This is a genomic window from Pantoea coffeiphila, from assembly GCF_016909495.1.
GTDB lineage: Bacteria > Pseudomonadota > Gammaproteobacteria > Enterobacterales > Enterobacteriaceae > Erwinia > Erwinia coffeiphila.
Genome location: NZ_JAFBFW010000008.1, coordinates 115,343 through 173,013 on the forward strand (window position 1 = coordinate 115,343; position 57,671 = coordinate 173,013).

The 57,671-nt window shown below is 57.9% G+C and carries 54 protein-coding genes (1 of these 54 cut by a window edge); 19 read left to right on the forward strand and 35 right to left on the reverse strand.

The window, feature by feature from the left end; all coding sequences use genetic code 11:
- Positions 1-92 precede the first annotated feature (92 nt).
- A complete protein-coding gene (locus JOE09_RS22440; RefSeq protein ID WP_239553258.1) occupies positions 93-839 on the forward strand; it encodes a glycoside hydrolase family protein in 747 nt (248 codons plus the stop codon).
- Positions 840-866: 27 nt separating this feature from the next.
- Here JOE09_RS22440 and JOE09_RS22445 read toward each other — a convergent pair whose 3' ends face one another.
- Complete coding sequence (locus JOE09_RS22445) at positions 867-1,508, reverse strand: hypothetical protein (RefSeq protein WP_205067390.1); 642 nt, start codon at positions 1,506-1,508, stop codon at positions 867-869.
- Between the two features lie 186 nt (positions 1,509-1,694).
- On the opposite strand from JOE09_RS22445, the gene JOE09_RS22450 reads away from it, so the two are divergent.
- Together JOE09_RS22450 and JOE09_RS22455 are read left to right on the forward strand one after the other, a co-directional pair.
- Positions 1,695-2,093 (forward strand): VOC family protein, encoded by a 399-nt coding sequence (locus tag JOE09_RS22450; protein ID WP_123334354.1) that lies wholly within the window; start codon positions 1,695-1,697, stop codon positions 2,091-2,093.
- Between the two features lie 346 nt (positions 2,094-2,439).
- Positions 2,440-2,655 carry a YdgH/BhsA/McbA-like domain containing protein gene (locus JOE09_RS22455; protein ID WP_105593585.1) on the forward strand — a complete coding sequence of 72 codons (216 nt, stop codon included), beginning with the start codon at positions 2,440-2,442 and terminating at the stop codon, positions 2,653-2,655.
- A gap of 167 nt (positions 2,656-2,822) precedes the next feature.
- Here JOE09_RS22455 and kdpD read toward each other — a convergent pair whose 3' ends face one another.
- From kdpD to JOE09_RS22495, 8 genes are all read right to left on the reverse strand, one after another.
- Positions 2,823-5,504 carry a two-component system sensor histidine kinase KdpD gene (gene kdpD / locus JOE09_RS22460; RefSeq protein ID WP_205067391.1) on the reverse strand — a complete coding sequence of 894 codons (2,682 nt, stop codon included), beginning with the start codon at positions 5,502-5,504 and terminating at the stop codon, positions 2,823-2,825.
- 91 nt (positions 5,505-5,595) lie between these two features.
- Entirely contained in the window at positions 5,596-6,162 is a 567-nt protein-coding gene (kdpC, locus tag JOE09_RS22465) for a potassium-transporting ATPase subunit KdpC (RefSeq protein ID WP_205067392.1), read from the reverse strand.
- Positions 6,163-6,173: 11 nt separating this feature from the next.
- Positions 6,174-8,222, reverse strand: coding sequence for a potassium-transporting ATPase subunit KdpB (kdpB, locus tag JOE09_RS22470; RefSeq protein ID WP_205067393.1), 2,049 nt, complete (start codon positions 8,220-8,222; stop codon positions 6,174-6,176).
- Positions 8,223-8,240: 18 nt separating this feature from the next.
- Entirely contained in the window at positions 8,241-9,926 is a 1,686-nt protein-coding gene (gene kdpA / locus JOE09_RS22475) for a potassium-transporting ATPase subunit KdpA (RefSeq protein ID WP_205067394.1), read from the reverse strand.
- Positions 9,926-10,015: a K(+)-transporting ATPase subunit F gene (gene kdpF, locus JOE09_RS26395; RefSeq protein ID WP_105593590.1), complete on the reverse strand. Its 90-nt coding sequence runs from the start codon at positions 10,013-10,015 to the stop codon at positions 9,926-9,928. The genes kdpA and kdpF overlap by 1 nt, the downstream gene beginning before the upstream one ends.
- A 166-nt stretch (positions 10,016-10,181) precedes the next feature.
- Complete coding sequence (locus JOE09_RS22485; protein ID WP_205067395.1) at positions 10,182-11,069, reverse strand: LysR family transcriptional regulator; 888 nt, start codon at positions 11,067-11,069, stop codon at positions 10,182-10,184.
- A 99-nt stretch (positions 11,070-11,168) separates the two neighbouring features.
- A complete protein-coding gene (locus JOE09_RS22490) occupies positions 11,169-12,644 on the reverse strand; it encodes a UbiD family decarboxylase (protein ID WP_205067396.1) in 1,476 nt (491 codons plus the stop codon).
- A 105-nt stretch (positions 12,645-12,749) separates the two neighbouring features.
- Positions 12,750-13,667, reverse strand: coding sequence for a DMT family transporter (locus tag JOE09_RS22495; protein ID WP_338049381.1), 918 nt, complete (start codon positions 13,665-13,667; stop codon positions 12,750-12,752).
- A gap of 256 nt (positions 13,668-13,923) precedes the next feature.
- Here JOE09_RS22495 and JOE09_RS22500 point away from each other — a divergent pair, with 256 nt between their 5' ends.
- Positions 13,924-14,319 carry a polyketide cyclase gene (locus JOE09_RS22500; RefSeq protein ID WP_105593594.1) on the forward strand — a complete coding sequence of 132 codons (396 nt, stop codon included), beginning with the start codon at positions 13,924-13,926 and terminating at the stop codon, positions 14,317-14,319.
- Between the two features lie 43 nt (positions 14,320-14,362).
- Positions 14,363-15,283, forward strand: a complete 921-nt coding sequence (locus tag JOE09_RS22505; RefSeq protein ID WP_205067397.1) for a nucleoside hydrolase — start codon at positions 14,363-14,365, stop codon at positions 15,281-15,283.
- An 11-nt stretch (positions 15,284-15,294) separates the two neighbouring features.
- Here the strand turns inward: JOE09_RS22505 and JOE09_RS22510 are convergent, their stop codons facing one another.
- Positions 15,295-16,317, reverse strand: a complete 1,023-nt coding sequence (locus tag JOE09_RS22510; protein ID WP_205067398.1) for a zinc-binding alcohol dehydrogenase family protein — start codon at positions 16,315-16,317, stop codon at positions 15,295-15,297.
- 135 nt (positions 16,318-16,452) lie between these two features.
- Between JOE09_RS22510 and JOE09_RS22515 the strand changes: the two genes are divergently transcribed.
- From JOE09_RS22515 to JOE09_RS22525, 3 genes are all read left to right on the forward strand, one after another.
- Positions 16,453-17,358: a GntR family transcriptional regulator gene (locus JOE09_RS22515; protein ID WP_105593597.1), complete on the forward strand. Its 906-nt coding sequence runs from the start codon at positions 16,453-16,455 to the stop codon at positions 17,356-17,358.
- A gap of 239 nt (positions 17,359-17,597) precedes the next feature.
- On the forward strand, positions 17,598-18,950 hold the full coding sequence (locus JOE09_RS22520) for an MFS transporter (protein ID WP_205067399.1): 1,353 nt from the start codon (positions 17,598-17,600) through the stop codon (positions 18,948-18,950).
- Positions 18,951-19,197: 247 nt separating this feature from the next.
- Positions 19,198-19,407 (forward strand): YdgH/BhsA/McbA-like domain containing protein, encoded by a 210-nt coding sequence (locus JOE09_RS22525; RefSeq protein ID WP_105593599.1) that lies wholly within the window; start codon positions 19,198-19,200, stop codon positions 19,405-19,407.
- 64 nt (positions 19,408-19,471) lie between these two features.
- On the opposite strand, the gene JOE09_RS22530 is transcribed toward JOE09_RS22525, so the two are convergent.
- A complete protein-coding gene (locus tag JOE09_RS22530) occupies positions 19,472-20,575 on the reverse strand; it encodes a nickel/cobalt efflux protein RcnA (protein WP_205067400.1) in 1,104 nt (367 codons plus the stop codon).
- Between the two features lie 89 nt (positions 20,576-20,664).
- Between JOE09_RS22530 and JOE09_RS22535 the strand changes: the two genes are divergently transcribed.
- Both JOE09_RS22535 and JOE09_RS22540 read left to right on the forward strand, forming a co-directional pair.
- Positions 20,665-20,940 (forward strand): metal/formaldehyde-sensitive transcriptional repressor, encoded by a 276-nt coding sequence (locus JOE09_RS22535; protein WP_200547952.1) that lies wholly within the window; start codon positions 20,665-20,667, stop codon positions 20,938-20,940.
- 166 nt (positions 20,941-21,106) lie between these two features.
- Complete coding sequence (locus JOE09_RS22540) at positions 21,107-21,316, forward strand: YdgH/BhsA/McbA-like domain containing protein (RefSeq protein WP_105593601.1); 210 nt, start codon at positions 21,107-21,109, stop codon at positions 21,314-21,316.
- A 41-nt stretch (positions 21,317-21,357) separates the two neighbouring features.
- On the opposite strand, the gene JOE09_RS22545 is transcribed toward JOE09_RS22540, so the two are convergent.
- Together JOE09_RS22545 and JOE09_RS22550 are read right to left on the reverse strand one after the other, a co-directional pair.
- A complete protein-coding gene (locus JOE09_RS22545) occupies positions 21,358-22,248 on the reverse strand; it encodes a helix-turn-helix domain-containing protein (RefSeq protein WP_205067401.1) in 891 nt (296 codons plus the stop codon).
- A complete protein-coding gene (locus JOE09_RS22550) occupies positions 22,245-22,763 on the reverse strand; it encodes a TetR/AcrR family transcriptional regulator (protein ID WP_205067402.1) in 519 nt (172 codons plus the stop codon). Before JOE09_RS22550 ends, JOE09_RS22545 begins: the two co-directional genes overlap by 4 nt.
- Positions 22,764-23,148: 385 nt before the next feature.
- Between JOE09_RS22550 and JOE09_RS22555 the strand changes: the two genes are divergently transcribed.
- The 4 genes from JOE09_RS22555 to JOE09_RS22570 all read left to right on the forward strand — a co-directional run bounded on the left by JOE09_RS22555 (position 23,149) and on the right by JOE09_RS22570 (position 27,945).
- Complete coding sequence (locus tag JOE09_RS22555; RefSeq protein WP_205067403.1) at positions 23,149-24,189, forward strand: LacI family DNA-binding transcriptional regulator; 1,041 nt, start codon at positions 23,149-23,151, stop codon at positions 24,187-24,189.
- A 201-nt stretch (positions 24,190-24,390) separates the two neighbouring features.
- Positions 24,391-25,821 carry a sugar porter family MFS transporter gene (locus tag JOE09_RS22560; RefSeq protein ID WP_338049383.1) on the forward strand — a complete coding sequence of 477 codons (1,431 nt, stop codon included), beginning with the start codon at positions 24,391-24,393 and terminating at the stop codon, positions 25,819-25,821.
- 16 nt (positions 25,822-25,837) lie between these two features.
- Entirely contained in the window at positions 25,838-26,758 is a 921-nt protein-coding gene (locus JOE09_RS22565; RefSeq protein ID WP_205067404.1) for a TIM barrel protein, read from the forward strand.
- Positions 26,759-26,772: 14 nt separating this feature from the next.
- Positions 26,773-27,945, forward strand: coding sequence for a Gfo/Idh/MocA family protein (locus JOE09_RS22570; protein ID WP_205067405.1), 1,173 nt, complete (start codon positions 26,773-26,775; stop codon positions 27,943-27,945).
- 99 nt (positions 27,946-28,044) lie between these two features.
- Here the strand turns inward: JOE09_RS22570 and JOE09_RS22575 are convergent, their stop codons facing one another.
- A complete protein-coding gene (locus JOE09_RS22575) occupies positions 28,045-28,572 on the reverse strand; it encodes a cysteine hydrolase family protein (protein ID WP_205067406.1) in 528 nt (175 codons plus the stop codon).
- Positions 28,573-28,881: 309 nt separating this feature from the next.
- On the reverse strand, positions 28,882-28,959 hold the full coding sequence (gene azuC / locus JOE09_RS26475; RefSeq protein ID WP_370347978.1) for a stress response protein AzuC: 78 nt from the start codon (positions 28,957-28,959) through the stop codon (positions 28,882-28,884).
- 257 nt (positions 28,960-29,216) lie between these two features.
- Between azuC and JOE09_RS22585 the strand changes: the two genes are divergently transcribed.
- Positions 29,217-29,849 carry a LysE family translocator gene (locus tag JOE09_RS22585; RefSeq protein WP_205067407.1) on the forward strand — a complete coding sequence of 211 codons (633 nt, stop codon included), beginning with the start codon at positions 29,217-29,219 and terminating at the stop codon, positions 29,847-29,849.
- Here JOE09_RS22585 and JOE09_RS22590 read toward each other — a convergent pair.
- From JOE09_RS22590 to JOE09_RS22600, 3 genes are all read right to left on the reverse strand, one after another.
- Positions 29,839-30,609, reverse strand: coding sequence for a helix-turn-helix transcriptional regulator (locus JOE09_RS22590; RefSeq protein ID WP_205067408.1), 771 nt, complete (start codon positions 30,607-30,609; stop codon positions 29,839-29,841). The genes JOE09_RS22585 and JOE09_RS22590 overlap by 11 nt on opposite strands.
- A 36-nt stretch (positions 30,610-30,645) precedes the next feature.
- Complete coding sequence (gene mntP / locus JOE09_RS22595) at positions 30,646-31,212, reverse strand: manganese efflux pump MntP (protein WP_205067409.1); 567 nt, start codon at positions 31,210-31,212, stop codon at positions 30,646-30,648.
- A 316-nt stretch (positions 31,213-31,528) separates the two neighbouring features.
- A complete protein-coding gene (locus JOE09_RS22600; protein WP_205067410.1) occupies positions 31,529-32,125 on the reverse strand; it encodes a short chain dehydrogenase in 597 nt (198 codons plus the stop codon).
- Positions 32,126-32,226: 101 nt separating this feature from the next.
- Between JOE09_RS22600 and JOE09_RS22605 the strand changes: the two genes are divergently transcribed.
- On the forward strand, positions 32,227-33,114 hold the full coding sequence (locus tag JOE09_RS22605) for a LysR family transcriptional regulator (RefSeq protein WP_205067411.1): 888 nt from the start codon (positions 32,227-32,229) through the stop codon (positions 33,112-33,114).
- 61 nt (positions 33,115-33,175) lie between these two features.
- A complete protein-coding gene (locus tag JOE09_RS22610) occupies positions 33,176-33,418 on the forward strand; it encodes a DUF1158 family protein (protein WP_205067412.1) in 243 nt (80 codons plus the stop codon).
- Positions 33,419-34,047: 629 nt separating this feature from the next.
- On the opposite strand, the gene ghrB is transcribed toward JOE09_RS22610, so the two are convergent.
- The 16 genes from ghrB to fdnG all read right to left on the reverse strand — a co-directional run bounded on the left by ghrB (position 34,048) and on the right by fdnG (position 54,529).
- Positions 34,048-35,028, reverse strand: coding sequence for a glyoxylate/hydroxypyruvate reductase GhrB (ghrB, locus tag JOE09_RS22615; protein ID WP_205067413.1), 981 nt, complete (start codon positions 35,026-35,028; stop codon positions 34,048-34,050).
- A 53-nt stretch (positions 35,029-35,081) separates the two neighbouring features.
- The gene (locus JOE09_RS22620; protein ID WP_205067414.1) at positions 35,082-36,374 is read right to left on the reverse strand and encodes an MFS transporter; all 1,293 of its coding nucleotides are present in this window, start codon (positions 36,372-36,374) and stop codon (positions 35,082-35,084) included.
- An 82-nt stretch (positions 36,375-36,456) separates the two neighbouring features.
- Entirely contained in the window at positions 36,457-37,410 is a 954-nt protein-coding gene (locus tag JOE09_RS22625; protein WP_205067415.1) for a sugar kinase, read from the reverse strand.
- 3 nt (positions 37,411-37,413) lie between these two features.
- Positions 37,414-38,163 (reverse strand): sugar phosphate isomerase/epimerase family protein, encoded by a 750-nt coding sequence (locus JOE09_RS22630; RefSeq protein ID WP_205067416.1) that lies wholly within the window; start codon positions 38,161-38,163, stop codon positions 37,414-37,416.
- Between the two features lie 196 nt (positions 38,164-38,359).
- Positions 38,360-39,388, reverse strand: a complete 1,029-nt coding sequence (locus tag JOE09_RS22635) for a LacI family DNA-binding transcriptional regulator (RefSeq protein ID WP_205067417.1) — start codon at positions 39,386-39,388, stop codon at positions 38,360-38,362.
- A gap of 59 nt (positions 39,389-39,447) precedes the next feature.
- On the reverse strand, positions 39,448-40,434 hold the full coding sequence (locus tag JOE09_RS22640) for a LacI family DNA-binding transcriptional regulator (RefSeq protein ID WP_205067418.1): 987 nt from the start codon (positions 40,432-40,434) through the stop codon (positions 39,448-39,450).
- A 127-nt stretch (positions 40,435-40,561) separates the two neighbouring features.
- On the reverse strand, positions 40,562-41,224 hold the full coding sequence (locus JOE09_RS22645; protein ID WP_205067419.1) for an OmpA family lipoprotein: 663 nt from the start codon (positions 41,222-41,224) through the stop codon (positions 40,562-40,564).
- Between the two features lie 109 nt (positions 41,225-41,333).
- Positions 41,334-41,897 (reverse strand): DNA-3-methyladenine glycosylase I, encoded by a 564-nt coding sequence (locus JOE09_RS22650; RefSeq protein WP_205067420.1) that lies wholly within the window; start codon positions 41,895-41,897, stop codon positions 41,334-41,336.
- A gap of 44 nt (positions 41,898-41,941) precedes the next feature.
- Complete coding sequence (gene torA, locus JOE09_RS22655; protein ID WP_205067421.1) at positions 41,942-44,416, reverse strand: trimethylamine-N-oxide reductase TorA; 2,475 nt, start codon at positions 44,414-44,416, stop codon at positions 41,942-41,944.
- The gene (locus JOE09_RS22660; RefSeq protein ID WP_239553259.1) at positions 44,406-45,593 is read right to left on the reverse strand and encodes a NapC/NirT family cytochrome c; all 1,188 of its coding nucleotides are present in this window, start codon (positions 45,591-45,593) and stop codon (positions 44,406-44,408) included. Before JOE09_RS22660 ends, torA begins: the two co-directional genes overlap by 11 nt.
- A 151-nt stretch (positions 45,594-45,744) precedes the next feature.
- Positions 45,745-47,583: a selenocysteine-specific translation elongation factor gene (gene selB, locus JOE09_RS22665; protein ID WP_205067422.1), complete on the reverse strand. Its 1,839-nt coding sequence runs from the start codon at positions 47,581-47,583 to the stop codon at positions 45,745-45,747.
- Positions 47,580-48,959: an L-seryl-tRNA(Sec) selenium transferase gene (gene selA, locus JOE09_RS22670; RefSeq protein ID WP_205067423.1), complete on the reverse strand. Its 1,380-nt coding sequence runs from the start codon at positions 48,957-48,959 to the stop codon at positions 47,580-47,582. Before selA ends, selB begins: the two co-directional genes overlap by 4 nt.
- Before the next feature lie 58 nt (positions 48,960-49,017).
- Positions 49,018-49,944, reverse strand: a complete 927-nt coding sequence (fdhE, locus tag JOE09_RS22675) for a formate dehydrogenase accessory protein FdhE (protein ID WP_205067424.1) — start codon at positions 49,942-49,944, stop codon at positions 49,018-49,020.
- Positions 49,944-50,594: a formate dehydrogenase cytochrome b556 subunit gene (gene fdoI, locus JOE09_RS22680; RefSeq protein ID WP_205067425.1), complete on the reverse strand. Its 651-nt coding sequence runs from the start codon at positions 50,592-50,594 to the stop codon at positions 49,944-49,946. Before fdoI ends, fdhE begins: the two co-directional genes overlap by 1 nt.
- Positions 50,591-51,478, reverse strand: a complete 888-nt coding sequence (gene fdxH / locus JOE09_RS22685; protein WP_205067426.1) for a formate dehydrogenase subunit beta — start codon at positions 51,476-51,478, stop codon at positions 50,591-50,593. The genes fdoI and fdxH overlap by 4 nt, the downstream gene beginning before the upstream one ends.
- Positions 51,479-51,481: 3 nt before the next feature.
- Positions 51,482-54,529: a formate dehydrogenase-N subunit alpha gene (gene fdnG / locus JOE09_RS22690; protein ID WP_205067427.1), complete on the reverse strand. Its 3,048-nt coding sequence runs from the start codon at positions 54,527-54,529 to the stop codon at positions 51,482-51,484.
- Between the two features lie 183 nt (positions 54,530-54,712).
- On the opposite strand from fdnG, the gene fdhD reads away from it, so the two are divergent.
- Positions 54,713-55,498: a formate dehydrogenase accessory sulfurtransferase FdhD gene (gene fdhD, locus JOE09_RS22695; protein WP_338049384.1), complete on the forward strand. Its 786-nt coding sequence runs from the start codon at positions 54,713-54,715 to the stop codon at positions 55,496-55,498.
- Between the two features lies 1 nt (position 55,499).
- Here fdhD and JOE09_RS22700 read toward each other — a convergent pair whose 3' ends face one another.
- Positions 55,500-56,276: a DeoR/GlpR family DNA-binding transcription regulator gene (locus JOE09_RS22700; RefSeq protein ID WP_205067429.1), complete on the reverse strand. Its 777-nt coding sequence runs from the start codon at positions 56,274-56,276 to the stop codon at positions 55,500-55,502.
- 182 nt (positions 56,277-56,458) lie between these two features.
- Between JOE09_RS22700 and JOE09_RS22705 the strand changes: the two genes are divergently transcribed.
- A protein-coding gene (locus tag JOE09_RS22705) for an aspartate aminotransferase family protein (protein WP_205067430.1) crosses the window boundary here: on the forward strand, positions 56,459-57,671 show its 5' portion. It continues 128 nt past the right edge of the window; only the first 1,213 of its 1,341 coding nucleotides appear in the window; it begins with the start codon at positions 56,459-56,461; its stop codon lies off the right edge, out of view.

A 57,671-nucleotide genomic window follows, 5' to 3' on the forward strand; every position in this document is an offset into this window, starting at 1 on the left:
AGCATCTTTTATTAATCAGAAAAAGTTAATTTAAATTAAATATAACTCTCATTAAAAAAACGCCTGTTAAAGCAAAACAATGAGAGGTATTTATGGCTGGAATTAATGAAAACAAAGGCCCTGGATGGGGCGATCATAATACACCATACGGAACAGTTCATAGTTATACGGACCCGGGCACACATATGGCCTCTGGTAATGGTGGCAATAATCATACGAACATAGGACCAAAGACACTAATTCGAATTATCACAACCAAAGACTACGATGGCGCATTTATGAGCCAATGCCTTAACAATTTAAAAAACCATGAAGGGTTTAGAAACAAAATGTATGCTGATACAAAAGGTAACGTTACTGTTGGAATTGGAAGGTTATTGGGTAAAATAGAAGACGCATTAAATATGCCATTCAAATACACCTATCATAAAACAGGTGCTCAAGGTTCTTCATCAGATAATGAAATGTCCGCCACCCCAGACCAAATAAGAAAAGAGTATAATAATGTTCACGAAAATCCGAAATATACATCATCTATACACCTTAGTAATGATGAAGTGATCAAAGCATGCATTGATGATGTAAAAAAAATTGAATCAGGGCTTCGAGGATTATATAAAAACTATGACAACTTCACAAACAATGCTAAAACAGGTTTGATTGACATGGGTTTTAATATAGGAATATCAAATTTAAAAAATAAATTTCCTCATTTTAATGAGGCTGTAAACAGAGGAGATTGGAATACTGCAGCAAAAGAGAGCCACAGAGAAGGAATCAGCCAGGAAAGAAACAATGACACGGCCGAAAATTTCAACAAAGCAGCTCTGGGTCATTGATTAAGGGCGCACTATGCGCCCAATTCTTCATAATGGACTGTTGACCGTGATCTCTTTTAATTGCCAGATCGTCGAATTCGTTGACAATATTTCATACGTATTAGCAGATGCCCACGTACCTCCGATAACATACTTCACCAACGTAATATAGTTAATCCGCCTGCCACTTCCATCTTCAAAAGAAACCTGTCTGGATAAAAAATAACCGTCGTCATTTTTATCTGAAACAGCGCGTTTCTCACTAATAAAATTCAAGTCTTGCTCTCTTTCAGAAATGGATTTCCCTTTATCATTAACCTTAATTTCTTCCTCTTCATCTTTACTGACAATAACTGATTCTGATGCAGGAAAATGCTCAACAATATCTTTGATACTGAAATTAACCTTACTTTCATCAATTTTTTTAAATTTATTACGACTGGCATGTTCCTGTAAATAACAGTCTACCAGTGAATCAGCAACGTCCTGTACAAAGCGGTCGGGAAGATTAGGATAATCTACCACCTCCTTACCCTTTTCTCTAATAGAGATAAAGTCTTCGCAGGTTTTCACCGTGGCGACAGTGCCGTCATTCAATTTTACATTAACCTGTTCTGCATCCGTTAATATCGGACTGGCAAAACATGTTGAAGAGAAAGTGACTATTATTGCAATCGCTCTTCCGATCATGATCTCGACCCTTCTAAATTTTCAATTACTCTTAGTCAACTTATATTACTTTTTCAGGGCCGTATCTACTTTCTGAGCTTATCGGGAAATACTTTTCTGCATATGTGAAGTGTTCTGCCGGGAAAACTCCGTTTGTATGTTAGATTCCAGAACCTGGCAGGTTCATAAAAACGGAAGGATAAGGTTTTGAGAACGCAAAAAAGATGCATGGGATACGTCGCCATCGTGGTCGACGACTACGATCGGGCAATTGATTACTACACCAACAAACTCGGATTCACGCTGGTTGAAGACACGCCACAGCCGGGCAAACGCTGGGTGGTGGTAACACCAAACCCGGAAAGCGACTGTAATCTGCTGCTGGCTCGTGCCTCTAACGACCGGCAGGAAACGTTTATCGGCAACCAGTGCGGCGGGCGAGTATTCCTGTTCCTGCAAACGGACGATTTCTGGCGCGACTACCACGCGATGAAAGCGGCCGGCGTCCACTTCTGCGAAGAACCCCGGCAGGAAGAGTACGGCACCGTAGTAGTGTTTGAGGATCTCTACGGCAACCGCTGGGATCTGTATCAAAACCTGCAATAAGTCTTATCGCCGGGCTAAAAACCTTCCAGTCCGGCGTGATTATCCTTTAACGCTGCCGCCTGTTTCCTGTTTCCTGTCGCCTGTCGCCTGTCGCCTGTCGCCTGTCGCCTGTCGCCCGGTATCACGCATATCTTCTGACATGTCCATCGCCTGACCCTTTCCTGACGACAACCACTCCTCCTTTTTCACTGACTGAACAAGGGCTGACCCATATCATCTGTTTATCGAAAAGTTAGCACGATCATGATTACCGCACTTATTGTTAATCAACTTATAGTAACTTGCGTTACTATTCATTCATCGGAGGCAAACAACCTCCTCACCATACAAATGAAGGAATACGACCATGAAAACTATCAAAACACTGTCTGTTGCTGCCGTTGCTGCTCTGTCACTGATGTCATTCGGTAGCTTTGCTCAGAGCATTACTGCCACCTCCTCTACCCTTGACGGCGCTGAAGCGAAAATCGCCGCTCAGGCTCAGCAGGCGGGTGCCGGTTACAAAATCACCAGCGCGCGCGTTGAAAACGGCGCATACGTTTCTGCGGAATTGATCAAATAAAAATGGTCGCATAAGGATATGCCAGAAGAGGCCGCCCGATGGGCGGCCTCTTCTGGTTTTCAGCGTTTGGAAATGTTTTAAACGAGCGTCATGCAGCGCTCAGCGAGGATAATACCAGGTACGTTTACTCCATCACCGTCTTCTTCATCCTCAAGTTATCCCCAAGTTCACTCGTAATCCTCAAGCTCCGGCGGTGCCGTCATCGGCAGCGAAATCACAAAATTCGCGCCACCCTGCGGGCGGTTTTCCGCATGAATCTCCCCGTCATGCATCGCGACAATCGCCTGGCAGATTGCTAACCCCAGCCCAACGCCCGGCACCGATGACTCTTTATTGCCGCGAGAGAATTTTTCAAAAATCTTCCGCTCCTGCCCGGCAGGTATCCCCGGACCGCTGTCCCACACGATAATCTCCAGCCGTGAAACCGCCCCCTCCGTCCTGCGAGCGCGAATGCCCAGCTCGGCCTCCGCCCCGGCATATTTCAGCGCGTTCTCCAGCAGATTCGCCAGCACCCGCTCCATCAGCGGTGCGTCCACGTCAATCAGCAGCAGCTCCGGCGGCAGATCCAGCTGAACGGTGCGGTCGGCCAGCGAAGCGTTCATGGTGCGCAGCGTGCTGCCAATCAGCTCATCCAGCGCCATCCACTCGCGTTTAAGGTGGAAGCCGCCGGACTGTAGCCGCGCCATATCCAGCAGATTATTGACCAGCCGGATGGTGTTCAGCGTCTGTTCACGCATCGCGCTGGCCTGCGGCGCATACGGCGAGTTTTCACTGGCGAGATCCAGCGTCAGGATTTCCGCCTGACCGAACAGCACCGTCAGCGGCGTACGCAGGTCGTGGGAAAGCGCGGATAACAGCGCGTTGCGCAGCTGCTCCCGCTCGGCCGCCAGCCTGGAGGCCGCCTCGCGCTGGCTGAGCGCCATGCGCTCCAGCGCGTTAGCGATCAGCACGGTAAAGGTTTCCACCAGCCGCTGCTGTTCCGGGATCATCAGCTGGCGCAGATTCAGCGGTTCGAGGATCAGCAGGCCAAGCGTCTCGCTGCCGCTTTTTAACGGCAGCATCAGCCAGGGTACGCCGGGCAGCGTGTCGGTCCCGGCACCGGCGGGCTGGCCCTTGGTAAAGCTCCAGTGGGCGATGGCGCGATCCGGCTGAGTGCTGAGATGCGGTTCGCCCACCACCTTCAGCTCGCCCTGCTCATCAGGCAGATGCAGCTCGCTGCGCGCCTGTAGGGTACTTTCCAGGCTGTGCTGGAGGATCGCGGCGATGTCCTGCTGGCTGAGTGCGCGGCTGAGTGCTTTTGCCATACCGTACAGGTGCTGCGCCCGCTGCTCGCGATAGCGCGCCACCCTCGCCTGATAACGCACGCCCGCCGTCAGATTGCCGACGATCACCCCCACCGCCAGCATCACGCCGAAGGTCACCAGATACTGCACATCCGACACCGCCATGGTGCCGGTGGGTGCAACAAACACCAGGTCAAAGGCAATAATATTCAGCAGTGTGGCCACCACCGACGGCCAGCGGCCATAGCGCAGCGCCACCACTACCACCGCCAGCAGGTAGACCATCACCAGGTTGACGGAATCAACGCGCGGCAGCAGCCAGCGCCCGGCCAGTGTCACCACAACGCACAGCAGCAGCGCCGCCACGCAGCCGTGCAGCTGCGCGCGCCAGCGGCTATCGTTCGCTGCGTTCTGCCTTGCCAGCGGCGGGCCGACATCCGCTGGCGGATCGTCGAGGGCGACGATCAGAATATCGAGATCCGGCCCCAGCTCCGCCAGGCGATCGGCAAAGCGCTCGCGCCACCAGCGTTTACTGGGGCGGCGGCCAAGGATAATTTTACCGAGGTTATGATCGCGGGCGTAGCGCAGCACCGCGCGGGCTTCGCGGGTGTCGGAGAGGGTGGCGGTTTCTGCCCCCAGATCGCGCGCCAGCTGGAGCGTACGCAAAATGCCGCGCCGCCGGGCTTCCGGCAGGCGATACAGGCGCGGGGTCTCCACGTACACCGCATGCCAAACGCAGTCGAGTCGCCCTGCCAGCCGGGCGGCGCTGCGCACCAGCTTTTCGCTGCCGCCGTTGTCGCCGATGCACAGCAGGATCGCATCGCGGGTGTGCCAGACTTTTTCCCGCCCCTGGGTATCGCGCCAGGCGCGCATCTGGTCGTCAACACGATCGGCGGTCCGGCGCAGCGCCAGTTCGCGCAGGGCGATCAGATTGCCCTTGCGGAAGAAGTTTTCGATGGCACGCTCTGCCCCTGCACCGATGTAGACTTTGCCCTCTTTCAGCCGCTGGCGCAGATCGTCCGGCGGCAGATCCACCAGCACCACTTCGTCGGCGGCGTCAAAGAACGGGTCCGGCACCGTTTCCCGTACCCGAATACCAGTCACGCCGCCCACCACATCGTTCAGGCTTTCGAGGTGCTGAACGTTGACCGTGGTCATCACATCAATGCCCGCGTCCAGCAGTTCTTCGATATCCTGCCAGCGTTTGGGGTGCCGCGAGCCACGGGCGTTGCTGTGCGCCAGTTCGTCCATCAGGATCACCGCCGGATGACGGGCCAGCGCGGCATCAAGGTCAAACTCCGGGTAGCGCTGCTGCCCGGTGGCGCGGCGTGGCAGTACAGTCAGCCCGGCCAGCAGCGCCGCGGTTTCCGGGCGATCGTGGGTTTCAACGATGCCGACCAGCACCTCCAGCCCCTGGCCGCGCAGGCGCTGTGCCTCCTGCAGCATCGACCAGGTTTTACCCACCCCGGCACAGGCACCAAAGTAGATTTTTAGTTTGCCACGGCCCTCAACCGCCGCCTGGCGCAGCAGCGCATCCGGGTCCGGGCGCTGGAGTTCATCGTTCATAATGCTCCCTGTGATCAAAACGGCGAAAAGCCGCACCGGATTAACATCGCCGTGCGGCCCGTTACATCAGCCCATTAAGGCCACCTTTCTACTACATGGCATCCAGAGCCAGATTCAGCGCCAGCACGTTGACCGTCGGGTCGCCGATAAACGCCGGCATCGGCGTTTGAGTCTGCTGCTCAATCAGATTCTGCACCACACCCAGCGGCAGCTGCCTCGCCGCCGCAATGCGGGGAGCCTGCCAGCGCGCCGCCTGCGGTGAAATCGCCGGGTCGAGTCCGCTACCGGATGCGGTCAGCAGATCCACCGGTATCGAACCCACGGCCTGCGGATTGGCGGCACGCAGCGCCGCCGCACGCTGTTCCAGCGCCTGGTCAAGCGCCGGGTTGCTCGCCGCCAGGTTGCTGCCGGAAGAGGCCAGCGGATTATAGGGCGCATCGCCGGTAGCCGAAGGGCGCCCCTGGAAATAGCCCGGCTGGCTGAAGTTCTGCCCGATCAGTGCAGAACCTCGCGCTTCTCCCCGCAGCTCAATCAGCGAACCGGCGGCCTGATGCGGGAACCACCACTGCGCCAGCCCGGTGGTCAATAGAGGATAAAATACGCCGACAACCAGCGTCAGTATTAACAGTAAAAACAGTGCAGGGCGACATTGACTCATGATAGTTCTCCTTACGCCAGACCGGTAACGGTCAGCAGCATATCGATCAGCTTGATACCGGCGAACGGCACCAGCAGCCCGCCCACGCCGTACAGCCACAAGTTACGGCGCAGCAGCGCCGCCGCGCTCAGCGGACGATAGCTCACTCCCTTCAGCGCCAGCGGGATCAGAAACACGATAATCAGCGCGTTAAAGATCACCGCCGACAGCATCGCCGAGGTAGGGGAATGCAGGTGCATGACGTTGAGCATATTCAGCTGCGGGTAGGTCGCCGCAAAAGCCGCCGGGATAATGGCGAAGTACTTCGCCACGTCGTTGGCGATGCTGAACGTGGTCAGCGACCCGCGGGTCATCAGCATCTGCTTACCGATATGCACCACCTCCAGCAGTTTGGTCGGGTTGGAGTCCAGATCGACCATGTTCCCCGCCTCTTTCGCTGCCTGAGTACCGGAGTTCATCGCTACCGCCACGTCGGCCTGCGCCAGCGCTGGCGCATCGTTGGTGCCGTCACCGGTCATCGCCACCAGGCGGCCTTCCGCCTGATACTGACGGATCAGCGCCAGCTTGGCTTCCGGCGTGGCTTCCGACAGGAAGTCATCCACCCCGGCTTCGGCGGCGATGGCGGCGGCGGTCAGCGGGTTATCGCCGGTGATCATGATGGTTTTAATACCCATTTTGCGCATTTCAGCAAAGCGCTCTTTGATACCGCCTTTAACGATGTCCTTCAGCTCCACCACGCCCATCACTTTCGCGCCGTCGCAGACCACCAGCGGCGTGCCGCCCGCCCGCGCCACCTGTTCCACCAGGCCGTTCACTTCCTGCGGGAACTGGCCGCCGTTACTGTCGATATGGCGGCGCACTGCATCCACCGCGCCCTTGCGCACGGCACGCTGCTGCACGTTAACCCCGCTCATGCGCGTCTGCGCCGAGAACGGAATAAAAGTGGCGTCCATGCTGCTAAGATCGCGTTCGCGCAGATTAAATTTCTGCTTCGCCAGCACCACAATACTGCGCCCTTCCGGGGTTTCATCGGCGAGCGACGCCAGCTGCGCCGCATCGGCCAGCTGCTCCGCCGTCACGCCCGGCGCGGGCAGAAACTGCGTCGCCTGCCGGTTGCCGAGGGTGATGGTGCCGGTTTTATCCAGCATCAGCACATCAACGTCGCCCGCCGCTTCAACCGCGCGGCCGCTGGTCGCAATGACATTGGCCGCCAGCATGCGGCTCATGCCCGCCACGCCGATCGCCGACAGCAGGCCGCCGATGGTGGTGGGGATCAGGCAGACCAGCAGCGCCACCAGTACAGTGATGCTGACCGTGCTGCCGCCCCAGGCGGAGAACGGATACAGCGTCGCGGTGGCCAGCAGGAAGACGATGGTCAACGCCACCAGCAGGATGGTCAGGGCGATCTCGTTCGGCGTTTTACGCCGCGTTGCGCCTTCCACCATGGCAATCATTCGATCGAGGAAGGTTTCCCCTGGATTGACGCTGCACTGAACCACCAGCCAGTCGGAAAGAATGCGCGTCCCGCCGGTCACCGAGGAAAAATCCCCGCCGGATTCACGGATCACCGGGGCAGATTCCCCGGTGATGGCGCTTTCATCCACCGACGCGCCGCCGGACAGCACTTCACCGTCGCAGGGGATGATATCCCCGGCTTCCACCAGCACCCAGTCGCCTTTGCGCAGGCTGTCCGCCGCCACCGGCTGATGGCTGGCTCCGTAGCGCGCCTCGCTGAGCTTTTTGGCAAAACTGGTTTTGGTCACGCCCTTCAGGCTGTTGGCCTGCGCCTTGCTGCGCCCTTCCGCCAGCGCTTCGGCAAAGTTGGCGAACAGTACGGTAAACCACAGCCACAGGGAGATAGCGGCGGTGAAGCCCGCCTCGCCCGGGGTTTTCCCTGTCGCCATGGCGATCGCCAGCAGCGTGGTGATGACACTGCCCAGCCACACCACAAACATCACCGGATTGCGCACCTGTACGCGCGGGTCCAGTTTTTTCAGCGCATCAAGCAGCGCCACGCCGATCAGCGCGCTGTCAAACAGCGCCTGTTGATTCCGACTCATCTCGTGATTCTCCGCTCGTTAACGACTGAGCATGTGCAGATGTTCAGCCACCGGCCCCAGGGCCAGTGCCGGGATAAAGGTCAGCGCGCCCACCAGCAGCACGGTGCCAATCAGCAGGGCAATAAACAGCGCGCCGTGGGTAGGCAGCGTACCGTTGCCCTGCGGCTGGATTTTCTTCCGCGCCAGGGAACCGGCAATAGCCAGCACCGGGATGATGATGCCGAAGCGGCCCACCAGCATGCAGAACGCCAGCAGCAGGTTCCAGAACGGGGTGTTGGCACTAAGGCCACCGAAGGCGCTGCCGTTGTTGTTGGCCGCAGAGGAAACCGCGTACAGCACTTCGGAAAAACCGTGGGTGCCGGGGTTCAGCATCGCGCTGCGTCCGGCGTCGGTCATCATCGCCAACGCAGTGCCCAGCAGCACCAGCGTCGGCGTCACCAGGATCGCCAGCGCGGTCATTTTCATCTCCCAGACGTCGATCTTTTTGCCGAGGTATTCCGGCGAGCGACCGATCATCAGCCCGGCGATAAACACCGCCAGCAGCACGAACAGCAGCATGCCGTACAGCCCCGCGCCCACGCCGCCAAACACCACCTCGCCGATCTGCATCAGCCACATCGGCACCATGCCGCCCAGCGCGGTAAAGGAGTCGTGCATCGCGTTTACCGCACCGCAGGAGGCCGCCGTGGTGATCACTGCGAACAGGCTGGAGTTGAGGATGCCGAACCGCGTCTCTTTCCCTTCCATATTGGCGGCGGTATCCGCCCCCAGCGTCAGGAAGTGCGGGTTGCCCTGCAGCTCCGCCCACATCACCACCGCCACGGCGGCAATAAACATCAGCGACATCGCCCACAGCAGCGTGTGGCCCTGCCGCCGGTCGCGCAATGCGTCGCCAAAGGCAAAGCACAACGCTGCCGGGATCAGGAAAATCGACAGCATCTGCACGAAGTTACTCAGCGCGGTGGGGTTTTCAAACGGGTGCGCGGAGTTGGCGTTAAAGAAGCCGCCGCCGTTAGTCCCGAGCATTTTGATCGCTTCCTGCGAGGCCACCGGCCCCATCGGCAGCACCTGTTTCGCGCCCTCCAGCGTGGTCAGCTCCACGTAGCCGTGCAGGTTCTGAATTACGCCCTGGCTGACCAGGAACAGCGCCATCAGCAGGGAGAGCGGCAGCAGCACATAAAGGGTGATGCGGGTGATATCGCGCCAGGCGTTACCCAAATCGTCCAGCGCGCGGTTGGCAAAGCCCCGGATCAGCGCGAAGGCGACGGCGATACCGGTGGCGGCAGAGAGGAAGTTCTGCACGGTTAAGCCGACCATCTGGCTGAAATAGCTCAGGGTGCTTTCCCCGGCGTAGGACTGCCAGTTGGTGTTGGTGACAAAGCTGACCGCGGTGTTCAGCGCCAGATGCCAGCTCAGCCCCGGCAGCCCCTGCGGGTTCAGCGGCAGGTGTGACTGGTTAAGCAGCATCAGGAACAGCAGCACCAGCCCAAGGGCGTTAAACAGCAGGATTGCCAGCAGATAGCGCTGCCAGTTCATCCCCCCCGGCGCAACGCCGCTCACCCGCCACAGCAGGCGCTCGGTAGCGGCCAACCCCGGCACGGGACGGTCGGCAATCAGCCACGCCAGACCGCTGCCCAGCGGACGGGCAAGCACCAGCAGCAGCACCATGTAACAGCCGATCAGTAAAAAGGCGGAGGCAGCCATCAGAACTCCTCCGCGTTAAGCAGGGCATAAATCAGATAACCCAACAGGGCAAACACCAGCACAATGCCGGTTATAACAGCAGCGCTCACAGCACACCTCCAGAGGCGTTTCAGATGGCTGATATTGTTGCGAGCGGCGTGCAAAGTTGGTGTAAAAATGCGGGGTCAGGGTGTAAAAAAAGTATAAAAATGGACTGATTTTTCAGCAGTTATGGCCCGCTCAGCCCAGTAGCGGCGCACAGGATGTGCACGGCCATCAGCGCGAAAAGAAGTATTCCAGCAGCGGTTTCAGCACCGCGCTCTCCACATGCTGCTGGTAGTAAATCAGCGCCAGCCTGTCGGCAGCGGACTGTAGCTCCGGCACCGGGAGCGAGATCAGCCCGGCTTCAGTTTCTGCCTCGGCCAGCGACGGCACCAGCGCCACCGCCACGCCCTGCCGCACCAGCTGCTTCATTACCGGCAGATCGCTGGCCTGCGCCACGATGTTCGGCGTCAGCCCGGCCTGGGTAAAGCACTGCATCACCCGATCGTACATGCCAAAACCAGTTTTACGCCGCAGCAGCACCAGCGGCTGTGCGGCCAGCTGTGCCAGCGTGACGCAGGGCAGTGCGGCCAGCGGTGTATCGGCCAGGCACAGGGCGCGGACGTTGAGCTGATTGAGTGGGATACTGGCGATATTGTGCGGGTTCAGCGTCAGCGGCAAATGGATCAGCGCGGCATCCACCTGGCGCCGCTCCAGCAGTTCTTCCAGCCACGGCGGGTCACCCTGATACAGCGAGAATTGCAGATCGGGATAGCGCGAACGCAGCGCGGCGATGGCTTCGGCCATCAGGCTGATGCCCATATCCACGCAGCCCAGACGCACCACGCCGCGCTGCCCCTCGCTGAAGGCACGCATTTCGCTGTCGATATTCTGCGCCTGCAACAGCAGATCCCCGGCGCGCTGATAGAGGTAGCGCCCGGCGTCGGTGGGGATCATCCCACGCGACGTTCGCTCGAACAGCACCACGTCCCACTGGGCTTCCAGCTGCTGTAGCGCCTTGCTGATCGGCGGCTGTGCGGTAAACAGCACCGCAGAAGCCGCCGAAATCGAGCCTTTTTCCACTACCGTTTTGAAGTAATACAGGGGTTTGAGTTTCAACATCGCAGCGTATTCCTGTACCCGATAACCTGATAACCTGATAACGCCTTTTTTACACCAACGTTCGGTACAGAAACACCCCGCATCGTGCCCGCTTAGGTATCAATAGTGAAAATCAGGCAGAAAACGCCGCACGTCGACCTCTTTAAACTCGCAGCGCTGGAAATGCTCTTTCAGCGCAAACGGCACGGTACAGTCGAAAATGGTTTTGCAGGCGATACCCTTCGCGGCAATGCTCGGGCTGTATTCCGGGATCTGCGACGGGTCGAGTGGATGGCAGCGCACGCCGGGAATAAAGACCGTATCGACATCGCCCTGATAGCGCGTCTGCATCGCCCACAGCACGTCGTTGCTGTCGAAAATGTCCACGTCTTCGTCAACCAGCATCACGTGCTTCAGCTCCGGGAATGCCGCAAAGGCCAGCAGCGCGGCCTGGCGCTGGCGCCCTTCATCCGCCGGGATGCTTTTCTTAAACTGCATCACCGCCATCAGCTTGCCGCCGCCGGAGGAGTGGGCGAAAACGTTGAGCAGGCGGCCCGGCATCGCCCGCTCCACCATGCCGAGAATGCTGGCCTCGGTGGGAATACCGGCCATATTGACGTGCTCTTCGCTACAGCCGATGGTGTGCTGCAGGATCGGATGGCGGCGATGGGTGACGGCTTTTACTTTGATTACCGGTAATGAGGGATTGGCCGCCCCGGTGTAACCCGGGAACTCCGGCATCGCTTTACCGGTATTCGTATTGCGATCTTCCCGGTAGCGCACCTCCGGCATCAGCTCGCCTTCGATCACCACCTCCGCATGGGCTATCGCCCGGGCATTCACCGCCACGCCCTGCGCCAGCTCTACCGCCTTACCGCGCAGCGCCCCGGCAATGTTCAGCTCGTCAAAGCCCAGCGGCGTGGTCGGCGGCTCAAAGCAGGCACCGACATAAATCGCCGGGTCGACTCCGAGGCTGATGGTGATCGGCAGCGCGTTGCCTGCCGCTTCCGCTTTCGCGCGGAAGACGTCCAGATGGCGCCCGGGGGCGAAGTACATCGACAGCTCGTCCGGCCCCTGCATGCACAGGCGGTGGATGGTGATATCGGACTCGCCGGTTTCCGGGTCGGTGGCGTAGCACAGCCCCATGGTGAAATAGGGACCGGCATCCTCTTCGGTATTGGTCGGCGCGGGCAGCAGCGTGCGGATATCAAAACCCGGCTCGCTGGCGAGGTGAACCACCTCCTGGCAGGGAATGTGCGCGCTCTGCGTCAGGACGGGAGGAAGGGGATTTTTCACCGAGTTCATCAGCAGATGGCCCAGCCTGTCCGGCTCACAGCCCAGCAGCGCACCGACGCGGCGGCGCGAGGCCAGCACCCCGGTCACCACGCGGAAATCCGCAAAGTCTTTCACCCGATTAAACAGCATCGCAGGGCCTTCACGCGTTGGTCGCCGGGTGGTCCCGGCCGCGCCAACATAGCGATAAACGCCCGACAGCTCGGCATGGGGGTCAACTTCGGTGTCGGTGCTGACCAGCTCGCCGTCCATTGCCGCCAGCCGCGCCAGCGCGGAGCGGAGATCGTAAACCGTCTCGGTCATGGTTATCTTCCTCAGTGAGTCACGGCCCCCAGTATGTGATGCGCCCGGCGGCCGTGAATATGACTGAAAAGCTAACCCGCTATATCTTTTGGCTAATGCGCGGCATCAGGACTTCAGCGAGACGTCCTTAATCTGCGCCTTCGGTTTTACACTACCGGTCACCAGCCATACCGCCACGATAATCACCAGCCCGCCGCCGATAAAGCCGCTGGAGATCGTCTCGCCGAGGAACAGGTAGCCCCACAGCACGCCAAAGGGTGGGATCAGGAAGGTGACGGTGAGCGTTTTCAACGGACCGATATCGGCAATCAGGCGGAAGAACAGAATATAGGCCCAGGCGGTGCACACCAGTCCCAGCGCCAGCACGCAGAGCCAGACGCCGGGGTGCTGCCAGTCCATCGCGGGCTGGACGGCGACCGAGGTGATAAAGATCGGCAGCATAAACAGGGTGGCCCCCATCTGGCTGCCGAGCGCCACCAGTTTGGCATCCAGCCCGCCGCGATCGCCGATCCATTTTTTGGTGAGGAATCCGGCCATCGCGTAGCAGGCGGTGGCGACCAGACAGGCGGCGATGCCCAGCAGCACATCGTGGGTCAGCGCCAGGCTGCCGGTGGTGGTCAGCAGCACAATTCCCGCTAATCCCAGCACCACGCCGCTCAGCTTACGCAGCGTAAACTGTTCGCTGAACAGCAGGCCGCCGATCAGCACGCCCATCAGCGGCGTGGTGGCATTCAGAATGGCGGAATAGCCTGCGGGCAGCCATTTTGCCGCCAGGCAGTACATCACAAACGGCACCGCGGAGTTGATCACCCCCAGCAGCACCGCGGGCAGCGCTTTACCGTTAAAGGTAAACTTCACCCGCAGGATCAGCAGCAGCGCAACCAGGCCCAGGCAACCGAAGAAAACGCGCAGAAAAGCGGTATTCAGCGAGCCAAAAACCGGCGTGGCAACCCGCATAAACAGAAAGCTGGCGCCCCAGATGGCGGCAAGCAGCAGTAAACGACCCATATCCCCTTGTCTCACTCACTTCTCCCGTTGATAAAAATTCACTGCCGCAGGGCGATCCCGTCAGCGGAAAGAGTAGTTATATGCCTCGCCGTCCGGCAAAACAAGCCGTTATCGGCCATGGGGATTTGTTAACGGAAAGTGGGAGCTGTGTCGTGATCTGGAAAGGTGAAAATGTGAAAGACTTCTCATTAGTCTGCCGGGGTGCTTAAATCCGCTATCTGCACTTTACTTTAAACGATGAAGGGTTGATTCATCATCGATCGGAGGTTTTATGCTGTCCTCACATACCCTTAGCATCGCTATTCCCCGTAACTGGGTCGATTTATATGAAACCATCTGGAAACCGGAATTCTTTCCTAAATGGGCTTCCGGGCTGAGCAAAACGCCGCTGGAGCAGGATGGCAACATCTGGCGCGGTAAAGGCCCGCTGGGTGCGGTGAAAGTGCGTTTTACCGAACATAACCCGTTCTGCATTATGGATCACTACGTGGATACCGGCCTCAGCAAAGAGATTTTCGTGCCGATGCGTATTGTCGCCAACGGTACCGGATCGCAGGTGCTGATTACGGTGTTCCGCCAGCCGCTGCTCTCAGACGATCGTTTTGCTCAGGAGCTGGAGATGGTAAAACAGGACTTGCAGACGCTGCACACCCTGCTGACCACCTGATAACGCGCACAGGGATGTCAGTCATTACGGAAAGGAGAATCTGATGCAGAAAATTATTTTTGATACCGATATCGGCGTGGATGACGCCTTCGCGCTGGCCTATGCGGCGAAAAGCACCGACATCCTCGGCATTACCACGGTATTTGGCAACGTGCCGGTGGAGCAGGCGGTCAAAAACGCCCGCCTGTTCAGCCAGAAAATCGGCCTGGATGTGCCGATTTATCGCGGCAGCTCGCGCCCGCTGGCCTGCGCGCCTTCCGCCCCCGCCCTTCAGGTTCACGGCAAAGACGGCCTCGGCGGCGTTTTTGAAAATCCGTGCAGCGGCGAGGCGGATAACGCCATTAACTTTATTATTAACAGCGTTCGCCAGCATCCCGGAGCGATCACTCTGGTCGCCATCGGGCCGCTGACCAATATCGCCACCGCCATCAATCAGGCCCCGGATATCGTGGCGAAGGTGGCGCAGTTGGTGATTATGGGCGGCGCTTTCGGCACGCTGGGCCACGGCGGCAACGTCACGCCGTTTGCCGAATTCAATATCTGGAAAGATCCGCACGCGGCGGATCAGGTGCTCAGCTCACAGCTGAAAATCGTGGTGCTGCCGCTGGATGTGACCCACCAGGTGCAGATTAGCGGAGAAGACATTCGTAGCCTGAACCGACCGGAGCTGGAGGCGATTTCCCGCAGCTACCTGCAGTACAGCCTGGAGAAAGAAGGATTTGAAGGGATGGCGCTGCACGATACGCTGACCATTGCCTGGCTGAATCATCCCGAACTATTCGGTATTACCGAATCACCGGTGCGGGTGGTGACGGAAGGGATCTCACGCGGCCAGACGCTGCACCGGCTGCATCCGCTGGCTTCACGCGATGACCCGTTTGCCGCTGCCGGCATTCAAAAACTGTGCCTGGCGGTGGACAGCGAACGGGTCAAAGCGCATTTCCTGGCGGCGCTACGCGGTTAAACCTGCGGGGCTCAGAAGCGGATAACGCCTTTAATCAGCCCGCGGTTGTTAATCACCTGCTGTTCGAAAATCTCAGCCAGCGCGGCAAACTCAAAGCGCTGGTTGAGCATCATCTCGGCGGTAATTTTTCCGTCAGCCATCAGGCTGGCAACGCGCTCAAAGTCCTGGCGGGTGGCGTTGCGGCTGCCCATCAGCGTGGTTTCTTTTTTGTGGAATTCCGGGTCAGGGATCTGAATATCACCCTTGTGCAGGCCAACAAACACCAGCGTGCCACCGTGGGCCATCAGACGTACCGCGCCGTTCATCGCCGCCGCATTCCCGGTGGCATCAATCACCGTGGACGGCAGCTGGCCGTTGAACTGATTACGCAGCTGCTGCGGGAAATCTTCCGCCGCCGCATCCAGCGCCACCAGCTTCAGGTTCTGCTCCACGTGCTGCCTGCGAAACTCGCTGGTATCCGCTACCACCACGTTAGCGCCAGACGCATGAGCAATGGCGGCAACGCCCAGCCCGATCGGCCCGGCACCCACGACCAGCAGATTACTGCCCGGCTCCGGTGCCGCGCGGCGTACCGCATGTGCGCTGATGGCAAAAGGCTCAACCAGCGCGGCCCCGTCAGGGTCAATGCCCTCCGCCGACAGCAGGTTTTTCACCGGCACGCTGAGGTAGTCACAGAAACCGCCGTCCTGATGCACGCCTATCACCGAGATGTTTTCGCAGCAGTTGGTTTTGCCGCTCAGGCAGGCTGAACACTGTTCGCAGGAGAGGTACGGGATCACCGCCGCGCGCTGACCCACTTTCCAGCCGCTAACGCCTTCGCCCAGCTCGACCACTTCGCCACAGAGTTCATGCCCCAGCACGCGTGGATAGCTGAAAAACGGCTGATTGCCGCCCCACGCGTGAATATCGGTGCCGCAAATTCCGGCGCTGATAATTTTCAGCAGCGCTTCACCCGCAGCAGGCTGCGGTTTATTACGCGTCTGGTAAGCCATCTGTTTCGGCTCCAGACACACCAGCGTATTCATCGTTGTCATGGTTTTTCTCCGTTGTCTGCACAGGGTTATGGCGCAAATCAATCGGCGCGGTTTGTTAAAGAATTGGATCTGTGAGCCAGCGCGCCTTTCGCTGTTCTGAATTGGTTTTTAATAGATAAAAAACCGGGAGAAGCCATGAGCCGCACGCAGAATCTTCGTCATAACGTCGTGAATCAGATGCTGGAAGCCATCGCCCAGCAGCACATTCCTTCACCGCTGCCGCCCCAGGCCGCCCTGGCGGAAATGTTTAACATCAGCCGCACCACCGTGCGCCACTCGCTGGACCACCTGGAGCAGTGTGGCGTGCTGGAAAAGGTCAACGGCAGCTGGGTCATTGCCCGTCAGCCCGATGATGCCGATGGCTTTGCCGCAACGCTGCCGGGGCCGGAAGCGCAGACAAATCTGGTAGAACAGGCTTTTTTTCAAATGATTAACCAGCGCCAGCTAATGGCCGGGGACAGCTTTTCCGAACTGCAGCTGGCGCAGGCGGTGGGCGTGAGTCCGCTGGCGGCGCGGGAGTTTTTGCTGCGCTTCTGCCGCTACGGGCTGATTGAAAACGTGCGGCGCGGCCACTGGCTGATGAAGAAATTTGACCAGGAATACGCGGAGAAGCTGTTTGAGCTGCGCGAGATGCTGGAGATCCACGCCCTGAAGCGCTTTATCAATTTGCCCGCCGACGACCCGCGCTGGATTGCCGCCCGTGACCTGCTGAGCCGCCACCGTCAGATGCGTGACACCATCGCCACCAGCTATCGTAACTTTTCGCAGCTGGACCGCGAGATGCACAAACTTATCCTCTCAGCGGCAAATAATCCTTTTTTCGATCAGTCTCTTGAGGTGATTTCGGTCATTTTCCACTTCCATTATCTGTGGGATGAAAGCGACCTGAAGCAGCGCAACATCGTGGCGCTGGAGGAGCATCTGGCGATCCTGACCGCGCTGGTCAGCCGGAATGACGTCGAAGCGATCATCGAATTTCACCGCCATCTGATTACCGCCAAGGAGTCGATGCAGCGTTCAATCCGCCAGTACAGAGGGTGATTTTTTAACCGATTTTGGCTTTTTATCGATAAAAGACATCAACCACAGTAATTAAAAGCCGATTAAAAACCGTAAATCGCCGCCTGCCGCACGAAAAAGATAACAAGTTGGCAACACCGACTTCGGCCGCCACTAGTCTGCTATTCAGCCTTACTTCAACCCTGTTCTGGCCGTGGTTTTTAAAGCAGTGCCCCGGCCCGATGCTAATAACAATACTTTTTATACCCGGGGAGTACCGTATGGAAAATAGCCAGACCGTTCGCGGTCAAAACCGCCCTGCCAACCACGAAGAGCCAAAGGCCACCGTGGTGCCAGAGCGCGGTCCGCTGCAGCGCTCGGCGCGCATTAAGCGCGTACAAACCACCGCGATGATCCTGCTGTTCCTCGCGGCGATTATTAACTACCTCGACCGCAGCTCGCTGTCCGTGGCTAACCAGACCATCCGTGGTGACCTGGGCCTGAGCGGCACCGAAATCGGGATTCTGCTTTCCGCCTTCTCGCTGGCGTACGGTATCGCTCAGCTGCCGTGCGGCCTGCTGCTGGACCGTAAAGGCCCGCGCATTATGCTCGGCGTCGGCATGTTCGTCTGGTCCTGCTTCCAGGCCATGGCGGGTATGGTGCAGAACTTTACTCAGTTTGTGCTGGTGCGTATCGGCTTAGGGATCGGTGAAGCGCCGATGAACCCGTGCGGCGTTAAGGTAATTAACGACTGGTTTAACATCCGCCATCGCGGTATGCCGATGGGTATTTTCAACGCTGCCTCCACCATTGGTCTGGCTATCAGCCCGCCGATTCTGGCAGCAATGATGCTGACGATGGGCTGGCGTGCGATGTTTATTACTATCGGCGTGCTGGGGATTTTCCTTTCCATCGGCTGGTACACCATTTATCGCAACCGCAACAACAACACCCTGACCCAGGAAGAGATTAACTATCTGGATGCGGGCAGCGTGGTGGCGAAAAAAGAGCCGATGACCATGAAAGAGTGGCGCGGCCTGTTCAAGAACCGCACCATGTGGGGCATGATGATCGGCTTCAGCGGCATCAACTACACCGCGTGGCTGTATCTGGCCTGGCTGCCGGGCTACCTGCAGGCAACCTACAATCTGGACCTGAAAAGCACGGGCTGGATGACGGCGATCCCGTTCCTGTTTGGCGCGGCGGGTATGCTGCTGAACGGCTACGTGGTTGATGCAATAGTCAACCGCGGTGCACATCCGCTGAAAACCCGTAAGGTGTGCATTATTGCCGGTATGCTGCTTTCTGCCGCCTTTACCGCTGTGGTGCCGCATGCTACTACCACCTGGAGCGCGGTCCTGCTGATCGGCATGGCGCTGTTCTGCATCCACTTCGCTGGCACATCGTGCTGGGGCCTGATCCACTGCTCGGTCACCGCGCGTATGACCGCCTCAGTGGGCAGTATTCAGAACTTTGCCAGCTTCGTGTTTGCCTCGTTTGCTCCTGTACTGACCGGCTGGATCCTCGATACGACCGGATCATTCAGCATGGCACTGACCGTTTGTGCCTGCGTGACGGTGATTGGCGCGCTCTCCTATCTGTTTATCGTCCGCGACCCGATTGTGGATGCCTGATAAACCCGCTGCTGCCGCGCATTTCGGTGCGGCAGCACAACAGCCTGCGCCTGCGCCTGCTCCAGTGAAGTGTTCCCACGATAATCCAGCCAATCTGTCCCCACTCTCCCACTCGCACCAAACAATCAATATTTTTGACTAAGATCAGCAAATCACTCCGCTATCGCAATGCCTTCCATCGGCTTATCATTGTTTTCAACGAAGGCGAACCGCCTTACACAAACAAAACAACTGAAGGAATGACACCATGAAATCTATCAAAACTTTTGCTGCAGTTATCGCCCTGTCCGTAGTTTCTTTCGGCAGCTTCGCTCAGACCGTTACCGCGACCGGTTCAACCATCGACAGCGCTGAAGCGAAAATTGCCGCTCAGGCTCAGCAGGCTGGCACCTCTTACCGCATCATTGAAGCCAACAGCAACAACGGCGTGCACATGACTGCCGAGCTGGTCAAATAAGACGTCTTACCGTAGTACCGGCAGTGCCCGAACCCTGACCATCAGGGGACGGGCATGCTGTATTTCATCCGCCCGTAATGCCCATCCAGCCGTGTATCCCCATATAAATCCCCACCAGCGCAATCAGCGCACTGCTGAACCAGGGTGCCCGCTGCGCCAGCGTATTGAATCCGCTCCAGCGCTTCGTCGCCTGCCGCATACTCATCGCCGCCACCACGCCAACCGTCACCAGCGTCAGTGCCAGGCCGATACTGAAGCAGAAAACCAGCAGCGCCCCCAACGACAGCGCTTTCATTTGAATACACAGCAGCAGCACGGTGATCGCCGCCGGACAGGGGATCAGCCCGCCGGTTAAGCCAAACAGTACGATCTGCCCGGTGGTCACTTTGCGATTGGCGAAACGGCGCTGGATATCACTGGCATGGGCACGCGCATGGGCGTCCTGATATTCCTCGCTGCGCAGATCGATATGCTGCAGCGTCAGTGCCCCATGCGTGGAGTGAGCAGCCTCGCCGTGATGATGGGGAGCGTAACGGGCACTAAGAATCTGACCCTGCACCTGAACGGGCCGATATACATGCGGCAGGCTTTGGCGAGCGGAATCGGCATGAGTATGGTCATGAGATTGCTGATGACCATACTCATCGCTGTGGTCATGACCATGAGAGTGTCCATTATGACGATCGTGAGCCTGGCCATGGGAATGACTGTGCCCATGATGATGATCGTGAGCGTGGTCATGAGAGTGACTGTGCCCATGATGATGATCGTGAGCGTGGTCATGGGAATGACTGTGCCCGTGATGATGATCGTGAGCGTGCTGGCTTTCGCGGCGGATGCGCCAGAACATCCATGCTGCGGTGGCCAGAATAATCACCCCGGATGCCAGCTGGAACCACGGCTCGGTCGTTGCCGCATCGAAGCGGCGGCTGAGCATCATGCCGCCCAGCGCAATCGCCCACACCACCAGCGTGTGGGAAATCGTCGCAGCCAGTCCCAGCAGCACCGCCTGTTTGACCGTCCCCCGCACCGCGATGATAAACGCCGCCATCATCGTTTTGGAGTGTCCGGGCTCCAGCCCGTGCAGTGCGCCTAACAGAATAGCACCGGGAATAAACAGCCAGACGTTGCCGGCCCCCTGCTGCAACAGCGCAGTAAAATCCATCATAGTTTTTGCCTCGGAGAAGCTATCATAGGGAGAAGAAGATCGTAAATATACTATACCCCAGTATACTAACTCACAAGGTGGAAGCAGCGATGTCACACACAATTGCCGGACAAAAGAAACTTCTGACCCGCGTACGCCGCATTCGCGGCCAGGCAGACGCGCTGGAAAAAGCCCTGCTGGCGGAGACGCCCTGTATCGATATTTTGCAGCAGATCGCTGCCGTTCGCGGTGCGGTGAATGGATTAATGGCGGAAGTGCTGGAAGGGCATATTCGTGAACATCTGCTCGATGAGCAAAGTGAAGCCGCTCAGCGCGAGCAGGATTTAGAGCAGATTGTGGCGGTGATTCGTTCGTATATGAAGTAAAACGGCCGGGGGCTGGCTTGCGGTGAGCGGCCCGGTTTAATTAATCAATTTTTTTGACAAAGATCAGCAAATCACTCCGCTATCGCAATGTCTTCCATCGGCCTATCATTGTTTTCAACGAAGGCAAAACGCCTTATACAAACAAAACAACTGAAGGAATGACACCATGAAATCTATCAAAACTTTTGCTGCAGTTATCGCCCTGTCCGTAGTTTCTTTCGGCAGCTTCGCTCAGACCGTTACCGCAACCGGTGCAACTATCGACAGCGCTGAAGCGAAAATTGCCGCTCAGGCTCAGCAGGCCGGTACGTCTTACCGCATCATTGAAGCCAACAGCAACAACGGCGTGCATATGACAGCTCAGCTGATCAAATAAGGCGTCTTATCGCAGTAACGGCAGTGCCCGAACCCTGACACTCAGGGAACGGGCATGCTGTAATTTTCGGCCAGTACCGGCACAAAATAATCCACCACCACCATCCTACCCTCCAGTGGTTCCCGGCGATCGATGCGTTCAACATCATAGCCATCACGGCGCACGGCTCCGACTGTCGGCAGCGCATGCTGATAAATCAGATCAATAAACGTGCTGTAAAGACGCTCATCACCCCGATAGCTGAACTTCAGATAGGGCTGTTTTTCGATGCTTATCTGCATCTGCGCCGCATCGGTCGCACAGGTATCCTGTTCCAGGCACGTCAGATACTGCAACGTGGCACGATCGCCCGTACGGGGTCCGCCCCGAATGACGTTAATCAGCCCGTAAAGCATGTCCGGCTGTTCGGCCAGCGCATTAAGCCGCCGCTGCCAGAAGCTGTCGCGCTCGCGCCAGGAAAAATCCTCAATGGTGTCCAGGGTAAACGCATAGTTGTTCACGCAGCCGCTCAGATGTAATCCGTCAAGCTCAACCAGCTCACCTTCCGGCACGTTCATGGCGGTCAAATTGATCGGCGGGCAAAGCCCCTCGCACGACCAGTGCGGCGCATCGCGGTATTGAGCTGGCGTGACGTTAAAATGGCGCTTAAAGGTTTTGTGGTAAACATTATGGCTGGAAAAACCGTGTTCGCTGCCCACCGAATCAATCTGCTTATCAAACAGCCGCAGCATCACCGCGCTGGAGGTCAGCCGACGCTGACGGCAGTAGGAGGCCAGTTTCTGCCCGGTGACCTCTTTAAAGATACGCTGCAGGTGCCATTTCGAGTAGCCCGACTTCTCAACGAAGTCGTTAATGGTCAGCGGCGTATGGATATTGCCTTCCAGCCAGCGCAGCAGCTGATGCACAACTTCCTGCTTAAATGTGGTTTTCACTCTTTATCACTCTCCCTGATAAGCGCCAGCAAATCGTCGCGCAGCACCTGCATATCGCGGATGGTATCGCCGCTAACCAGCGACTGGGCAAGCCAGGCACCGTCCGCAGCCAGCCGCACCATCTGATGCAGCGGCAGGCTGTCCGTACGCCGATGGCGTTCAAGCCGTCCTTTCAGCCATGCGGACCAGCGCTGACACAGCGCCGGAGAAGCCATCATCGACAGCGACAGCGGAACCCGCATGCTGTTTAAGCCCTGCTGGATTTCATTAAAGGCCACGATGACGTAGGCACGGCTAAAGCAGCCCGATTCCTGACTATCTTCAGCAATCAGCCGATCAATCTCCCGCTCGCTTTCCGCAAGAAAGGCATCAAACATGGCGTCCAGCAGTGCCTGCTTGTGGGGAAAATGGTGAAAGAAGCCGCCTTTAGTCACACCGGCGGCCTGGGCGACCGCCTGCACGGTGATACCATTCAGCCCCCGGCTAACGGCCAGCGCGGCGGCGGATTCAATCAAGGCGTTTCGCACCTGCTCGGGCTGTTTTTTTCGGTTATAGGCCGTTTTATCCGGCCCCGTATTCTGAGGTATATCTGATCCAATTAGCTGTTTCATTTAAATTTACAGATTAATACAAGAAAGATACCGCACGGTATGTTGCCTGTAAAATACCATAAAATGATGACGCTCAGATAAAACTAATCTTCAGGGATAAAGTAAAAAAGCACAGAAAATGCCAGGATCGAGGGGCAGCGCGAAGAACAAGAAAATGAAATATTTATGCTTTATTGGCGTAATGTTAAAAAATATAATCTGAGCATTGTCATATCTTTAGCATCTTAATTCCCTGCACCTCCGCGTTTTATGATAGTTTTTCCTCATTCAGATTCAGTTGGAACTTTCGATGAAAAAAACCACGCTCACCGATATCGCCCGCGAAGCAGGAGTCGGGGTCGCCACCGTAGACCGGGTACTCAACCGGCGGGCTCCCGTGCGCGCCGAGACGGAAAATCGCGTGGTTCAGGCCGCAACGCGCCTCGGTTATCGTTTTTCACCGGAGTTTCTGGCCGACGCCGCCGCAGACGGTACTTCCGGTAGCGGCGGAGCGCTGCGTATCGGCGTGATCCTACTGTCGCGCGACTACTCCTTCTACGATACCTTTGCCCGTTCGCTGGAAAAGCAGGCCTCGCCGCACTGCCAGCCCGGCACCCGGGTGGAGTTTGTTTTCCACGACATCCACGCCGTGGAAGCGGCCGCCGCCAGCATTGATGAAATGAGCAACCGCGTGAATACGCTGGTGCTGATCGCGCTGGACAACGCGCTGGTACGGCGCGCGGTGCAGAAGGCGGCAAAGAAAGGGGTGAAGGTCTTTACGCTGCTTTCTGACCTCTCTCCCTGCGATCACACCGGCTACATTGGCCTGGATAACCGCAAAGCGGGCCGCACCGCCGCCTGGATCGTACAGCGCCTGAGCGGCCCACCGGGCAAAGTTGGGGTGATCATCGGCGATAACCGTTTTCTCTGTCAGGAAACCTGCGAAATCAGCTTCCGCTCGTATCTGCGCGAACACGCCACCGGGCATACCGTGCTGGAGCCGGTCACCAGCTTTGAAAACGTTGAGCAGGGCTATCATGTCACCACTCAGCTAATCCAGAACCACCCCGACCTGTCGGTAATTTATGCCCCCTGCGGCGGGGTTGAAGGCGTGGTCAATGCCCTGCGCGACAGCGGCAAGAAGGATAAGATCACGCTGATCTGCCACGGCCCGCTGCAGGATGCGCAGCTGGCACTGATCGACGGTACGCTTGATATTATGGTGTCACATCGTCTTGAGGAACTGGCCGGTTCCGTGGTGGAAGCCATGCTGCAGGCAAATTCCGAGGCACATGGAAATTTCATTTCACTTCACAGCAGTTTCGAGCTGATTACCAAAGAAAACGTGTAAACGGCACAGCGGCTTTTACGGATATGACATGCCGCGGAAGCTCAGCGTTTAACCCGCTGATAACGCGATAATGATAGGTTTTTATCAAAAAAATCTATCATGATTATTGAGATCGCCATCAAAAAATAAACATTCTATCATTGCTGATAATGGAACATTCGTTTGATACTTCCTTCAAATTAAAACAGGAAGGAATGTTCCGTGCCTCTGCAAACACCAAAACACAATATGGCCTACGTGATGGCCATCTGCGCGGTTGCCGCACTCGGCGGGCTGCTGTTCGGCTATGACTCTTCGGTCATCTCCGGCGCTATCGAACCTATCACCCATCACTACCAGCTTTCCCCGGCAGAAACAGGCTGGGCCGTCTCCAACGTGATTATCGGCTGCGTCATCGGCTGCCTGATTGCCGGGAAGCTGTCAGATCGCTACGGCCGCAAATCAATGTTAATTATCACCGCGATTCTGTTTGTGGTGTCGGTTGCCGGAACCGCGCTGGCACCGGACTTCACCACCTTTGTGGTGTTCCGCATTATCGGCGGGCTGGGCATCGGCCTGGCGTCGGTTATCTCGCCGATCTATATCGCGGAAGTGGCGCCCAAGGATTACCGCGGCCGCGCCATGACTATGCACATGATCTGCTGCGTCGGCGGCCAGGTGCTGGTACTGCTGACCAACTATCTGATTGCGAAAAACGCTGACCCGGAGTGGCTGAACGCCTACGGCTGGCGCTGGATGCTGGGCGCAGCGTTCGTACCCTGCGTGCTGTTCTTCCTGTTTGTTGGTTTTATCCCGGAATCCCCACGGTGGAATATCATGGTCGGCCGCAACGAAGCGGCAATGAAAACCCTGACCCGCATCTCTTCAGAAGAGCACGCGAAGCGCCTGATGGGGGAAATTCAGACCTCACTCCAGCTTTCCGCCAGCAGCGAAGTGAACCGCGAACGCGTCAGCTTTAACCGCAAAACGGCCATTTTCCTGGTCATTGGTGTGGGTCTGGCCATCTTTAACCAGCTGACCGGCATCAACGTCATTCAGTACTTTGGCCCGACGCTGCTGATGAACGTCACCCACAACATGCAGGAAGCAATGTTTATGACCATCTGGCTGGCGGTGCTGCAGTTCGCTGGCGTGATCGTTGGCATGATGCTGATCGATAAGATGGGCCGCCGTTCGCTGCTGCTGATCGGCTCGCTCGGCTCCACCGTTTGCCTGCTGTTCACCTTCTGGACCTTCTACAGCGGGATGACCGGCGTGATCTCCGTGCTGGGCCTGTTCGGCTTTATGTTCCTGTTCGGCGGGACCTGGGGACAGGTGGTGTGGACGGTGATCGGCGAAATCTTCCCGACCCGCCTGCGCGGTGCCGGTATGGGCTTTTCTATCTGCGCCATGTGGGCCGGCAACTTCTTTGTCAGCCAGTCCTTCCCGATGATGAACCAGAGCACCTACCTCAACGATAACTTCCACGGCGGTTTCCCGCTGCTGCTGTTCGCGGTGTGCTCGCTGGCCTCCTGGTGGTTCGTTAAGGCGCTGCTGCCGGAGACCAAAGGCGTTTCGCTGGAAAAAATGGAAGCCCTGATTCTGGAACGCTTTGACACCACTCAACGCGAAAGCAAAACAGTCACTCATTGATTTAAAGGACACCGAAATGACCATTCATATTGCTAATGCACCCTGCAGCTGGGGCGTGGACGACCCGAAAAACCCGCATCTGCCGCCGTATGAGAAAGTGCTAAAAGAAGCCGCCCAGGCCGGTTATAAGAGCATCGAGCTGGGGCCGTGGACCTACCTGCCGACCGATCCGCAGGTCCTGACCGAGAAACTGAATCAGTACGGCCTGTCGCTGGTTGCCGGAACCATTTTTGACGACCTGGTCAGTGAAGAGAACTTCCCGGCGATGATTGAGCTGACGCACAACCTCTGCCGTAACCTGTCAAAAGTGCCGACAGCGACCAAAACCCACGGTGATAACTTCCCCTCGCCGTATCTGGTGATTATTGATTTCGGCAACGCCGAACGCGCACGGCTGGCTGGCCAGTACCACAAAGCCCCGCGCCTGTCCGACAGCGACTGGCAGCGCATGATGTCGCACATCACCGAAATCAGCCGCATTGCGCAGGAGTACGGCGTGCGCCCGGTCATCCATCCGCATGCCGGTGGCTGCATTGAGTACGCCGACGAGATCGAACAGCTGGTGCAGGATATTCCGCACAGCGTAGCCGGTCTGTGCCTGGACACCGGCCATCTGTACTACTCCGATATGGACCCGATCACCTGGCTGGGCCGCTACTTCGATCGCATCGACTACCTGCACTTTAAAGACGTTAACGACAGCGTATTCCGCGACGTTATCGCCCGCGAAGTGGATTTCTTCACTGCCTGTGCGGAAGGCGTGATGTGCCCGATTGGTAAAGGCGCTATCGACTATCCGGCCGTGCGTGCCTTCCTGGCCGAACGTAACTATCAGGGCTGGATCACCATTGAACAGGAGCGCGACCCGCGCAATGCCGACGGCAGCCTGCACGATGTGACCGAAAGCCTGCGCTACCTGAACTCCGTTGGATTTTAATTGAGGAACACCCGATGATTAACGGCATTAAACCTCTCGATCGCTCCCTTCGCTGGGGCATGGTTGGCGGCGGCGGCACCAGCCAGATCGGCTATATCCATCGTTCAGCGGCGCTGCGCGATAACACCTTTACCCTGCTGGCCGGTGCATTTGATATTGATGCCGAGCGCGGACGCGCCTTCGGTGCCAGCCTGGGCGTGGCGGGCGATCGCTGCTACCCGGACTATCAGACCCTGTTCCAGCAGGAAGCCGAGCGCGCTGACGGTATTGAAGCAGTATCGATCGCCACGCCGAACAACACCCACTTCGCTATCTGTAAGGCGGCGCTGGAAGCGGGCCTGCACGTGGTGTGTGAAAAGCCGCTGTGCTTTACCACCGAAGAAGCCAAAGAGCTGGCGGCGCTGAGCGAAGCGAAAAACAAAATTATCGGCGTCACCTACGGCTACTCCGGCCACCAGCTGATTCAGCAGGCGCGCAGCATGATCGCCGAAGGGCTGCTGGGCGAGATCCGCATTGTGAATATGTCGTTCTCCCACGGTTTCCACAACGAAGCCGTGGAGCTGGCGAACCCGAGCACCCGCTGGCGCGTGGACCCGAAATTTGTTGGGCCAAGCTACGTGCTGGGCGACCTCGCGACTCACCCACTGTTCCTGGCGGAAACTATGCTGCCAGAGCTGAAAATTAAGCGCCTGATGTGTTCGCGCCAAAGCTTTGTGAAAACCCGCGCGCCGCTGGAAGATAACGCCTTTGTGCTGATGGAGTACGATAACGGTGCGGTGGGATCGCTGTGGTGCTCTGCGGTGAACTGCGGATCGATGCACGGCCAGAAGATCCGCGTGATCGGATCGAAAGCCAGCCTGGAGTGGTGGGACGAACAGCCTAACCAGCTGCGCTATGAAGTGCAGGGCGAGCCGGTACAAATTCTGGAACGCGGCATGGGCTACCTGGCTCCACGCGCGCTGGAAGAAGACCGCATCGGCGGCGGCCATCCGGAAGGGCTGTTTGAAGCCTGGTCTAACCTTTACCGCCGCTTCGCGGTGGCGATGGACGCCAGCGACCGTGGTGATAAAGCGCTGCTGGAGAACTTCTGGTATCCGGACGTTCACGCCGGTGTGACGGGCGTGCAGTGGGTTGAGCGCTGCGTTGAGTCCGCCGACGCGGGCGCGACCTGGGTTGATTTCGAGTAATCGCTAACGGACTGGGTTCCCGGCCGTTAGTGGATCGGGTTTCCAAATCTGTTGCCTGAAGGGGCAGCCATCAACGATGGCTGCCCCTTTTACCTGGCGTTAAAACCTGACGTCATCCGTTGCCAGCAGGGTGACAAACGGCCCCGCCAGCGTCGCATTGTGATGAGCGACAATCTGCGCCGCGCTGAGCACCGAGTTATCGGTAGTGCTGTGCGCATCGCTCACCAGAACCACGTCAAATCCCAAATCCGCCCCCGCCCTACAGGTGGTATCCACGCAGTAGTCAGTTTTCATGCCCACCATCACCAGCCGCTTCACCTGCGCCTGCTGCAGTTCTGCCAGCAGCGACGTATTGAAAAAACAGTTCGGCCGGGATTTATTAAAGTATCGGTCGCCCGCCTCCAGCGGCAGTTCATCCGCCAGCTGCCACAGCGGGCTGCCTGCCGCGATTGGCGATCCTTCCGGCCCGGTGTGTCGGGCAAAAAATACCGGGCTTTGTGCCGCGCGGGCGGCATGAATGAGCCCGACGGTATGGGCAATCAGCTGCTCTTTTTGGTGAGGGGGCTGTGGGGCATGCAGCAAACCTGCCTGCATATCAATCACTAACAGCGCGGACGCATTGGGCATGGTATTTCTCCTTGATTACCGTTAACCGGCCACGACGGAGAAACACAGAACCCCGTCGGAAACCGGCGGGATGAAGCGGATTTGCTATTTCTCAGGCATGCAAACCGACCTCGCCCCGCCAGAAGCGGTCGTGGTGGTGGTGGTCGCGGTGAGGAACAGCCGGGTCATTTTCATAACCCACAGAATTGCATATCACCGTGCCGCAGGCACGTTTTTTTTCGATAGATAAAGAATGGGAACAGCGGGAATAAGTGATAACCATCGGTCCAGTCCCTGACCGCGGTTATCGAGGGTGTAAGCTCGGCGGGTTTAGCGAACCGCGCCCGGCGGAACGTGTTTGAAGGTATTTACATAGGAACGAAACACGTTGCGGAAGAATTTTTTCATGATTGCCTGTGACAAATATTGTTGAAAAATACACCATAAATTATAACGAACGGTGCTTTTTCAGGCAAGATTTTTTGAATCAGATCACAAAAACAGACCTTTGATGGCCAAAAACAGTGAGATATGCCGCAAAGAATTAATCTGCTGGCCTGCGCGCCTTAATTCAGCATCGCACCCGGCGCTGCGCAATTTTTTCCAATATATCTGCGCTGCATGTGTCGATAATCGCCACACTACGCTTAACGGATGCCAATGCTATGCCCTTTTCTAATGGTTTTTTACTGAGTCTTTCCCTGTGCCTTGATATCGGCATCGCCAATATCGCGATGATCACCCTGGCCATGCAACGCGGCTTTTTTCACGGCTTCTGGCTGGGGATCGGCACCTGCATCGGCGATCTGATCTATGCGATCCTCGCCATGGCCGGGATGGCGGTACTGCTGCAGTTCACCAGCGTGCGCTGGGTGCTGTGGATTGGCGGCTCGCTGATCCTGCTGTGGTTTGCGTGGAAAATGGTGCAAAGCGCGCTGCAACCCGCCGCAACACTGAGTGCGGGTGACATTGGCGAAGCGCTCAGCCCTCGGCAGAATTTCCTGCGGGGAATATTCCTCGCGATGTCGTCCCCTTCGGCGATCCTGTGGTTTGCCGCCGTCGGAGGCGCACTGATTTCACGGATGGGTACCGGCAGTACGGCGGCATCGGCCTGGTTCCTTTCCGGCTTTTTCCTCGCGGGCGTGACGTGGACGATAGCCCTGTGCGCAGTGGGCAGCATCGGTGGGCGTATGCTCGGTACGAAGATGTTGCGCTGGTCGTATATCGCTTCGGCAGTGATTTTCTGCTACTTCGCCGGATACGTCATTCTTTCGGGCTATCGCGAGTTTATCGGCTAAGCATACGCAGATAGTGGTGCGGGGTGATGCCCAGCATCTTGCGAAAGCTGTTAATAAAGTGGCTTTGATCGTAAAAACCCAGCTGATGGGCCACATCTAATGCGCTGCTGCGGTGCCGTAACAAATTACGCGCCGCCAGCAGACGCAGCTGCATATGATACTGCAGCGGTGCCACGCCCATCTCCTGACGGAACTGGCGGACAAAGTGATACTTACTCAACCCGCAGGTTACCGCCAGCTCATCCAGCGTCAGTTTCTGCGTCAGACTATCGCGCATATGTTCCAGGGCACGTCCTACGGATGCAGGAGCCAGTGCTACATCCTTCTCGCTGCTGTGATGCAGCAGCCGGCTGGTCAGCCACAGCAGGTTTTGCTGCTGAACCTGATCGTCGTCAGGAGAACGCACGAAATGGCAGATCGCATCAAACAGCTGCGGATCGCGCAGTACGCCTTCATGCAGGATCGGCAGTGGACGATCCGCCAGATCGGCAAAAACAGCCGCCGGTAAATGAACGCTGAAAAACTCGACCGGCTGCCCGCCAAACTCTGACGACTGTAGCGTTCCAGGATTATAAACGGTGATATCCCCGGCGAGGACCGACAGGTTTTTTCGATTCAGAAAGAGTTTTTCTACGCCGCTAAGGTTGGCGCTGATCGCATATTCTTCGTGGGTATGCAGCGGAAAAGCCGCGTTGCTGGCGGTGAGGTGCGAGCACTCAATATTATTCCGGGTGTTCCAGTCTACTACCGATAATGCCATAGCCGCCCCGCGCAAGTGACCGGGCGTGCCTTCTGCTTATTTGCCCAGATGTTCGAACAAAATACTACAGCCGATGCCGATCAGCACTACACCACCAAAAATTTCCGCCCATTTGCCCATCACCGGGCCAAGGAAGCGGCCCAGCAGGATGCCGAGAGTCGCCATAATCATGGTGGAAGCGCCGATTGCCAGCGCGGTGGTGACAATGTTGACCTGCAAAAATGCCAGCCCGACGCCAACGGCCATCGCATCCAGACTGGTAGCAACGGCAGTACAGGCCAGCAGCCAGAAACCGTGGCTCTGTGGGGCATCTTCCGGCCGGCACTCTTTTTTACGTATCCCCTCAACGACCATTCTTCCGCCGAGGATCAGCAGTAAACCGAACGCAACCCAGTGGTCCCACGCCATCACGTACTTGCTGGCGGCGAGGCCGATAGCCCAGCCGACCAGCGGCGTCAGCGCTTCGATCACACCGAAGATCAGACCGGTGCGCAGGGCTTCTTTCAGGCTTGGGCGATGCAGGCTTGCACCTTTACCAATGGCCGCGGCGAAGGCGTCCATCGACATGGCAAAAGCCAGAATCAGAGTTGCGTATAGGTTCATTGTATTTATCCCGGTTTGAAGCGTCGGGTGCGTTCCAAATCGTTAAAACCCCAGGTTATGTAGGAAAAATAACCACTGGTCCGTTCAAGTGAAGCGCATCCTATCACGCGAATCGCCAGAAAAAAAGACAACAAAATCATGGATTTGAGTATAGCATCGGCTATACTTTTTAACGGATGCTATTTTGGCGCGTAAATATCGGCGGGAAACTCTAAAAGAATTACCGTGTTACACAGAGCGTGTGGATATATAACCGCGAAGGGGTTGGGGAAATTTTCAGCACTTTATCGCATCATTTCCCCAAAATAATTTCCGGCTACCAGACGCGATAAACCTTACCGCTTTCTACGCCATCCACGCTACGGCGATAGGCCAGCGCTACGCGGCTGGCGGAGGCGCTTTCAAAACCGGGGAAGAATGGCCCGTAGCTGTCCAGCGCTTCGGTCAGTACCGTTGGGCTGACGGCATTAATACGCAGGCCCGAAAGCTCGTTCGCAGCGGCAAACACAAAACCTTCCAGCGCGGTATTTACCGCCGTCGCATTCACACCGGTACGAATCGGCTGCTGCGCCAGGATACCGGTGGTCAGAGTGAACGAGCCGCCCGGATTGACAAACTCTTTGCCGATCAGCACCAGCCGAACCTGACCCATCAGCTTATCCTGCAGACCGCTGTTGAACTGCTCACTGGTCATCTCGGACAGCGGACCAAAGTGCACGCCGCCGGTGGCGGAAATCACCGCATCCACGTTACCGGTTTGGGCAAACAGCGCGCGAACGCTCTCTTCGCTGGTTAAATCCACCTGATAATCACCCCGGGTTTTCCCCACGCGGATCACCTGATTATCACGGCTCAGCTCGTTAACGATGCCCTGACCGACGGTGCCTGACGCCCCAATCACTAAAATTTTCATCGCATTTCCTCTGTAAATAACGGTTACCCCATCATGAAGCAGTGTCAGAGGTGGATAAACGGGCCATACTTTCGATAACTCCGAACCACAGGTTTGTAATCATGGACAAATTAAGCAGCATTGAGGCCTTTATCTGCGCGGTGGAAAGCGGCAACTTCACCGAGGCTGCACGCCGCCTGGATATCAGCGCCGTGATGGTCGGCAAACACGTGCGTCAGCTGGAGGTGCAGCTCAACAGCCGCCTGCTCCAGCGTAATACCCGCCGACAGCATCTGACCGAAGCCGGGGAAAGCTACTATCAGCAGTGCAAAGCCGCGCTGGCCCAGCTGCGGCTGGCGGAAGATACGGTAGAGAATATGAAGCGCACGCCCTCGGGGCTGCTGCGGATCAGCGCACCGCTCAATCTGGGATCGGCGGCGATCGCCGCACTGGTTGCCCGCTACCAACTGAACTACCCGCAGGTGCGGATCGAGCTGGATCTCAGCGACAGCTTTGTCGATCTCATCGGCCAGGGGTTCGACTTTGCTATTCGCATTGGCAACCTCAATCCGGCTGAACCGCTGGTAGCAAAAAAAATCGGTGATTACCGTATGGTGGTGTGCGCCGCGCCGGAGTATCTGGCGCAGCACGGCACGCCGCAGACCCCGGAGGCGCTGTATCAGCATCGTTGCCTGGCCAATATGGCGTGGAATAAGAGCAATGCCTGGCAGCTGGGCGATGTGTTCTGGCCTGCGGACAGCAGTTTTATCTGTAATGACGGCCAGGCGCTGCGTCAGGCTGCATTATCCGGAGCCGGGCTGGTGCTACAGCCGGAAATCCTGCTGGCGGAAGACATTGCCGCGGGCAGGCTGGTGCCGGTACTGCAACAGTGGCAGCAGGCCAGCCGACCGATCCATCTGCTGTGGCGCCAGGATCTCAGCCCGTCGGAAAAGCGCAGCAGTTTTATTGCCTGGCTGCACGAGCAGCTGCCGTTAGCGCTGGCGGTTTAAGGATTGAACCTGCGGGTGGGATCGCTGAAAATGGCGCAACTGTTTACACGCCGGAATGACGATGAAAAGTCCGTTTGAAACCTTTTTAATGCCGCTGAGCACGCTGATGTTCGGTTTTCTTTCCGCACTGCTGCTGCCCGCCCCGTGGTTTGGCCTGGCGCTGACGCGCAAGCTGGTGGAGATGTTCCATCTGGAAGATATTGGTCAGCTGTATACGCTGGTGTTTTGTTTATGGTTTTTGCTGCTGGGTGCGGTGGAGTTTTATATCGTACGGTTTATTTATGTGCGGTTTATTCGGCCGTAGCCTGGCGGGCGCAGATAATGATCGTCGCAGTGGGATCTGCGGATGGGGCGACCGTTACGGGCAGATCGCGATGGGATCGGTGAACTGGGCTACCGTTACGGGCAGATCGCCGGGTCGCCGTAAACCCCTCCCTGGGGGCTTGGCTGCCGCATCCGTGCGGCAGACACCCGGCTAACCTGTCCCGTAACGGTTCCCCTTTCAAATCATTGGGTTGCTGCCAGATAACGATCGTTAATCTGGTCGTTAAGCGATTTTTCGCGGTAGATTCCGTGAACGGAGTGACAGCTACGGGCCAGGTCGCGATGGGGTCCGTGACCGGGGCTACCGTTACGGGCAGATCGCCGGTTCGCCGTAAACCCAATCCCTGGGGGCTTGGCTGCCGCATCCATGCGGCAAACACCCGGCTAACCTGTCCCGTAACGGTTCCCCTTTCAAATCATTGGGTTGCTGCCAGATACGATCAGTTGTTCCAGCAGCAACACCAAAACATGCGGGCAATCGGGGATGGACGGGTTAGCGGACCGTCCGAGCACAGGGATGTGCGAGGCCGAGCGGACAGGGATGTGACAGCGGGTCCGCGTTCCGGCCAGCCCCGATACGCCCGGGCACAGAGCGTGCAGCAACAAGAATCAGCCTTTGTTCAATACCTGCGGATTCACGCAGTTCTTCTCTACCTTCCCGGTCAACGCGGCAATCAAATTATCCACCGCATCGCGCGCCATCCCGTAACGCGTCTCGTGCGTCGCGGAACCGATATGCGGCAGCGGCACCACGTTACGCAGCTTCAGCAGCTCGGAATTCACCGGCAGCGGCTCCTGCTCAAACACATCCAGACCGGCAGCAAAAATAGTCCCGTCCTTCAGCGCATCAACCAGCGCCTGCTCATCCACCACCGGCCCGCGACCCGCGTTAATCAGAATCGCGCTCGGCTTCATTTTCGCCAGCTGCTCGCGGCCAATCAGATGGTGAGTTTCGGCGGTCAGCGGCAGGCTGATGCAGAGGAAATCTGACTCTGCCAGCAGCGTATCCAGATCGCAGTACTGCGCATCAAAACGATCTTCCGCTTCCTGATGATGCTTACGCGCGTTGTAGAGAATCGGCATGCTGAAGCCAAGGTGGGCACGCTGCGCCAGCGCCAGGCCAATACGCCCCATACCCAGAATGCCCAGCTTCTTATGGTGCACGTCAATGCCGAACCAGTCAGGGCCAATGTTTTTCTGCCACTCCCCGGCCTTCACCCGCTCGGCCAGTTCCACCACCCGGCGGGCGCTGCTCAGCACCAGCGCCATCATGGTATCCGCGACGGTTTCAGTCAGCACGGTCGGGGTATGCATCAGTACGATGCCTTTATCGTTCAGCGCCGCCACATCGAAGGTGTCATAGCCCACGGAAATCGTGGAGGCCGCACGCAGCTTAGGCACCTGCTGCAGAAATTCAGCATCAACTTTGCCGCCGGAGCCAAGGATGCCTTCCGCCTGACGGAACGCCTCGGCGTGAGCAGCGATATTTTCTGGGGTTAAGCCGTTAATTTCGGTCACGTTGAAATGCGCATCCAGCCGCGCTCGCAGATCTTCAGGTAACGACTTATACAACACCACAGACGGTTTCATACGGTTCTCCCTGTTCAGTACAGTGAAACGGGCCAGCATTGACCCGTTTTAATTTAAGCATGTTTTACATCATGGGGCAGCGGAGCCTGCCGGTCCTGCGACGGCTTGACGATCAACGTCAGCCACACGGCCACCAGTAATGCGCTCCCCATAAAGATATAGGATGCAGATGGACTGCCGGTGGCACCGTTGAGGTATCCCACCACCCAGGAGCCGAGGAATGAACCCAGCGCTCCCATCGAGTTAATCAGCGCCATCGCGCCCCCGGCAACGTTGCGCGGCAGCATTTCCGGGATGATGGCGAAGAAGGGACCATACGGTGCATACATCGATGCACCGGCAATCACCAGCAGGGCATAGGACAGCCAGAAATTGTCGGAACCCACCAAATATGAGCCTAAAAAGGCTAATGCACCAATCAACAGTAACGGCCAGACAAACAATTTGCGGTTTTGTAACTTATCAGAGGCCCAGGAAACGACGATCATCGCGATGGTCGCTGCCAGATACGGCACCGCCGACAGCCATCCGGCCTCAACGATGCCCATCTGCGTGCCGTTACGCAGAATGGACGGCAGCCACAGCACAAAACCGTACACGCCGATGCTCCAGGCAAAATACTGTGCGCACAGCAGGATAACGTTACGCGACTTAAAGGCCTCAGAGTAGTTACGCACCGCTTTCAGATTTTCCTGCTCTTTCTGCAGCTGCGCCTGCAATGCGGCTTTCTCGGCATCGCTCAGCCACTTCGCCTGCGACGGTTTATCCTGCACCAGGAACCACCAGGCTACGGCCCAGATCACCGCCGGGAAGCCTTCAATAATAAACATTTCACGCCAGCCGAAGGCGTTGATCAGATAGCCGGACACCACCGACATCCACAGCACGGTCACCGGATTGCCGAGGATCAGGAAGGTATTGGCGCGCGAACGTTCGGACTTAGTGAACCAGTTGCTGATATAAATCAGCATCGCGGGCATCACCGCCGCCTCCACCACGCCGAGCGTAAAGCGGATCATCGCCAGCATCGGAATATTGCTCACCATCCCGGTCAGCGAGGCACAGCCGCCCCACAGCACCAGGCACCAGAACACCAGTTTTTTTACGCTGCGGCGTTCGGCATAAATCGCGCCGGGGATCTGGAAAAAGAAGTAGCCAAGGAAGAACAGCGCACCGAGCAGGGAAGAAATGCCCTTGGTGATGCCGAGATCCTCATTAATCCCTGCGGCGGAGGCGAAACTGAAGTTCGCCCTGTCCAGATACGCCAGGCTGTAAGTGATAAACACGATGGGCATGATGTACCACCAGCGTTTTGGCGCGATTGTCTGCTTCGTCTGCTCGTTCATGGTGTTTCCTCTGTTGAGGGGCCACATTCTGTTCTGTAGGGGAACGATGTGGTGATGTTATGTTTCCGGCCGGCCGTCAGGGTTAAAAATCGCCCAGTGCCGCCCGGGTTGGCAGTCCTTCGCTGTCGCCGATTGCCTGGATTGCCAGAGAACCGATTTTATTGCCGCGGCGGATGGCCGCAGGCAGCGATTTTCCTTCCAGCAGGGCGCTGATCGTCCCTACCGCAAAGCCATCTCCGGCACCGACGGTATCCACCACGTTGGTGGTCAGGACCGCAGGTACCCGATCTTTCATGCCGTCGGCGGTTTTGAACCACGCGCCTTCGCAGCCGGTTTTGATAATCACGGCTTTTACGCCCATCGCCAGATAGAAGTCGGCAATCGCTTCAGGCTGGTCATAGCCGGTGAGAATTTTGCCTTCTTTGATGCCAGGCAGAACCCAGTCGGCATAAGACGCCAGTTCGTTCAGCCGGGTTACCATTTCCCGTTCACTGGACCACAGCACCGGGCGCAGATTAGGGTCAAAGGAGATGGTTTTTCCCATCGCCTTCATCTCCTTCGCGGCATGTTTCGACAGCGCCAGCGAGCTGTCGGAAAGCGCAGCGGCCACGCCGCTCAGGTGCAGGTGGCGTGCGGCACCGAAGTAGTCGCGGTTAAAGTCGTCGCAGGAGAGATGGCTGGCGGCCGAGCCTTTGCGGAAATACTCCACCAGCGGATCGGAGCCATCGTCCACCTTCGACTTCAGCTGAAAACCGGTGGGGAAGCGCGCGTCCAGCGTCACCTGCTGGCGATCGACGCCTTCACGATCCAGCTGCTGGCAGGTAAAGCGGCCAAATGAGTCATCGCCGACGCGGCTGACCCAGCCCACTTTCAGGCCCAGGCGCGCCAGGCCGATTGCCACGTTCAGTTCGGCACCGGCGATGCGTTTGGTAAATTTCTCAACCGAAGCCAGGTCGCCGTTTTCTGCCGCGACAAACATCGCCATCGCTTCACCGATCGTGACAACATCCAGCGTGCCGTTGGTATGGGTCGTCATGATTTATGCCTCGCGCAGCAGGTCAACATAGTGACGGGTCACCGCCACCAGGTCCGGGCCTTCCAGTGGGAATTCAATAGCGCGCGGCACGTCAGACGGCAGCAGGGCGAGCGTCTCGCGCCACAGGTTATCGGCTTCATCCAGCGGGATAGCGCGCCAGCTTTCGCCGTGCGGCACCGCCGCTTTAACGTGGATATAACTGACGTAGCGGCTCAGGCTTTCCGCCGCCGGAAGCGGCTGGTCGCCGACCCACAGCCAGTTGCCGGTATCAAAGGTCATGCCGTTGCAGATGCGGCTTTCGCCGCAGGCGTGGAAAAAGCCATCGAGGGTGGCGAAACGGCCGTATTCGGTCTGGTCGTTTTCCACCACCAGATGCACTTTCTTATCGGCAAGCTTGCTGCGCAGTTCGCTGTTGTCGAAATCGTGACGATAGTGGCCCAGCGAATATTTAATCAGCTGGGCATTCAGCTGTTCCGCTTCCGCAAAATGCTGGTCCAGACGCGGGTTGAGCGAGCCATCTTCGGTAAACAGCGCTTCCGGCACCGAGTAGAAAGCAATCAGTTTTTTAGAAGCAATGTCCGCGCCCAGCGCAGAAAGCTGGCCCAGTTCCTGTTCATCCAGCAGTTCGCGGCGGATCTCCACGCCGTCGGCACCTGCGGCAGCAATAATCGGCAGCAGCGCCTGCTGCCCCCCCAGCTCACGCACCTGTTTATTGCCGTAGGCCGCGGTGACAACGATGACTTCTCTTTTCATGATTTCTCCGGTTAATTCACCCGATTTGATGGAAAAACGTTAAATGGAACCGGTTCCAAAGAAAAGTACCAAAACGGGATTTTATGACGGCGCTCACGGAGTGAACGCTTTTCTGCGTGAAATAGAGGAACGGCAGGGTGGGATGAGAAGTCTTGCAGGGGCACGATCGGCCCCGGGTTATTACGGGGACACGTGCTTAGCGGACAATCGGCTGCGTTGAGCCCCGCACCACCAGTTCCCCGGAGAATACCTGTTCTTGCAGCGGCTGATCTCCGCCCTCAATGCGGCTGATAACCTGCTCCAGCGCAGCATAGCCAATCTGCCAGGTAGGCTGCTTCAGGGTCGTGATGCCAACGCCCGCCAGCTCAGCCCACTCCAGTTCGTCAAAGCCCAGCAGGCCCAACTGCTCGCCCCAGTTCAGATTCAGCCGACGCAGAGCGCGGGCAACCTGTAGCGTCAACGCGCCGTTGACGGCCATCACCGCGCAGGGCGTTCCCTGATGACGCTGATAGAACTCGCTCAGCACCTGCTGCATACGGGTTTCATCATCCAGTTTCACTTCGGCGTGTTCGGCAATCAGATCGGGCTGCTGCGCCATACGTTCATGGAACGCGTGGATACGCTCCAGCCGGGTATTCACCAGGCCGAGCGGCTCGCTGATAAACAGCAGCGCACGATAGCCCTGCGACAGCAGATGTTCAGTGGCCTGCAGCGCCGCCGCGCGGTTATCCAGCCCAACCACATCACAGGCGAAATCCGGTATTTTTCGGTCTATCAGCACCATCGGCAGCAGCGATTTTTGCAGCTGACTCAGCGCCTCTTCGCGCATGCCCACCGCATTAACCACGATGCCTTCCACCTGGTAGCTGTTCAGCAGATTGAGGTAGTACTGCTCGAGATCGACTTCGTTGTTGGTGTTACACATCAGCAGCGTGAAGCCGTGGCTGCGGCAGGCGGACTCAATGCCGCTCAGCACATCAACGGAATAGGGGTTGGTGATATCCGCGATGATCAGGCCAATCAGTCGGGTACGCCCACGCTTCAGGCCGCGCGCCATCTGGCTGGGGCGATAGTTGAGCGTGCTGATAGCGGCTTCAATGCGCTGCTTCAGATCGTCAGAAAGCGCGCTGAATTCACCGTTCAGATAGCGCGAAACGCTGGTTTTCCCGGTACGCGCCTCTTTGGCGACGTCGCTGATGGTAGCTTTAGCGGCCTTGTTCTTCATGGCTATCCCTGATGATGTGAATGGCGTGAGACTACCATAACTGCCCGACGGCGGCAGCATCAGGGTATTTTCAGCTCCGGCTGCCACAACACCTGCAACGAGGACACGGGCTCTCCTGCCATCAGCCGCAGCGCCATTTCTGCCACCTGCTGCCCGATAGCAGGCCAGGTGGCCTGAGCAATGCTGGCAACGGGCACATCGATCACCGAATCGGCGGGCAGCCCGTTGTAGATCATCAACTCGATACGTTCAGGCCCGCTCAGACGGCCCATCTCGCGCAGGGCAATTGCCGCGCCTTCACCCAGCGAGCTGGAATCGGCAATCAGCGCCTGCGGCGGCTGCGGCAGAGCAAGCAGCTGCCGGGTTGCGCGGTAGCCCTCAAGGCGACTTGGGTCTGTCTGCCAGCAGAGTTCGCTGTCGAAGCCGTGCCGCTGCATCGCACTCAGATAGCCTTCTCGCCGCTGGCTGACAAAGGCCTGATCGAGGTGGCTGCCAAGCCAGGCGATACGACGAAGCCCCTGCGCGACATAGTGATCCACCGCCATCCGCGGCCCGGTGTAATGATCGAAGTCGAACCAGGCGTAGGGAGCGGTCAGTTCGCTGCGGCCCAGCGCCAGAAACGGAAAATTCAGCTGCTGAAGTTTCGCCAGTCGGCTGTCCTGGCGAGTGGTATGCGCCACAATCAGCCCGCTGACATAGCGCGAACGCAGCATCCTTTGCAGGGAACGATGGTCGTTTTCAGGCGTGTCGGCGACGATCAGCAGATCCACTTCGCGCTCGGCCAGCGCCTGGGCAATAGCGCCGATCACATCGACAAAGCTGGTACCGTTGAAAGGAAGAGGTGAGGAGGGGAATAGCAGACCGAGAGCGTTGGTTTTTCCGGTTTTCAGGCTGCGCGCGACCGGATTAGGACGATATCCTCGCCGTCGGGCTTCCTGTTGTATACGCAGGCGCGTTTCCTCAGCCACATCATCGTAGCCGTTGAGCGCACGGCTGATTGTCGTGACGGAAAGCCCCAGAGCGGAGGCAATATCTTTAAGTGACATGTGTGTGCGTACTGATCAGTTTTTGTGCAGGGTAGCACAAACGGCTAATGGCCACTATGGTCCTGAATGATTATTCCCAAAAAAGAGAATAACGGCCCCGGCACGCTGTGTGCCGGGGCTGAGGGGATTACTGCAGCGGGCTGAGGGTGATTTCTACACGGCGGTTCTGAGCTTTCCCTTCAGCAGTGGTGTTAGAAGCCACCGGATTATCCGGGCCCATTCCGCTGGTGCGCACGCGGTTAGCTTCAACACCCTGAGTAATCAGCGAGCTGCCGACGCTGTCCGCACGCTGCTGCGACAGCGACATATTCAGCTGGCGGCTGCCGGTGCTGTCGGTGTAACCGATAATGTTCACGGCGGTTTTCGGGTACTCTTTTAGTACCATTGCCACGCCGGTCAGCGTGTTGGCTCCGGCAGGTTTCAGCGTGCTGCTGCTGCTGTCAAAGGTGACGTTGCTCGGCATATTCAGCACGATATTGTCGCCGTTGCGGGTCACGCTGACTCCGGTACCTTTCATTTTGTCGCGCAGCTTCGCTTCCTGCACGTCCATGTAATAACCCGCGCCGCCGCCGAGAGCGGCACCGGCGGCGGCACCAATCAGTGCGCCTTTGCCGCGATCTTTCTTCGAAGAAGAAAGCATACCCACACCTGCGCCTACCGCGGCGCCGATACCCGCACCAATACCGGACTTCCCTGCTTCGCGTTCGCCGGTATAAGGGTTAGTCGTACAACCGGCCAGCGCAAGCGTGCCGCTTAATATCAGGGAAAGAGTAATAGCGCTTTTTTTCATGAGTATTCCTTTCATTCGTTCACCGCAGGCAACATCGCCTGTAAGCGCTAATTATGGCGCTCAATTGTGAGGAAAATACTCAGGCAAATTCTCAAAGTGTAAGCGAAAGCTATTTAATGTTATCCGGATGGCAAAAACAGTCGGTCGTGTGTTCGCTGATTAATCCGCAGGCCTGCATAAACGAGTAGCAGGTCGTGGAGCCGACAAACTTAAATCCGCGTTTTTTCAGCGCCTTAGAGAGTGCATCAGAAGCCGAATTGGTGGTCGGTGCCTCTCGGTAGTGGCCGAAGCGGGTGATTTGCGGTTCGTTATCAACGAAACGCCAGACGAAGTCTCTGAACGATTCTCCGGCGGCTTCCATCGCCAGCAGCGCTCGGGCGTTGGCAATAATTGCGTTGATCTTTCCCCGGTGGCGGATAATACCGCTCTCCTGCATCAGCCGTTCAATATCGTCTTCATCCATCCGGGCAACGGCCTGAACGTCAAAATGATGAAAATGCTGGCGATAGTTTTCCCTTTTCTTCAGCACGGTCAGCCAGGACAGCCCGGCAACCTGGCCTTCCAGACAAATCATTTCAAACAGCGAACGGGCGTCATGATGGGGAACGCCCCACTCGCGATCGTGATAGGCGATATATAGCGGATCTTCAGATACCCAGCCACAGCGTTGCATAGATAACATTCCTTATTAACGGGTTGGGTACTGAATTTAACCGTTTAAGCGCCAAAAGGCACCGAATGAGCGGTGTTTTTCTGCTCCTCGCCGCAATATTTTTCCACCTCCAGCTGGGCCATATGGCCGCAGTTAGCCTGCGCTAACCGGGAGGAGCCGATATCAAAGGTCAGGCAGTTAACGCTGCCGTTTTTGCACAGGGTTTTAGGCTCTGACAAATCTGCCGGGTCGAACCAGGCCCCTTCACACACCCGAACTACACCGGGGCGGATATCATCACTCACCTGCGCTCCCACCAGGATCTGCCCACGGTCGTTGTACGCGCGCACCAGGTCCCCGGACTGGATCTGCCGGTCTGCAGCATCCTGGGTATTGATCAGAATCGCCTCGCGGTTGCTGACCGCGTATTTGTCTCTCAGGGGCGTATTATCCAGCTGCGAATGCAGGCGGTGCGCCGGGTGCGAGGAGTTCAACGACAGCGGATAGCGCTGCGCAATGTCGCTGCCGCGCCATTCGTGCGGTGGGAACCAGCCCGGCAGCCCCGGGCAGTCGTCGTAATTCATTTTTGCCACGCTGCGGGAGAAAATTTCGATACGTCCGCTGGGTGTACCCAGCGGGTTGAGCAGTGGATCGGCACGAAAATCGGCAAAGCGTATCCAGTTTTTATTCTCTTCCGGGACAGGGAAGCGGATGTAATTGTTCGACTGCCAGAATTGATCGAACGGCGGCAGCGGCACGCCCGCATTACGGGCCTGGGTCTTCATGTTGTCGTACATCGTTTTCAGCCACAGCATCTCATCGCGCCCCTCGGTAAAGGCCTGCTCAACGCCAAGCCGCGCGGCAATATCGCGGAAAATATCGAAGTCGTTACGCGACTCGTGCTGCGGCAGCACGCACTGGCGCATCGGGAAAACATAGCGCTGGGAATAGTCGCCGCCCATATCCATATCGTTGCGCTCATAGCTGGTGGTGCACGGCAGGACGATATCGGCGAATTTTGCCGTGGACGTCCACCAGGGTTCATGCACGATGATGGTTTCAGGATGCTGCATGGCCTGCCGCAGATTATTGGTATCCTGCTGGTGTACCAGCGGGTTACCGCCGGCGACGTAGACCATTTTAACGTCGGGATAGGTGACCTGGCGACCGTTGTAATCAATGGTTTTTCCCGGATTGGCCAGGCAGTCGGCCATTCTGGCCACCGGAACCGGAACGGGTGAGTTTTGTGGCGCTTCTCCGGCGCTGATGCCGGACAGAATACCGCCTTTCGCCGACGGACTACCGCCGGAAGAGTAGTGATAGCTAAATCCAAAACCACCGCCAGGCAGGCCAATCTGGCCAAGCATGGCAGCCACAGTCACCAGCAGCCAGTGCGGCTGTTCACCGTGATGCTGCCGCTGAATGCCCCAGCCTGCCATAATCATCGTCCGCTTCTTCGCCATATCGCGCGCCAGCTGGCGCAGCGTTTCCGCTTCGACGCCGCAAATCGCACTGGCCCATTCCGCCGTTTTAGCCACGCCATCGTGCTCGCCAAGCAGGCTTTCACGGAACTGAGCAAAGCCGGTGGTATAGCGCTGCAGGAAGGCTTCATCATGCAGTTTTTCACTCAGCAGAGTATGTGCAATACCCAGCAGCATCGCCGCATCGGTGTAGGCGTGCGGCGCAATCCACTCCGCGTTCAGCTGTTTTGAACCGGGATTATTGATCGGGTCAACGGTGATAATCCGCGTGCCTTTTTTCGCCAGTGCGGCAAAGCCTTCCAGCCCGACGTGATCCGGCACGTTCCAGCTGTTTTTCAGCGTGGTGTAGGGGTTACATCCCCACAGCACCACCAGCTCGCTGTTATCAATCACGTTGGGCCAGGTCGTTTGCTGATCGTATACCTCGGTCGAGCCGACAACGTGGGACATAATCACCTGCGCAGCACCGGTAGAGTAGTCGCCGCTGTAGCTCAGAAAGCCGCCACTCAGATTCATCAAACGATGCAGCAGCGCCCGGCAGTTATGCAGCATGCCGGTACTTTTCCAGCCGCAGGACCCGGCATAAATCGAGGAAGGGCCATAGGCCGACTGCAATCGGCGGATTTCATCGCTGACCAGCTGGATAGCCTTTTCCCAGCTGACCTTCACCCATTCATCGCGCCCGCGCAGATCGTTGCGGCTGCCGGGGCCATTTTCCAGCCAGCTTTTACGCACGACCGGTGAAGTAATCCGATTGGCGGCGTGCACCTGCCACGGAGCCATCTCAATCAGTTCATTGGGTGCCGGATCGTCCTGAACCGGCTGCACACCCACCATTTTTCCCTGCTCAACAATGGCTTCAAAAGCCCCCCAGTGAGCGGAGGTCAGAATGCCTTTCTTCGCCGGGCGCAGCGCGGCAAACAGCGGCATCGCCTGGCTCACCGCCCGGGCCACGGCGGAAGGAGAAAACAGCAGATCTAACGAGCTGGCGGCCAGCAGCGTGCTGCCCAGTTGCAGAAAACGGCGGCGCGACAGGCCGGAAAATACATTATTTTTCACGAGAGCTTCCTTGTTCAGAGGGCAGTCCGGCAGGTGGCATATCGCTGGCGTGGTTTTGCGCGTACAGCGTCAAAATGCGCAGCTGCTCCTCGTTCAGCGCGGTACGCGAGGCCATACCTTTCATCACGCCAATCCACTGATTTGCGGTGAAGTGATCCAGTGCGGTCAGGCCGTGACAGCCGGTACAGTTAGCGGACATCAAATCGCTGGCGTACTGCCAGATTTTTTGCTGGTTGGCGATCAGCGCCTCGGAAGGGAACCACGCGGTCAGAGCAACATGATGCCACTGCGTATCGGTCTGGCTGTCGGTTTGCGAGCCCAGCGTTTTCAACTGCTGCTGACTGTTTTCATCCAGCACCGCACGAATAATTCGCCGGCCGGGTGCGCCATAGATCACGCCGGTTACACCATCCTGCTGCCAGCCTTCCAGGCGCGCTTCTGTCAGCGAACCCTGATGACGTAACGGGATCACGGGTGCAGACGGGAACAGCGTACCGGCGGAGTTGGTGATGCCAGGCTCCAGTACAAAAGACTGCGTTTTAATGCTGTAAAGCGGGCTGTCCGCCGGTTTGACATCGGTCGTCAGGGCCGCAAGCTGGCTGGCACCGGCCGCGTTACTTAAGGTCATGTCCGGCAGGATATGTGCCACACCACGATGGCAGTCAATACAGGTCTGATTCTCTTTTATCGCTACCGGATGCGCCTTACGGGCTTCAGGCCGCTGAGCAAGAATATCCATCGCTTCAAAGCTGTGGCAGCTGCGGCAGGTGGCTGAGTCGTTGGCCTTCATGGTCTTCCATACCGATTCCGCCATCGCCAGTTTATGGGCGTTGTACTTCTCTTCGGTATCTATCTTGCCAGTAATTTCGCCGTAAACATCCTTAACTGCGGCGATCTTGGTCAGCATATAGGAGACAGGGGCCGTGGGGATATGGCAGTCGGCACACTCGGCGCGGATACCGGCGTGGTTTTCGAAATGAACGCTGCCCTGATACTCAGCCAGCGGTCTTTCCATACTGTGGCAAGAAACACAGAAGGCCGTATCGCTGGTTTTATGCATCACGGTGACACCACCGGCGACCAGCAGCAGGCCGATGAACAGGCCCAGCAGCATCAGCAACAGCGCACGCCAGCCGCACAGTCGCTTCAGCCGCCCCTCTTTCCTGAAATAATTCATAACTTCCCCTGTTAATACTGATTGGCTCAGTGCAGCGCACTGAAAAGTAAGCGCACTTACTTTTATCCCACAACTTGCGAATGGTTTTTTTGTGGTCAATCAACTCAGGGGGACGTTACGGCAGCGGCATTTAAAATCGGTAAAGTACGATTTACAGAAACATTCCGCCATCGCGCAGCAGATGTTCATTGCCTTTACGGCGGGTAAAACCACTGCGGTCGAAAAATTCCAGAATCTGTATCGCCAGCTTGCGGCCAACGCCCAGGCGATCGCGAAAATCTGCGGCGCTGCTGCCCAGTCCTTCAGCATCACGCTGGCGAATAATGTCGGCAAAACGGGTTATCTGGCTGTGGCTGTAATAACGATCCTTCACGACGGCGACGATCAGCCCGCTTTGTGCCGCTTTGCGCAGCGCCTGCCGCATCACATCCTCCGGGCAGTTCAGCGCCAGGGCCAGGTCCCGCACCCAGCGGGCGTTATCGGTAAACAGCGGTTCAGCCCGCTGCCAGAGCGCGGCTTCCTGCGGCTCGAAGCGAATGGCAAAATCGGGTAAATGCAGCCAGCCCCGGCTATTCACCAGCCTGCCGCTGCCGATCAGTCCATCGATCAAACAGCCTGCCAGCGCAGAAGGCCGGTCGGGCAACGCCATGCGCCGCAGGCGATCGCGCCCCAGGCCTGGACGATCGCTATTGCTGCGGTGATAGTGTGTCATCTCGTCAAGCAGCCGCTGCTGCCAGTCCTGAATCATCTGCGGCAATATCATATGCCCGGCGATAATCTCCGGGCGCAGGCGGTAGTCCAGATTAACCAGCGCTTTTTCATGCAGCTGACGCGCCCAGCTCAGTTCCGACAGTGGCCGTGGGCGCTGCTGCAAATACAGAGCGATGATCTCAGCATCCTCCCGCGCCTGCTCTAACTGGTGCAGCCAGGCAAGAAACCCAGGCTGGCGCTTGCCGCGTTTCGGTGACGCCAGCAGCAGCACCCGCGCCGCTGCCAGCGTGTGTTTCGCGCCGATATCACGCAGGATCAGGCGATCGTTATCGGCCAGCCACAGCGGTGTGTCGAGCAGCAGCTCGGCCAGATTATCCGCCAGCAGCGACAGCCGCCCGGTGATATGGCGAGCACCGTGATGGAGATGCAGCGGCTGGCCCTGCCGCAGCGGCTGCTGCTGTTCCAACGCGACGATAACCCGCTCGCAGGGCGTTTCCGGTAGTACAGACAGCAGCCAGTCGCCGCGCGAAATCGCTGATTTTTCCACGCTGCCGGCAATATTCAGCGCCACCCGCTGCCCGCCGTGCGCCGTCTGGTTCGGCTGATTCTGCACGTGCAAACCGCGAACGCGGACTGCCTGATTCGCGCCGCTCAGCCACAGCGTATCGCCCACGCAGATCTCGCCAGACAGCGCGGTGCCGGTCACTACCAGCCCGGCCCCTTTGACGTTAAACACCCGATCGATAGCGAGACGAAACGGCCCCTTGCGACGGGACTTCCCGGCCGGCAGCTGGCGCAGATGATCCGCCAGTGCCGCGATGCCCTCACCGTTCAGTGTGCTGGTAGGAAACTGAGCAACCTGCTGCCAGCCCATCTGCTGAGTGAGGACATTGATCTGCTGCGCCACGTCAGCCAGTCGCTCGGCTTCCACGCTGTCGCTTTTGGTGATGGCCACGGTCAGCGGTGGCCGCCCGCCGAGCTGAAGGATAGCCAGATGTTCGCGCGTTTGCGGCATCACACCGTCATCGGCTGCGACCACCAGCAGGGCATGATCGATGCCGCCAATGCCGCTGAGCATATTGCTGAGAAATTTTTCGTGGCCGGGAACGTCAATAAAGCCGACGATCGCGCCATCCGGCTGCGGCCAGTAGACATAGCCAAGATCGATGGTCATGCCGCGCGATTTTTCTTCCGGCAGTCTGTCGGCATTCACGCCGGTCAGCGCCTGTAGCAGCGAGGTTTTACCGTGGTCAACGTGACCGGCGGTGGCAATAATCATGCACTTATCATCCTGATAAACAGTTCTTCGTCTTCCAGCGTGCGCAGATCGAGCCACAGAGAGCCGTCGTGAATGCGCCCGATCACCGGCACATCACCCTCACGCAGTTTGCGGGTGAGCGCCATCAGAGTGCTGCCGCTGCCGTCGCGAGGGGTCAGAGTCAGCGCCGTACCCGGCAGGCGCTCAATCGGCAGTGAGCCGCTGCCGATCTGCGAAGAGCAGGGTGCCAGCGCCACGCAGAACTGTTGCCCGCAGGCGGCTTCCACAGCGGGCAGCAGCCGCAGTCCCTGGGCATGAATATCCTGCCGGGTGCGGGTCAGGAATCTGAGCGTGGGCAGCTGTTCCGCCAGCTTATCCGGCTGACGATACAGCTGGAGCGTGGCTTCCAGCGCGGCGAGGGTGACTTTATCCACCCGCAGCGCGCGCTTCAGCGGATGCTGCTGCAGGCGTTCGATAAGCGCTTTTTTGCCGATGATGATCCCGGCCTGCGGCCCGCCCAGCAGCTTATCACCGGAAAAGCTGACCAGGCTGACACCGGCTGCAATCAGCCGCTGCGGCATCGGTTCTTCGGGTAAGCCATGCTGGCTGAGATCGATCAGCGAACCGCTGCCCAAATCAACCACCACCGGCAGGCCAGATTCCTCCCCGAGCGCGATCAGTTCCGCTTCGCTGACGGCCCTGGTAAAGCCCTGAATCTGATAATTGCTGGTGTGCACCTTCATCAGCAGCGCGGTGTCTTCCCCAATCGCCTGGCGGTAATCTTTCAGATGGGTGCGGTTGGTGGTGCCCACTTCGCGCAGAGTACAACCCGCCTGAGTCATCACATCCGGGATGCGGAAAGCGCCGCCGATTTCCACCAGCTCACCGCGTGAGACGATCACCTGTTTACCCGGTGCCAGCGCGGCCAGCATCAGCAGCACCGCCGCCGCATTGTTATTGACGATGCAGGCGTCCTCCGCGCCGGTAAGCTGGCACAGCAGATCGGCCAGCGCCCTATCGCGGTGGCCGCGCCCGGCATCATCCAGCGAATACTCGAGGGTCACGGGGGATCGCATCGCCCTGGTGGCAGCGGCAACGGCGGTTTCAGCCAGCTGCGCGCGGCCAAGGTTGGTGTGCAAAACCGTACCGCTGAGGTTCAGCACCGGACGCAGCCCGCAGCGGCTCTGATGATGCAGCAGACTGCGGGCATGGCTTGCCCAGTCCTGGCTCCAGGCAGGGAGCTGCTGATGCTGCCGGATATGCTCACGTGCGCTTTGCTGCATCTCACGCAGGATGGCGACCAGCCTGACGTGGCCCCATTTACCGGAAAGCACCTGCATCGCGGACTGGCGCAGCAGGCTGTCTATGGACGGAAGCTGATGGAACAGATTACTCACGGTTAGTCGTCACCTCATCCCTGCGGAGCGGAAAAAAATTGCCGGCCGTCTTCATGGCTTACTCCCCGGGAAACAGGAACGGATTCAGGCTGCTGCGGGCAAAACCCTCCTGCTCCATCCGCGCGTCAAGGATCAGCGAGGCGAGATCGTCGGCAACCGGTTCCACGGCCGGATCTTTTTCCTGGTAAAGCATTTTCAGGTAGGTCCCGCAGTCGCCGCAGCTTTCGGTTTTAATCGCGGCAGTTTCGCTATCCAGCGACCAGTAGTGCAGGTCTCGCGTTTGCTCGCAGTTGCTGCACTTCGCCCGCACCACGTGCCATTCGCTTTCGCACAGGTTGCAGTGAAGGTAGCGCAAGCCGTCTTTGTGGCTGCCCATATGGATTACGCTGGCAACCGGCACGCTGGCACACACCGGGCAAAACTGGCGCTGTTCGCCCGATTCAGCTCTGGCTTTACCGGGGATCAACGCCGCCATCTGCGCCCAGTAGATCGATAGCGCCGCCCAGATAAACGGCGCCTTATCGCTGCTCACCTGGGCGAAGTCGTGAGCCAGCAGCGCCCCGGCCATTTGCTCCAGTTCGCTGGCAGAGGCTTTTTCCAGATTCTCCAGTACCGACAATGCAGGCCCGCTCATCTCCGGCTTCAGTTCGGCGATCAGCGAATGCAGCATCTGCTGCCAGTGGGCATCGCGCGGCAGCGTGGCGGTATCCAGCGGCGGTTTGCCGAGGCGGGCACTCTCTTCCAGCCGCGCCTGTAGATCCATCCGCAGCGGATGATCGTAGAGGACGATCTCCTGCGCGGCGGCGATAACCGCCGCAAAGCGCAGATAGTCGCCCAGTGGATTCTTCTCCGCCAGCTGCCGCAAACGGGCAGCCCGGCGGCTGTACAGGTGTTTCAGCTGAGGGAAAAGTAACGGCGGGATGCCCCCCGCCGGGTTACTTTTTTCCTTCTCCAGCCGGTCCTGCGGAATAATTCTAATCGTCATCAGGGACCTTTATCGTGTTGTCGCGGTGGGTTTTGCTGCTCGCGTAGCGATCGATACCAGCGCGGATGATGCCGTTTAGCCCAGCTTACGCTAACCCAGCCTTCGACCATGGCGGTTATCGTCCCTTTCACCCACAGTGCCGCATAAACGTGCACCATAATCACCACGATCAGCACAACGGCCGAGACAGAATGCACCACCAGCGCCAGCCGGATCAGCGGGATGCTGAAGTAGCCAGCGAACCAGGGACGCCAGATCGCCACGCCGCTTAACAGCAGCAGCACTAAACTGAGGATCGCTGCCCAGAATACGCACTTCTGACCAAAATTATAGCGCCCGGTATCTCCCACCTCTTCGTTTTGGGCAATTTTATGGATGTTTTTTGCCCACAGGATGTCGTTTCGCTCCAGCAAATTGTGCCGCCAGTAGCGGAAAAACATCAGCAGGAAAGCCACAAACATCACTACGCCTATAAAGGGATGCAGGATACGCGCCAGCTGCGGCGTGCCCATGATCTGCATCAACCAGTTAAACGACGGGAAGAAGAATCCCAGGCCGCTCACCGCGGCCAGAACAAAGCAGATGGCCACCAGCCAGTGATTAATACGCTCCGGGGCGCTGTAGCGCTGAATTCGCTGCGGCTTTTTCATGGCTGTTCCTCCTCCTCATCATCATCTTCTTCAACACGGTTAGGTCCGATACCGACATAGTGGAATACCGAAGCGGCAAAGGTGGCGGCAAAACCAATCGCCGCCAGCGGTTTCCAGACGCCTTTCCAGAAAGTCACCGCCGGACTGATCGCCGGGTTCTGCGGCAAACCGTGATAAAGCTGCGGCCTGTCGGCATGATGCAGCACGTACATCACGTGCGTACCGCCCACGCCTTCGGGGTCGTATAGCCCGGCGTGCTGATAGCCGCGCCCCTGCAGCTCACCCACGCGCTCGGCCGCCAGCGTTTTCATATCCTCTTTGCTGCCAAAGTGGATCGCGCCGGTTGGGCAGGTTTTCACACAGGCGGGCTCCTGCCCGACGTTAACCCGGTCGACACAAAGCGTGCATTTGTAGGCACGGTTGTCCTTCGGGTTGATGCGCGGCACGTTGAACGGGCAGCCGGCAATGCAGTAGCCGCAGCCAATGCACTGCTCCGACTGAAAATCGACGATGCCGTTGGCATACTGAATAATTGCCCCCTCGGACGGGCAGGCCTTCAGGCAGCCGGGATCGGCACAGTGCATGCAGCCGTCCTTACGGATCAGCCATTCCAGCCGGTTATTCTCTTCCACTTCAGAGAAGCGCATCACCGTCCATGACTGCGCGGACAGATCGGCAGGGTTGTCATACACCCCGACGTTGCTGCCCACCTCGTCGCGCAAATCGTTCCACTCGGAGCAGGCCACCTGACAGGCTTTGCAGCCGATACAGGTGGTAACGTCGATCAGCTTGGCCACTTCCTGCTGATGGTCCCGCGCACGTGGCGCGGGGGTGAGGTCGTTGGTAGCAGAGCGGCGGACAATGTCCTGAGATTGATAAGCCATCGTTTACACCTTCTCCACGTTGACCAGGAACGCCTTAAATTCCGGCGTTTGCGTATTGGCATCGCCGACGAACGGCGTCAGGGTATTCGCCAGGAACCCCTTCTTCGCCACGCCGGTAAAGCCCCAGTGCAGCGGGATACCGATGGTGTCGACCGTTTTGCCGTCGACCATCAGCGGCCGCAGGCGTTTGGTCACCACAGCCACGGCTTTGATGTAGCCACGGTTAGAGCTGACCTTCACCCAGTCCCCTTTGGCAATGCCCAGCTTCTCCGCCAGCACTTCACCGATTTCGATAAACTGCTCCGGCTGCGCAATGGCGTTAAGCCGCGCATGCTTGGTCCAGTAGTGGAAATGCTCGGTGAGGCGGTACGTTGTTCCGACGTACGGGAACTCCGCCGCCGTGCCCATCGCCTTCAGATCGTCGGTAAAGACGCGTGCCGCCGGGTTTGAAATCACCGAAGGATGCAGCGGGTTAGTGCCGATCGGCGTTTCAAACGGCTCGTAGTGTTCCGGGAACGGCCCCTCGGCCATTTTGTCGAGAGCAAACAGACGCCCCAGCCCTTCCGCCTGCATGATAAACGGCCCGGCCTCGCTGCCCGGCGGAGCCGTGCCGTAGTCGGCAACGTCCTGCCCGCTCCATTTTGCGCCATCCCAGTGGAGCAGCTGGCGCTCAGGGTCCCACGCTTTCCCCTGCGGGTCGGCAGAGGCACGGTTATAGAGGATGCGGCGGTTAAGCGGCCACGCCCAGCTCCAGTTCGGCGTATTGCCCAGACCGGACGGATCGCTGTTATCGCGTCGTGCCATCTGGTTGCCTTCCGGCGTCCAGCTGCCGGCAAAGATCCAACAGCCGCTGGCCGTCGTGCCGTCGGCACGCAGCTGTGCAAAGCTGCTGAGCTGCTGGCCTTTTTTCACCAGTACGGTGCCTTTGTCGTCGACCAGATCGACCAGCGCGCGGCCGTTGCTCTCCTGCGCGACCTCTTCCGATGCCGGTGAATCCGGCGTCAGGTAATCCCAGGTCATGTTCAGCACCGCCTCCGGCAGTGCGCCGCCTTCGCTGGCGTAGAGCTTGCGCAGACGCGAGTAGATACCGGCCAGGATTTCACCATCGTTGTGCGCTTCACCCGGACCGTCCGCCGCCTTCCAGTGCCACTGCAGCCAGCGCGCCGAGTTGACGATCGATCCGTCTTCTTCTGCAAAGCAGGTTGACGGCAGGCGGAACACTTCCGTCTGGATATCAGCCGGATGCACATCGTTAAACTCGCCGTGGGACTGCCAGAAGGTCGAGGTTTCGGTGTTTAGCGGATCGATAACCACCAGGAATTTCAACTTCGACAGCGACTCGCTGACTTTCTTTTTATGCGGGAACGAGGCCAGCGGGTTAAAGCCCTGGCACAGATAGCCGTTCACTTCGCCACGGTGCATCATGTCGAAGTAGCGCAGCACGTCGTAGCCTTTATCCCACTTCGGCAGCCAGTCAAAGCCCCAGTTGTTTTCCGCCTGCGCTTTATCGCCCCACCAGGACTTCATCAGGCTGATAAAGAACTTGGGATAGTTGCCCCAGTAGTTCACCTGGCCCGGCAGCAGCGCTTTTGGCGTGTTGGCATCCAGATAAGCGGGCAGCGTAGCCTGTTTGTCGGAAGGCAGGTTCATATAGCCAGTCAGGCTCTGCGACAGCAGGCCAAGGTCGGTTAATCCCTGAATATTGGAGTGGCCGCGCAGGGCGTTAATGCCGCCGCCCGCCATACCCATGTTGCCAAGCAGCAGCTGGATCATCGCCATAGTTCGGATGTTCTGCGCACCCACCGAGTGCTGCGTCCAGCCCAGGGCATAGAGGAAGGTCGCGGTACGATCGCGGGCGCTGGTCTCTGCCAGCATTTGGCAGACTTTCAGGAAATCCGCTTTCGGCGTGCCGCAGATGCGCTCCACGATTTCAGGCGTATAGCGGCTGACGTGCGTTTTCAGCAGGTTCCACACGCAGCGGGGGTGCTGTAGCGTAGGATCGCGCAGAGCATAGCCCTCGCCATCCAGCTGATAGTTCCAGCTGCTCTTATCGTAGCTGCGTGTTTCCGGGTCATAGCCGCTAAACAGGCCGTCTTCAAAGCTGAAGTCTTCCCGCACCAGCAGGCTGGCATTGGTGTAGGACGCGACGTATTCATGCTGGACGGTATCGTGTTCGATCAGGTAACGCAGAACGCCGGACAGGAAGGTAATATCGCTGCCGGAACGGATAGGCGTATAGAAATCAGCGACCGACGCGGTTCGTGTGAAGCGCGGATCGATGACAATAAGTTTGGCGTTGTTATGGATTTTGGCTTCCATCGCCCAGCGGAATCCCACCGGATGCGCTTCAGCGGCGTTGCCACCCATGACAATAATCAGATTCGCATTGCGGATGTCGACCCAGTGATTGGTCATCGCACCGCGACCGAACGTAGGAGCAAGACTTGCTACCGTAGGTCCGTGTCAGACGCGCGCCTGGTTATCGACGGCAAGCATGCCGAGCGAGCGGGTGATTTTTTGCGTCAGATAGCCGGTTTCATTGCTGGAGGCGGAAGCGCACAGCATGCCGGTACTCAGCCAGCGGTTAACCGTGACGCCGTCTTCATTGCGGGCAATAAAGTTGGCATCGCGATCGTCCTTCATCAGGCGGGCAATGCGATCGTAAGCTTCATCCCAGCTGATGCGCTGCCAGCTGTCGGAGCCGGGTGCGCGATATTCGGGATATTTCAGGCGGCTGTCGCTGTGAATGTAATCCAGCAGGCCAGCCCCTTTCGGGCAAAGGGCACCGCGGTTAACCGGATGGTCCGCGTCGCCTTCAATGTGAAATATTGACTGTTTGGCATTTTTTGCGCCATCGCCCATGCTGTAAATCAGCAGGCCGCAGCCAACGGAACAGTAGGTGCAGGTGTTGCGGGTTTCACGAGCGCGTAACAGTTTGTACTGGCGGCTCTCCGCCAGCGCGGCAGTCGGGACAAATCCCAGAGCGGCAGCCGTGGTGCCTGCCATCCCTCCCGCGCAGATTTTAAAAAAACGTCTTCTGCTGACATTCATCGCATTCTTCCTGTATCGATGTTGCTCAATTTTTTTTGCGGCGCTTCCTTCAGAGGTTCACAATTGCCTCAGTTTAAACGCATGCGGTCGCAATGTTACCACATTAACCGTGTGGTTGTTGGTTAAGGATAAAACAGATTGAGCGAAAAACAGCACAATATCGACACAAAATCGGCAGAGGTTATCGGGGCCGGTTTAGCTGAGGTGTGGCCACGAGACAGCCTGCAGCATTCCCGTTCGGACTGGCTGGCGGAAGAGGTTCCGGTGGCGCTGGTGTATAACGGCATCTCCCACGTCGTGATGATGGCCACGCCGAAAGATCTGGAAGCATTCGCCATAGGTTTCTCGTTATCAGAAGGGATTATCAGCAGCCCGACGGAGATTTATGGCATCGATATTCAGCCCGCCTGCGAAGGGATTGAAGTGCACGTTGAGCTGTCCAGCCGCCGCTTTATGGGGCTGAAAGAACGCCGCCGGGCGATGGCCGGGCGGACCGGATGCGGCGTCTGCGGCGTGGAGCAGCTGGAAGAGATCGGCAAGCCCATCGACGCTCTGCCGTTCAGCCAGACCTTTAACCTCGACCATCTTGATACTGCCCTGCGCCAGTTGGGTGACTTCCAGCCGGTAGGCCAGCTGACCGGCTGCACCCATGCTGCCGCCTGGATACAGCCTGACGGTAATTTAACCGCCGGTTGTGAAGACGTTGGCCGCCACGTGGCGCTGGATAAACTGCTTGGCCTGCGCAGCCGGGCGGACTGGGGTGCGGGCGCAGTGCTGGTGTCCAGCCGCGCCAGCTATGAGATGGTGCAGAAGGCCGCAATGTGCGGCGTGGAGATCCTGTTTGCCGTCTCCGCCGCCACCCGACTGGCGGTTGAGGTGGCACAGCGCAGCAACCTGACGCTGGTCGGCTTCAGCAAGCCCGGCCGCGCGATGGTATATACCCATCCACAGCGGCTGATCGGCAGCTGATTTACACCAGTAAAACCTGCGGAAGTTTCTGCTGTAGGGCCGCCAGTGCAGGCAGCGTGGCGGCACCCTGATCGCTGATTAGCGTACCGATCTGCTGGACGCTGGCGTAGTTTATGCGGCTGCTGATGCCGATTTTTGTGTGGTCGGCCAGCAGGATCAGCCCGCCGGACTGTTCTGTCATCGCTCTGGCGATGGCCGCCTCATGCGGATGGAAGCTGCTGGCCCCCTGCCTGGCGTCCACGCCCACCGGCGACAGCAGCGCCAGATCGGCACGATAACGATAAATTTCACTGACCGTCAGCTCACCGCGCGTCTCCTGCGCCCCCGCCCGCATGCTGCCGCCCAGCAGGATCACCTCGTTGTTCAGCGTCTCGTGTTCTTCCGCTGCACTGAGCTTTAGCGCGGCATTCAGGCTGTTGGTGATAATCGTCAGGCCGGACATCGAACGCAGTTCTTCGGCCAGCATGGTGGTGGTGCTGCCCGCATCAATAAACAGGGTCTGCCCGGGCTGTAAAAGCTGCACTGCCGCTCGGGCAATCGCGCGCTTTTCTTTTGCCATGGAGGCACTGCGCACGGTCAGCGGCGGTTCCGGTGCGGCGTCCAGGGCGACCAGGCCGCCGTGTACCCGGCGCGCCATGCCCTGCGCTTCCAGCTCAATAATGTCACGACGGGCCGTTTCCCGGGAGATACCCAGCTCTTTAATGATTCGCTCGGTACTCACCTGATTCAGCGTACTGAGCAGCGCGCGGATGCGATGTAAGCGTGTTTCCTGCAGCATAATTCTGATTTCCTGACGATAACTCACCGTCATAGCCTAACTGACAATGCGGTACTCTGCATGTGTATTTTATTGCGTTTGTGTATTTTGTTGCATTTGTCGAAAAAGTTGCCATGATAATCCCCAGACATCACTGAATGCCTGCCGCCGGGCAAACCTCATTTTTGTAACGGGAGCAATCAATGGCTACACGTTCAACCATCATGGATACCAATAGTTTTCGAGCCGAGCACGCTGACGGGCTGGATGCCGACGTGCGTAAACTGACCGATAAGCGCAGCAAAGTGCTGGGCGAATCCTACCGCCTGTTCTACCGCAAGCCGGTGCATCTGGTGAAAGGTAAGGGACAGTATCTGTGGGATGCGGCGGGAAACAAATATCTCGACGTTTACAATAACGTTGCCAGCATTGGCCACTGCCATCCGGCGGTGATTGATGCGGTGTATCAGCAGATGCAGCAGCTGAATACCCACACCCGATATCTGCACGAATCGATCCTTGATTACTCCGACCAGCTGCTCGCCACCGCACCGGCCGCCGTCGACCGCGCCATGTATATGTGTACCGGTTCGGAGGCCAACGATCTGGCAATCCGTATTGCGCGTTCATACAGCGGCGGTACTGGCATTATCGTCAGTCAGGAAGCCTATCACGGTACCAGCGATCTGACTTCCGGCGCTTCTCCGGCGCTGGGTAGCGGGCAGCCGCTGGCAGCAACCACCCGTCTGGTGCCGCCGCCGGATCATTATCGCGTTAATAGCCCCGATCTCGGGGCCTGGTTCGCCGCTGAAATTCAGAAGCAGATCGACGATATGGCCGCGCACGGCATCAAGTTCGCCGGCTTCCTTGCCGATTCCATCTTCTCCTCCGACGGCGTGCTGCCGGGGCCAAGAGGCTTCCTGAAGCAGGCCGTTGACGTGGTGCATAAGAACGGCGGTATCTTTATTGCCGATGAGGTCCAGCCGGGCTTCGCTCGTACCGGTGATACCTTCTGGGGCTTCGCCCGCCACGACGTCGTGCCGGATGTGATCACCACCGGTAAGCCGATGGGCAACGGGATTCCGGTTTCCGGCCTGCTGGCCAAAAGTGATGTGCTGGCCGCGTTCAGTGACGATATTCCTTACTTCAATACCTTTGGCGGCAACCCGGTGGCGATGGCCGCAGCGCAGGCGGTGCTGAAGGTGATTGAAGAAGAAAAGCTACAGGAACACAGCCGCGTGGTGGGTGCGAAACTGTTGGCGGAACTGTTAACGCTGAAAGATAAGTATGAGTGCGTGGGCGACGTGCGCGGTGCCGGGTTGTTTATCGGTTTTGAACTGGTGACGGATAAAGTCAGCAAAACCCCGAACAAGCCGCTGGCGCTGGACGTTACCGAAATGCTGCGCGACAACCATG

Coding starts and splice junctions, on each gene's coding strand:
- JOE09_RS22565 (WP_205067404.1), top strand. CDS start 25,838: ATGACCATTCATATTGCTAATGCACCCTGCAGCTGGGGCGTGGACGAC.
- JOE09_RS22505 (WP_205067397.1), top strand. CDS start 14,363: ATGCAGAAAATTATTTTTGATACCGATATCGGCGTGGATGACGCCTTC.
- JOE09_RS22485 (WP_205067395.1), bottom strand. CDS start 11,069: ATGTTGAAACTCAAACCCCTGTATTACTTCAAAACGGTAGTGGAAAAA.
- JOE09_RS22620 (WP_205067414.1), bottom strand. CDS start 36,374: ATGAACGAGCAGACGAAGCAGACAATCGCGCCAAAACGCTGGTGGTAC.
- JOE09_RS22610 (WP_205067412.1), top strand. CDS start 33,176: ATGAAAAGTCCGTTTGAAACCTTTTTAATGCCGCTGAGCACGCTGATG.
- JOE09_RS22630 (WP_205067416.1), bottom strand. CDS start 38,163: ATGAAAAGAGAAGTCATCGTTGTCACCGCGGCCTACGGCAATAAACAG.
- JOE09_RS22605 (WP_205067411.1), top strand. CDS start 32,227: ATGGACAAATTAAGCAGCATTGAGGCCTTTATCTGCGCGGTGGAAAGC.
- JOE09_RS22445 (WP_205067390.1), bottom strand. CDS start 1,508: ATGATCGGAAGAGCGATTGCAATAATAGTCACTTTCTCTTCAACATGT.
- JOE09_RS22440 (WP_239553258.1), top strand. CDS start 93: ATGGCTGGAATTAATGAAAACAAAGGCCCTGGATGGGGCGATCATAAT.
- JOE09_RS22640 (WP_205067418.1), bottom strand. CDS start 40,434: ATGTCACTTAAAGATATTGCCTCCGCTCTGGGGCTTTCCGTCACGACA.
- JOE09_RS22570 (WP_205067405.1), top strand. CDS start 26,773: ATGATTAACGGCATTAAACCTCTCGATCGCTCCCTTCGCTGGGGCATG.
- fdhE (WP_205067424.1), bottom strand. CDS start 49,944: ATGACGATTAGAATTATTCCGCAGGACCGGCTGGAGAAGGAAAAAAGT.
- JOE09_RS22635 (WP_205067417.1), bottom strand. CDS start 39,388: ATGAAGAACAAGGCCGCTAAAGCTACCATCAGCGACGTCGCCAAAGAG.
- fdoI (WP_205067425.1), bottom strand. CDS start 50,594: ATGAAAAAGCCGCAGCGAATTCAGCGCTACAGCGCCCCGGAGCGTATT.
- JOE09_RS22530 (WP_205067400.1), bottom strand. CDS start 20,575: ATGATGGATTTTACTGCGCTGTTGCAGCAGGGGGCCGGCAACGTCTGG.
- JOE09_RS22625 (WP_205067415.1), bottom strand. CDS start 37,410: ATGACGACCCATACCAACGGCACGCTGGATGTTGTCACGATCGGTGAA.
- JOE09_RS22500 (WP_105593594.1), top strand. CDS start 13,924: ATGCTGTCCTCACATACCCTTAGCATCGCTATTCCCCGTAACTGGGTC.
- selB (WP_205067422.1), bottom strand. CDS start 47,583: ATGATTATTGCCACCGCCGGTCACGTTGACCACGGTAAAACCTCGCTG.
- mntP (WP_205067409.1), bottom strand. CDS start 31,212: ATGAACCTATACGCAACTCTGATTCTGGCTTTTGCCATGTCGATGGAC.
- JOE09_RS22590 (WP_205067408.1), bottom strand. CDS start 30,609: ATGGCATTATCGGTAGTAGACTGGAACACCCGGAATAATATTGAGTGC.
- JOE09_RS22525 (WP_105593599.1), top strand. CDS start 19,198: ATGAAATCTATCAAAACTTTTGCTGCAGTTATCGCCCTGTCCGTAGTT.
- JOE09_RS22490 (WP_205067396.1), bottom strand. CDS start 12,644: ATGACCGAGACGGTTTACGATCTCCGCTCCGCGCTGGCGCGGCTGGCG.
- JOE09_RS22535 (WP_200547952.1), top strand. CDS start 20,665: ATGTCACACACAATTGCCGGACAAAAGAAACTTCTGACCCGCGTACGC.
- JOE09_RS22520 (WP_205067399.1), top strand. CDS start 17,598: ATGGAAAATAGCCAGACCGTTCGCGGTCAAAACCGCCCTGCCAACCAC.
- JOE09_RS22575 (WP_205067406.1), bottom strand. CDS start 28,572: ATGCCCAATGCGTCCGCGCTGTTAGTGATTGATATGCAGGCAGGTTTG.
- JOE09_RS22555 (WP_205067403.1), top strand. CDS start 23,149: ATGAAAAAAACCACGCTCACCGATATCGCCCGCGAAGCAGGAGTCGGG.
- JOE09_RS22600 (WP_205067410.1), bottom strand. CDS start 32,125: ATGAAAATTTTAGTGATTGGGGCGTCAGGCACCGTCGGTCAGGGCATC.
- ghrB (WP_205067413.1), bottom strand. CDS start 35,028: ATGAAACCGTCTGTGGTGTTGTATAAGTCGTTACCTGAAGATCTGCGA.
- JOE09_RS22585 (WP_205067407.1), top strand. CDS start 29,217: ATGCCCTTTTCTAATGGTTTTTTACTGAGTCTTTCCCTGTGCCTTGAT.
- JOE09_RS22700 (WP_205067429.1), bottom strand. CDS start 56,276: ATGCTGCAGGAAACACGCTTACATCGCATCCGCGCGCTGCTCAGTACG.
- kdpA (WP_205067394.1), bottom strand. CDS start 9,926: ATGGCTGCCTCCGCCTTTTTACTGATCGGCTGTTACATGGTGCTGCTG.
- kdpD (WP_205067391.1), bottom strand. CDS start 5,504: ATGAACGATGAACTCCAGCGCCCGGACCCGGATGCGCTGCTGCGCCAG.
- JOE09_RS22650 (WP_205067420.1), bottom strand. CDS start 41,897: ATGCAACGCTGTGGCTGGGTATCTGAAGATCCGCTATATATCGCCTAT.
- JOE09_RS22660 (WP_239553259.1), bottom strand. CDS start 45,593: ATGAATTATTTCAGGAAAGAGGGGCGGCTGAAGCGACTGTGCGGCTGG.
- fdxH (WP_205067426.1), bottom strand. CDS start 51,478: ATGGCTTATCAATCTCAGGACATTGTCCGCCGCTCTGCTACCAACGAC.
- JOE09_RS22510 (WP_205067398.1), bottom strand. CDS start 16,317: ATGACAACGATGAATACGCTGGTGTGTCTGGAGCCGAAACAGATGGCT.
- JOE09_RS22540 (WP_105593601.1), top strand. CDS start 21,107: ATGAAATCTATCAAAACTTTTGCTGCAGTTATCGCCCTGTCCGTAGTT.
- kdpB (WP_205067393.1), bottom strand. CDS start 8,222: ATGAGTCGGAATCAACAGGCGCTGTTTGACAGCGCGCTGATCGGCGTG.
- JOE09_RS22645 (WP_205067419.1), bottom strand. CDS start 41,224: ATGAAAAAAAGCGCTATTACTCTTTCCCTGATATTAAGCGGCACGCTT.
- JOE09_RS22515 (WP_105593597.1), top strand. CDS start 16,453: ATGAGCCGCACGCAGAATCTTCGTCATAACGTCGTGAATCAGATGCTG.
- azuC (WP_370347978.1), bottom strand. CDS start 28,959: ATGAAAAAATTCTTCCGCAACGTGTTTCGTTCCTATGTAAATACCTTC.
- kdpC (WP_205067392.1), bottom strand. CDS start 6,162: ATGAGTCAATGTCGCCCTGCACTGTTTTTACTGTTAATACTGACGCTG.
- JOE09_RS22455 (WP_105593585.1), top strand. CDS start 2,440: ATGAAAACTATCAAAACACTGTCTGTTGCTGCCGTTGCTGCTCTGTCA.